The 57,671-nt window shown below is 38.5% G+C and carries 40 protein-coding genes (2 of these 40 cut by a window edge); 37 read left to right on the forward strand and 3 right to left on the reverse strand.

Features of this window, described 5'->3' with window-relative positions; translation table 11 throughout:
* The 10 genes from R2R35_RS21710 to R2R35_RS21755 all read left to right on the forward strand — a co-directional run.
* Nucleotides 1-1,105 carry the 3' portion of an ATP-binding protein gene (locus R2R35_RS21710; RefSeq protein WP_317731949.1) on the forward strand. 215 nt of this gene lie to the left of the window's left edge, so only the last 1,105 of its 1,320 coding nucleotides appear in the window; its start codon lies off the left edge, out of view; the stop codon is at nucleotides 1,103-1,105.
* 117 nt (nucleotides 1,106-1,222) lie between these two features.
* Entirely contained in the window at nucleotides 1,223-1,813 is a 591-nt protein-coding gene (locus R2R35_RS21715; RefSeq protein ID WP_317731950.1) for an accessory gene regulator ArgB-like protein, read from the forward strand.
* 145 nt (nucleotides 1,814-1,958) lie between these two features.
* The gene (locus tag R2R35_RS21720; protein WP_317731951.1) at nucleotides 1,959-2,105 is read left to right on the forward strand and encodes a cyclic lactone autoinducer peptide; all 147 of its coding nucleotides are present in this window, start codon (nucleotides 1,959-1,961) and stop codon (nucleotides 2,103-2,105) included.
* A 202-nt stretch (nucleotides 2,106-2,307) separates the two neighbouring features.
* A complete protein-coding gene (locus R2R35_RS21725; RefSeq protein ID WP_317731952.1) occupies nucleotides 2,308-3,564 on the forward strand; it encodes an HD domain-containing phosphohydrolase in 1,257 nt (418 codons plus the stop codon).
* 213 nt (nucleotides 3,565-3,777) lie between these two features.
* Complete coding sequence (pta, locus tag R2R35_RS21730) at nucleotides 3,778-4,773, forward strand: phosphate acetyltransferase (protein ID WP_317731953.1); 996 nt, start codon at nucleotides 3,778-3,780, stop codon at nucleotides 4,771-4,773.
* Between the two features lie 141 nt (nucleotides 4,774-4,914).
* Nucleotides 4,915-6,105: an acetate/propionate family kinase gene (locus R2R35_RS21735; protein ID WP_317731954.1), complete on the forward strand. Its 1,191-nt coding sequence runs from the start codon at nucleotides 4,915-4,917 to the stop codon at nucleotides 6,103-6,105.
* A 123-nt stretch (nucleotides 6,106-6,228) separates the two neighbouring features.
* Nucleotides 6,229-6,756, forward strand: coding sequence for a YceD family protein (locus R2R35_RS21740; protein ID WP_317731955.1), 528 nt, complete (start codon nucleotides 6,229-6,231; stop codon nucleotides 6,754-6,756).
* A 2-nt stretch (nucleotides 6,757-6,758) separates the two neighbouring features.
* Entirely contained in the window at nucleotides 6,759-6,944 is a 186-nt protein-coding gene (rpmF, locus tag R2R35_RS21745; RefSeq protein WP_317731956.1) for a 50S ribosomal protein L32, read from the forward strand.
* Between the two features lie 161 nt (nucleotides 6,945-7,105).
* On the forward strand, nucleotides 7,106-7,624 hold the full coding sequence (locus tag R2R35_RS21750; RefSeq protein ID WP_317731957.1) for a hypothetical protein: 519 nt from the start codon (nucleotides 7,106-7,108) through the stop codon (nucleotides 7,622-7,624).
* A gap of 89 nt (nucleotides 7,625-7,713) precedes the next feature.
* Nucleotides 7,714-7,863 (forward strand): CPC_1213 family protein, encoded by a 150-nt coding sequence (locus R2R35_RS21755; RefSeq protein WP_317731958.1) that lies wholly within the window; start codon nucleotides 7,714-7,716, stop codon nucleotides 7,861-7,863.
* Between the two features lie 54 nt (nucleotides 7,864-7,917).
* On the opposite strand, the gene R2R35_RS21760 is transcribed toward R2R35_RS21755, so the two are convergent.
* Nucleotides 7,918-8,109, reverse strand: a complete 192-nt coding sequence (locus tag R2R35_RS21760; RefSeq protein ID WP_317731959.1) for a hypothetical protein — start codon at nucleotides 8,107-8,109, stop codon at nucleotides 7,918-7,920.
* A 118-nt stretch (nucleotides 8,110-8,227) separates the two neighbouring features.
* The gene (locus R2R35_RS21765; RefSeq protein WP_317731960.1) at nucleotides 8,228-9,451 is read right to left on the reverse strand and encodes a ribonuclease H-like domain-containing protein; all 1,224 of its coding nucleotides are present in this window, start codon (nucleotides 9,449-9,451) and stop codon (nucleotides 8,228-8,230) included.
* A 225-nt stretch (nucleotides 9,452-9,676) separates the two neighbouring features.
* Between R2R35_RS21765 and cls the strand changes: the two genes are divergently transcribed.
* From cls to R2R35_RS21830, 13 genes are all read left to right on the forward strand, one after another.
* Nucleotides 9,677-12,193, forward strand: a complete 2,517-nt coding sequence (cls, locus tag R2R35_RS21770) for a cardiolipin synthase (RefSeq protein ID WP_317731961.1) — start codon at nucleotides 9,677-9,679, stop codon at nucleotides 12,191-12,193.
* A gap of 346 nt (nucleotides 12,194-12,539) precedes the next feature.
* On the forward strand, nucleotides 12,540-13,166 hold the full coding sequence (gene ruvA, locus R2R35_RS21775) for a Holliday junction branch migration protein RuvA (protein ID WP_317734838.1): 627 nt from the start codon (nucleotides 12,540-12,542) through the stop codon (nucleotides 13,164-13,166).
* 12 nt (nucleotides 13,167-13,178) lie between these two features.
* Nucleotides 13,179-14,183 carry a Holliday junction branch migration DNA helicase RuvB gene (gene ruvB, locus R2R35_RS21780; RefSeq protein WP_317731962.1) on the forward strand — a complete coding sequence of 335 codons (1,005 nt, stop codon included), beginning with the start codon at nucleotides 13,179-13,181 and terminating at the stop codon, nucleotides 14,181-14,183.
* Nucleotides 14,184-15,136: 953 nt separating this feature from the next.
* The gene (gene zapA, locus R2R35_RS21785; RefSeq protein WP_317731963.1) at nucleotides 15,137-15,556 is read left to right on the forward strand and encodes a cell division protein ZapA; all 420 of its coding nucleotides are present in this window, start codon (nucleotides 15,137-15,139) and stop codon (nucleotides 15,554-15,556) included.
* Nucleotides 15,557-15,679: 123 nt separating this feature from the next.
* Nucleotides 15,680-18,121, forward strand: coding sequence for a peptidase U32 family protein (locus R2R35_RS21790; RefSeq protein ID WP_317731964.1), 2,442 nt, complete (start codon nucleotides 15,680-15,682; stop codon nucleotides 18,119-18,121).
* A gap of 79 nt (nucleotides 18,122-18,200) precedes the next feature.
* A complete protein-coding gene (locus R2R35_RS21795) occupies nucleotides 18,201-19,595 on the forward strand; it encodes an FtsW/RodA/SpoVE family cell cycle protein (RefSeq protein ID WP_317731965.1) in 1,395 nt (464 codons plus the stop codon).
* Nucleotides 19,519-21,120, forward strand: a complete 1,602-nt coding sequence (locus R2R35_RS21800; protein ID WP_317731966.1) for a peptidoglycan D,D-transpeptidase FtsI family protein — start codon at nucleotides 19,519-19,521, stop codon at nucleotides 21,118-21,120. The genes R2R35_RS21795 and R2R35_RS21800 overlap by 77 nt, the downstream gene beginning before the upstream one ends.
* A gap of 155 nt (nucleotides 21,121-21,275) precedes the next feature.
* The gene (locus tag R2R35_RS21805; protein ID WP_033166820.1) at nucleotides 21,276-21,728 is read left to right on the forward strand and encodes an NUDIX hydrolase; all 453 of its coding nucleotides are present in this window, start codon (nucleotides 21,276-21,278) and stop codon (nucleotides 21,726-21,728) included.
* A 324-nt stretch (nucleotides 21,729-22,052) separates the two neighbouring features.
* Complete coding sequence (locus R2R35_RS21810) at nucleotides 22,053-23,033, forward strand: DUF4349 domain-containing protein (protein ID WP_317731967.1); 981 nt, start codon at nucleotides 22,053-22,055, stop codon at nucleotides 23,031-23,033.
* A 441-nt stretch (nucleotides 23,034-23,474) separates the two neighbouring features.
* The gene (rpsB, locus tag R2R35_RS21815) at nucleotides 23,475-24,233 is read left to right on the forward strand and encodes a 30S ribosomal protein S2 (protein WP_033166819.1); all 759 of its coding nucleotides are present in this window, start codon (nucleotides 23,475-23,477) and stop codon (nucleotides 24,231-24,233) included.
* A gap of 28 nt (nucleotides 24,234-24,261) precedes the next feature.
* On the forward strand, nucleotides 24,262-25,188 hold the full coding sequence (gene tsf, locus R2R35_RS21820) for a translation elongation factor Ts (protein WP_317731968.1): 927 nt from the start codon (nucleotides 24,262-24,264) through the stop codon (nucleotides 25,186-25,188).
* A gap of 1,289 nt (nucleotides 25,189-26,477) precedes the next feature.
* The gene (locus R2R35_RS21825) at nucleotides 26,478-27,143 is read left to right on the forward strand and encodes a sialate O-acetylesterase (protein WP_442872257.1); all 666 of its coding nucleotides are present in this window, start codon (nucleotides 26,478-26,480) and stop codon (nucleotides 27,141-27,143) included.
* A gap of 79 nt (nucleotides 27,144-27,222) precedes the next feature.
* The gene (locus tag R2R35_RS21830) at nucleotides 27,223-28,818 is read left to right on the forward strand and encodes a hypothetical protein (RefSeq protein ID WP_317731970.1); all 1,596 of its coding nucleotides are present in this window, start codon (nucleotides 27,223-27,225) and stop codon (nucleotides 28,816-28,818) included.
* 246 nt (nucleotides 28,819-29,064) lie between these two features.
* Here the strand turns inward: R2R35_RS21830 and R2R35_RS21835 are convergent, their stop codons facing one another.
* Nucleotides 29,065-29,580, reverse strand: coding sequence for a hypothetical protein (locus R2R35_RS21835; RefSeq protein WP_317731971.1), 516 nt, complete (start codon nucleotides 29,578-29,580; stop codon nucleotides 29,065-29,067).
* Nucleotides 29,581-29,741: 161 nt separating this feature from the next.
* Here R2R35_RS21835 and R2R35_RS21840 point away from each other — a divergent pair, with 161 nt between their 5' ends.
* The 14 genes from R2R35_RS21840 to rseP form a co-directional block, all read left to right on the forward strand.
* Complete coding sequence (locus tag R2R35_RS21840) at nucleotides 29,742-30,290, forward strand: TetR/AcrR family transcriptional regulator (RefSeq protein WP_317731972.1); 549 nt, start codon at nucleotides 29,742-29,744, stop codon at nucleotides 30,288-30,290.
* Between the two features lie 521 nt (nucleotides 30,291-30,811).
* A complete protein-coding gene (locus R2R35_RS21845) occupies nucleotides 30,812-45,073 on the forward strand; it encodes a non-ribosomal peptide synthetase (RefSeq protein WP_317731973.1) in 14,262 nt (4,753 codons plus the stop codon).
* 56 nt (nucleotides 45,074-45,129) lie between these two features.
* Entirely contained in the window at nucleotides 45,130-47,271 is a 2,142-nt protein-coding gene (locus R2R35_RS21850) for a hypothetical protein (RefSeq protein ID WP_317731974.1), read from the forward strand.
* 326 nt (nucleotides 47,272-47,597) lie between these two features.
* Complete coding sequence (locus R2R35_RS21855; RefSeq protein WP_317731975.1) at nucleotides 47,598-49,052, forward strand: deoxyguanosinetriphosphate triphosphohydrolase; 1,455 nt, start codon at nucleotides 47,598-47,600, stop codon at nucleotides 49,050-49,052.
* Nucleotides 49,053-49,214: 162 nt separating this feature from the next.
* Nucleotides 49,215-50,090, forward strand: coding sequence for a hypothetical protein (locus R2R35_RS21860; RefSeq protein WP_317731976.1), 876 nt, complete (start codon nucleotides 49,215-49,217; stop codon nucleotides 50,088-50,090).
* Nucleotides 50,091-50,420: 330 nt separating this feature from the next.
* Complete coding sequence (locus R2R35_RS21865) at nucleotides 50,421-51,602, forward strand: polysaccharide deacetylase family protein (protein ID WP_317731977.1); 1,182 nt, start codon at nucleotides 50,421-50,423, stop codon at nucleotides 51,600-51,602.
* A 20-nt stretch (nucleotides 51,603-51,622) separates the two neighbouring features.
* A complete protein-coding gene (locus R2R35_RS21870) occupies nucleotides 51,623-52,399 on the forward strand; it encodes a bactofilin family protein (RefSeq protein ID WP_317731978.1) in 777 nt (258 codons plus the stop codon).
* A 15-nt stretch (nucleotides 52,400-52,414) separates the two neighbouring features.
* A complete protein-coding gene (pyrH, locus tag R2R35_RS21875; protein ID WP_317731979.1) occupies nucleotides 52,415-53,119 on the forward strand; it encodes a UMP kinase in 705 nt (234 codons plus the stop codon).
* Between the two features lie 47 nt (nucleotides 53,120-53,166).
* Nucleotides 53,167-53,721, forward strand: a complete 555-nt coding sequence (gene frr / locus R2R35_RS21880) for a ribosome recycling factor (RefSeq protein ID WP_317731980.1) — start codon at nucleotides 53,167-53,169, stop codon at nucleotides 53,719-53,721.
* A gap of 118 nt (nucleotides 53,722-53,839) precedes the next feature.
* On the forward strand, nucleotides 53,840-54,553 hold the full coding sequence (locus tag R2R35_RS21885; RefSeq protein WP_317731981.1) for an isoprenyl transferase: 714 nt from the start codon (nucleotides 53,840-53,842) through the stop codon (nucleotides 54,551-54,553).
* 17 nt (nucleotides 54,554-54,570) lie between these two features.
* Nucleotides 54,571-55,368, forward strand: coding sequence for a phosphatidate cytidylyltransferase (locus tag R2R35_RS21890; RefSeq protein ID WP_317731982.1), 798 nt, complete (start codon nucleotides 54,571-54,573; stop codon nucleotides 55,366-55,368).
* Between the two features lie 24 nt (nucleotides 55,369-55,392).
* Entirely contained in the window at nucleotides 55,393-55,656 is a 264-nt protein-coding gene (locus R2R35_RS21895; RefSeq protein WP_317731983.1) for a hypothetical protein, read from the forward strand.
* A 73-nt stretch (nucleotides 55,657-55,729) separates the two neighbouring features.
* Nucleotides 55,730-56,878, forward strand: a complete 1,149-nt coding sequence (locus R2R35_RS21900; RefSeq protein ID WP_317731984.1) for a 1-deoxy-D-xylulose-5-phosphate reductoisomerase — start codon at nucleotides 55,730-55,732, stop codon at nucleotides 56,876-56,878.
* 75 nt (nucleotides 56,879-56,953) lie between these two features.
* A protein-coding gene (rseP, locus tag R2R35_RS21905; protein WP_317731985.1) for an RIP metalloprotease RseP crosses the window boundary here: on the forward strand, nucleotides 56,954-57,671 show its 5' portion. 632 nt of this gene lie beyond the right edge of the window; the window shows 718 of its 1,350 coding nt (coding positions 1-718); the start codon lies at nucleotides 56,954-56,956; its stop codon lies off the right edge, out of view.

Consider the following 57,671-nt stretch of genomic DNA (forward strand, 5'->3'; position numbering starts at 1 on the left):
GGCAGTCAGAATGTATAAGGGAAAAGTAATGCATACACTGTTGTTTACCGTAATCCTGATAATAGGTATGAGTGCTTGTGAATCCATTGGTATTCTTATACTTCACAGTATTTATAATATGTCGGATATCGTTATTGAATCAGACAGACTTAAAAATTTCTATGATATCACCATCAGTCAGTTACTTGTTATTTTTATCAGCCATATGGTCTTATTACGATATGCAAAAAAGAAGGATATCAGCCATCTTAGCAGACGACAGTACCTGTTCACGTTTATTTATGCTTTTTTCAGTGTGCTGAATATCTACAGTCTTTCTATATTAATGAAAGATATCAAGAGTCAATCGGCTATAATCTGCGTAATGATTACCTGTGTAGGAATAGTCGTTATAAATATTTATTTTCTTAACATTCTGGAACATGAATCGGAAAATAACCGTCTGATTTATGAGAACAAACTCTTCGGACAGCAGTCTAAGATGCAGTATCAGTATTATGATGCACTGGAACTGCAATACAGAGAATCTTTAAGTATCATTCATGATGTTAAAAGACATATACGTTCTATCGAAGAGCTGTATATGCATCAGGAAACAGGAGCAGCCAGGGAGTATGCCATAACAATACATAACCGTCTGGATGCTTTCCGTCTTAACGAGTATACGACCAACCGTATGCTTAATATCATTCTTAATGATAAGATAAAGCTGGCGGAAAATCATAAAATTGAGTTCCAATGTAAAATCGATGAGATTGATCTGAGTTTTATTGATAATATGGATCTTACAACGATATTTGCCAATTTGCTTGATAATGCGATTGAAGCCTGTGCCAGGTTAAGCAGTGGCAGGATCATCAATTTAAAAGTCGGCTCCTTTAATAATCTGGTAGCGATAACCATAAAGAATCCTATGATTGAGAATGCGTATAATAACTCACATATCAGCATCATAGAGCATCACCGAAGGGGAGAACATGCGGGGATTGGAATTCCAAATGTTGTAAAAGTAGTAGAGAAGTACAAGGGAGACTTTAATATTCAAAAAGAAGATGGAATGTATTCCTGCAGCATTGTACTCTCAAAGAAGGGGAAGAGGGTATAGCACTTAGGACAAGTAGAATAGACAAAAAACATGTCGATTAGACACAGGTACTTGATTTTACTTACTGCCAATTTATAATAAAAAGTAAACAGGTTTTTTGAATCGGAGGGGATTCGGGTGTTAGATAAGACAGCTGTCAGACTGGTTGACCGGCTGATAAAAAAAGGTATCATTAAAGAGCAGGAGTCTGAACTGTACCTGTTTGGTATAGAAACAGCTATGCTTAAAATACTGCATTTACTTACATACATAGTTATGGGAGTTCTTATTGGAGAACTCACCGGGCTTCTCTTATTTCTTGCTGTCTTTATACCGTTAAGAGAATATTCAGGCGGTTATCATGCCTCTACGAAGCTTAAATGCTATATTGTATCCTGTTTGACTGTACTATCCATGCTTCTGCTGATAAAGCTGTGTGATGAGAATTTCTATTTGTCCAGTGTGTATCTGGCCTCCATATCCAGTGCCATCCTGCTTTTTCTGATTCCGGTGGAAACAGCCGCAAGACCTATGGACGAATCGGAAAAAATATATTACAGGAGCAAGGCTGGTTTTATCATTGTATTGCTTCTGACAATAACACTTTTTTTATACATGACGGACCAGTTTGATTATAGTTTTGTTATTGCCTTAAGTTTATTCTTTGAAATGATAGCTGCTTTTACTGGTAAATTAATATTTATAAAAGAAAATAAATCATCAGAGTGAGATAAAGGTATCAAATGATGCTAATAAAATGTAGAATAGACATAAAACATGTAGAATAGACAAGGTATATTGTAATAATATGAAATATTTACTATAATAATTTTGTAATCAGGAATCGCTTTTAAGATTAATAAGGAGGTTTACCATGAAGAACCAGGTTGAGAAGAAAGTATTAAACGCAGTTTCAAAAATAGCTATTGGTAATGCCAAAAAGTCAGCTAATTCTGCTTGCGTATTTTTCGGCTACCAGGCTAAACTTCCGGAATCAGTCAAAGAGCTTAGAAGATTCTAATTGCTGCAAATTTCACTCCTACAATTTAATTTTGCAACAAAGATACTGTTAGTCCATTAGGCCTAACAGTATCTTTTTTTGTATGGAAATATTTTATGTACCCTTGCCAGTCTGTTGTGACTGTGTTACTATTACCTAAGAAAATGTAGTAATATAGTATATTATATCGTGATGTGTCGTATAAGAGAAAAGGGTTGACTGTATGGAGGTTATTGGAAACAAAGAGATGATAAATATATTGCGCAAGACTCTGAATCTGATGGACAACAGATTGATGAATCATGGCGAAAGAGTCGGCTATATCTTTTACAAAATGTTATCCTGCGAAAACAAGTACAGCGAGGATGAGCTTAGGATATATACACTTGTGGGGCTGCTGCATGACATCGGAGCCTTTCGTGAAGATGATATTAAGGATATGCTTCAATTAGAAGCGAATAAGAACTTTGAACATTCCATTTATGGATATCTGTTCTTAAAATATCTGTCGCCCTTAAGTGAATTTGCTGAAATAGTGCTATATCATCATACCGATTATTATAATATCAAACAAAATCTGACACCGCTCAAAGAGCTTGGTAACTATCTAAAACTGGCAGACAGAGTGGATGTTATACTTACCTATTATAATGAGAAGGATATTATCAGGCTTCTTAATGAAAAGTCCGAAATAAAATATTCTAAAAAAGCAATTCAATCATTCATAAAAGCAAACAGTACATATAATGTTATAGAACATACCAAGGACAGGTCATATTCAGGGGAATTGAATAAGCTATTGGAAGGCATCAAAATGACAGCAGTGGAAAAGGACAAGTACCTCAATATGCTGGCTTATTCCATTGATTTCCGCAGCGAATATACAGTAATGCATACAATAACAACCGTCAGCCTTGCAGACGAAATAGGCAGATTCATGGATCTGTCGAAAGAGGATCAGATAAACCTCCATTATGGTGCTCTGCTGCATGATATCGGAAAAATCTCAACACCCCTTAATATTCTGGAGTCTCCCGGAAGACTGACGGGAGAAGAGATGGCCATTATGAGAAGGCACGTAAAGGATACTTATGAGATACTAAACGGTTACATCAAGGAAGAAATTGTGGAAATCGCAGCAAGACATCATGAAAAACTGGATGGCTCAGGATATTTCCGTAAGCTGAAAGGGGATCAGCTGACATTGCCTCAGCGGATTCTTGGAGTCGCAGATATTGTAAGCGCTCTTTATGGTGTAAGAAGCTATAAGAAAGCCTATGACAAAGAAACAATCATACGTATAATCAAGACAGAAGCGGAAGGCGGTAAAGTATGCCGTGCTACCGTTAATTGTCTTGTGTCTAATTATGATGAAATAATAAAAAATGTAGAACGAAATTCCAGGAATTCTCTAGAGATGTATAATGAACTGAAAATTAACTTTAATGGTTATTATAATACCTTTGAAAACTGGGAATAATGGGAGGCATACTATAAATACTACAAAACTACTTCAAAATAAACGATAAAAATGATTGAATTTGTTACTTGTAACTAAAAAAGTTTTAGACTATAATGTATGCTGAGGTATTATATGCTCAATTCCTATGGAATAATATACCTGGCAGGTGTATATCTATTTGGACAAGAGTATCAAACATATGTTTTTGTATTACGAAAGGAGAATTTTGTAATGGGATTCATTGAAACTATTAAAGAAAGGGCAAAACAGAATAAAAAGACTATCGTTTTGCCTGAGACTAGCGACAGAAGAACTCTGGAAGCTGCCGCAAAGATTCTGGAAGAAGAAATTGCCAATATTATTCTGGTAGGTAATGAAGAGGAGATAAAGAAAGGCGCAGAAGGCCTTGATTTGTCGAAAGCTGCAATCATAGATCCTCATACAACAGAAAAACTGGCAGGTTATATCGACCTTCTTGTGGAGTTAAGAAAGAGTAAAGGAATGACACCCGAAGCCGCAAAGGAAAGTCTTACATCAGATTATCTTACTTTCGGCGTTACCATGGTTAAGGCAGGAGATGCTGACGGTATGGTAGCAGGTGCTATTAACGCAACCGCTAATGTTTTAAGACCTTCCCTTCAAATATTAAAAACAGCACCCGGAACGAAATTAGTTTCTGCATTCTTTGTTATGGTTGTACCTAATTGTGAATATGGTGCAAATGGTACGTTTATCTTCTCCGATTCTGGATTAAATCAAAATCCCAATGCTGAAGAACTGGCTGCAATTGCAGGAAGCTCCGCAAAAAGCTTTCAGCTTTTGGTAGGTGAGGAACCAGTAGTTGCGATGCTTTCCCATTCAACAAAAGGCAGTGCAAAACATGCAGATGTTGATAAAGTAGTAGAGGCAACTAAGCTTGCAAAAGAAGCTTATCCTGATATCAAAATAGATGGTGAGTATCAGCTGGATGCTGCAATTGTTCCAAGTGTTGGAGCGCAGAAAGCACCTGGAAGTGACATTGCAGGAAAAGCGAATGTACTGATTTTCCCTGACCTGGATGCAGGTAATATCGGCTACAAGCTTACACAGAGACTTGCCAAAGCAGAAGCTTATGGTCCTATTACACAGGGTATTGCAAAACCCGTTAACGATTTATCCAGAGGCTGCAGTGCTGATGATATCGTCGGTGTAATTGCTATTACCGCTGTTCAGGCAGCTGCTAACTAAGAATCGGAAATAATAGCTGAATTAAGTTTTTATACCTGTCCAAGCATAAAAAGTACCATATGTTCTATGGCTTAATACTTACAGGAAAAGCAAAATTCTACTATAAAACATAGGAAACTACCAGAAAGAAGGAGAACAAGTATGAAAATATTAGTTGTAAACTGCGGAAGCTCATCCCTTAAATATCAGTTAATTGACTCTGTAACAGAAAAAGCACTGGCAGTAGGTATCTGTGAAAGAATCGGAATCGACGGAAGACTGGTTCACACACCCGCCGGCGGTGAGAAAATTAAAATGGATGCTGACATGAAGGATCATGAAGCTGCTATTAAATATGTACTGGATGCGCTGACAAGCAGTGAATATGGTGTTATCAAGACTCTTGACGAAATTGGAGCAGTTGGGCATCGTGTGGTTCATGGCGGTGAGAAATTTGCTTCCTCTACTGTTATTACAGAAGAAGTAATTGCCGGAATCGAAGAGTGCAATGACCTGGCACCTCTCCATAACCCTGCAAATCTTATTGGAATCCGTGCTTGCCAGAACCTGATACCAGGTGTTCCCATGGTAGCTGTATTTGATACTGCCTTCCACCAGACTATGCCTCAGAAAGCTTACCTGTATGGCCTTCCTTATGAATATTATTCAAACTACAAGATCAGAAGATATGGTTTTCACGGAACCAGTCACAGTTTTGTAGCAAAAAGAGCAGTTCAGTTATTAGGACTTGATCCGAATAATTCAAAAGTAATCGTATGCCACCTTGGTAACGGATCCAGTGTTACAGCTGTATTAAATGGTAAATCCGTAGATACCAGCATGGGACTTACTCCTCTTGAAGGTCTTATTATGGGTACAAGAAGCGGAAGCATTGATCCTGCGATTATCGAATATCTGATGAATAAAGAAAATATGACACTTGAGCAGGTAATGGAAGTATTAAATAAGAAGTCCGGTGTACTTGGACTTTCCGGAATTTCCAGCGATTTCAGAGACTTAGAGGATGCTACAGCTTTAGGTAATGAAAAAGCTATTCTTGCAGTAGATGTTTTCAACTATCATGTTGCTAAGACTATCGGTTCTTATGTAGCCGCAATGAATGGTGTTGATGCTATCATATTTACAGCGGGTCTTGGAGAGAATGACAAGGCAGTAAGAAAAGGAACAATCAGCTATCTTGGTTATTTAGGAGTGACCCTTAACGAAGAGAACAACAATACAAGAGGAAAAGAAATAGAACTTTCAACTCCTGAATCCAAGGTTAAGGTATATATCATCCCTACAAATGAAGAACTTGCAATTGCAAGAGAGACCGTTGAACTTTTAGCATAAACATAAACTGAAACGACATAAAATTCCATAAATATATTCGGAAAAATTAAAATATCCGTTGACAAAAGTTATATCACTGATTATAATGGTAACAGTGCGAATTTTCGAAGATAGGAGATTGCTATGTTAATTAATTTGTCTGAGATTATGTCTGTCAAGGGCAATATCGTTTCTATACAAGCTCCCATCGAAACAGAGGAATTCTGTATAGAAGGTATAAACTATCCTTTGACTGAGAAGGAACCGGTGGACTTTACTATAACCCATTTAGGAGACCGGAAAGTTGAGCTGGAAGGCAGCATAAAGATTTCTCTTTTAATTCCGTGCAGTAGATGCCTTAAAGACGTAGAAACTCCATTCAATCTGACATTTACCAAGGAATTGGATTTTATGAAGGATTCAGAGGAACGTATTAAGGAATTGGACGAAACAAACTATATTAATGAATATAATCTGGATGTAGATTTACTGGTCTATGACGAAATTCTAATAGACTTTCCCATGAAGGTTCTGTGTGACGAGAATTGTAAGGGCTTTTGCAAGGTATGCGGTTCCGATCTGAACAAAGGGACTTGTACTTGTGAGAAACAGGATTTGGATCCCAGAATGTCAGTAATCCGCGATATATTCAATAATTTTAAGGAGGTGTAATCATGGGAGCTATCTGTCCAAAGAATAAATCTTCCAAAGCAAGAAGAGACAGCCGTAGAGCAAACTGGAAAATGTCTGCACCTAATTTAGTTAAGTGTAGCAAGTGCGGCGAATTAATGATGCCTCACAGAGTATGCAAAGCTTGTGGATCTTATAACAAGAAAGAAATCATTTCTGTAGAACAGTAGTGAAAAATCAAGGCCCTGGGGTTTTCCAGGAGCCTTTTTTTTGCGATTAGAAAGATTTTTACACAACGCTGCCTGTCAGGAATTTCTAATAGCCTCTTGCTGCTGAAAGGCAGGTGGAGTATACTGATATGAGAATATAAAAGTACAAAGGAGAAACGAAATTGGCGCAGAAAATAATCGGTGGTTTTCTGATATTAATATCTGTATTAGGAGTGCTTGGGAATCGGGGGAATTTAGCAGAAAGTCTGCCTGTTGCAATCCTTTTCACGATGATAGCATTGGTTCTGATTATAAAAAAACCAAGAAGTAATATGGAACGGGATATTCTAAGATTAAACCAAGAAACTCTTATTAGTGCAATCCATTGTTCGGGGCTTTCTCTTCCGAGTAATACGGCTTGCTACATACGGTTTGAGAATGATGGTTTTCGTTTCAGCAGAAGTGGTGTTGATTTTAAATTAACTTTCGATAAAATTTCTGAAATGAGGATTTTAAGTAATGTCAGAAGTATCAGAAACAATAGAAAATATGCTGACCATCTTAGTATCAGCTATCTTAATAATGATGTCTTGCATACGATTACATTTGAATTATTAAATAATAAATCAAAAGTTAGAGCGTGGATTAAAATCTTTCATGAAGATTATAAGCTATCAGAGGTTAAATCCTTTTATCTCTGATAAAATAACGGATGTATTGTGAATGAGCTTATAAGGATACTGTTATACTATTGTATGTAATCTAAAACAATAGATCAGGAGGACATTATATGGCAGAGAATAAAATGAAAAATACTAAGAATAATAAAAAAGAAGATGGAACCTTTCATTCCAAGCACATTAAGCATGATCCGCAGGCCGAGAGTGCACGTGCAGTGTTTGGACTTCAGGGTGACAATTATCAAAACAATAAGAAATAATAAAAATAAGACCTTCAGGCAAACCTGAAAGGTCTCATTTTTATTTTTGTCCGATTAGTTTCCTCCCGGACCGTCTCTTCTTTCGGATTCATCTGAATTTACTACGGATGTCCTGTCTAATGTGTGGGTGTCCTTCATGGATGAATTCGCATTGGTGTTTACTTCGCTTACAGTACTGGTTTGATTCATACTTGCAGCCTTATTTTTAGTACTGTTTTTTGAACCGCTATTTTTCGTGTTTGCCATACATAAACTCCTTCTGAGACTTTATTTACATTCCAAATTGAATGGTTCATTTCGTCGATTGATTTAATGAACAAAAATAGTATTGACGAATTTCTTAAGAGTTATGTATTCTTTGACATTATATTCGAAAAAATTCTTTCATATAATTTATCAGACCTTTTACTGTAGTGATTATTTCTTCCAAGGATTGCTTCTCTAAGTTCTCTGCTTCTATGTAAGATATCCTGTCGGAATAATTTTTCTTAAAGCAGGTTCCGGTATAGTCTTCGCCAACTGGTATAAACCGGCTTTGCTTCTTGATATAACAATTAGCAGGTTTGGCTTTTTGCCGGTACTCCTTATCTACATACTGGGCAACGCTTTTATGAATTGCAGTATCTTCTAAAGGAAGGTAGAAATAATCAGAAGCCGGAGATAAATGGTATTTCAAAGTACCGTTATAGACTGGCAGATGAAGCTTCAAGATATCCTTGATAAATTCTGCTTTAAGCTCCATTGCTTCAAGGTAATCCAAGCCCTTTTTCAGGGAGCCTTTTTCTTTTATGGAACAGCTTGTTGTAATCGGAAGAGGATATATAAAGGGCATCTTAAATTCTATAACGATAAAAGTATCTGTTACAAAGAGATGATAAGCAAGAGGAGTATAAAATGCTGTCAAAAAATCTGCTTTGAAGGTATCACAGTAATACAGCATAGCTGATATTGGAAGCAGATTTATCACATCCTCTCCATTGTGCAGGAGGAGGATATCTCTTAGACTTTGTGCATCGGGAGTATCCTGGTTACTGACTGTATAAGCAGAAAGCTCTCCAGATTTAATTTTCATATTTTCATAAAGAAGCCTTCCTACATAACCAGAATAAACAGGAATCAGTTCTTCGCCGGAATAAGTATCTTTTCTTTTGAGCTTTAAATATTCCTCAAGGGATTTTAATTTTAGGCTTTCCAGAGAAAGAAATCTTTTAAGGGGTTGTATCAGTTTGTACAGGTCAATACTTTCCAGCTTTATAAATGGATCTGCTAGTCCGTATGATTCTGCCTTTTTCTGCAAAAAAGGGATATCGAAACCGCTGCCGTTGTAGTGTATTATCCGTTTAAAGGATTTTATGAAAGCTTCAAATTCAACAATCAGCTGAGCTTCTTTGTTAGGTTCTTCATTAAGCCACTGAATTAAATGCCATGAACCTTTTCTATAATATATACCGCCAATAAGATATACATAGGAGGTTTTTGGGGAAAATCCGGTGGTTTCAATATCAAAGAAAAAGATATCCTCTATTGTATAAGGCTCATGTAATGGATAGTTGTATTTTGTTTGTATGGTACTGTTTTGTGTATGCATATAAACCTCGATTCTAAAATAAAATATATCCGGTTATAATAAGAATATTGTATCATAACCTGTCGGGTTTACAAGCAGGGAATGTTTTGGCAGTTTGACAAAAAGTGCAGCCTGAAAGAAACTCGGAACAGGTCAGGACAGGGCTCATGGCAAAATTTATCTAGGTTTTCCTTGCCAGTTATGTTACAATGGTCTTAATTACATTTTGGTACAAGGGTGGTTGTCATGTTTGATTTAAAAATATTCGGAGTTGATTTACTGCATATTTTGTATAATTTTTTCGCATATTCTTTTATCGGCTGGATTTATGAGAGTACGCTGGTATCTGTGAAAAAGAAGTCTTTTGTGAATCGTGGATTTGTTAATGGCCCGGTTATTCCAATTTACGGAGTGGGCGCAACTGTTATATACATAGTCTTCTGGCAGATAAGAACACAATACTTAACGATATTCTTTGGCGGAATGATTTTAGCCAGTATACTGGAGTATTTTACTTCCTGGATTATGGAGGTTCTTTTTCATGCAAGATGGTGGGATTACAGTGATAAATTGTTTAATATAAAGGGCAGAGTATGCCTTCTGGCAGGAACTGCCTGGGGTTTTATGTCTCTTTTGGAAATCGGAGTGCTGCAGCCGAGGGTTGTCCGTGCTTATGAGGCAATTCCCCGTGTTACAGGTATTTATGTTGTATCCATTGCACTATTATTGTTCATAATAGATATGTGGATTACAGTTGTACAGACCCTTAAGATGGATCGTATATTTGCAGAATTGCTTCATCTAAAAGAAGAATTTACTGACTATATTGAAAAAACCAGAATTTATGAGACGAAAGAAGAGCTTAAGAAAAGACTCTCGGGATACCGAATTTCCGAAATGGCTGATAAAATCAGGCTATTTATGGATGAGAATAAGGAAAAGCTTTTGGAGAGAAATCATTATCTGGAAGACTTTGATTTTAAATCTCTTAGACAAGATATTGAAGTTCAGGCCAAAGATTATCTCACAAAAATTCAGTCTATGATCGGATCAGGAAATCCGATACAAAGGCGACTTTTACGTGCCTTCCCCGATATAAAGGTAATTGCCCGTATTAGAAAAGGAGAACAACTTGATTCAGACACCAGAGAAGTTGCAGCAGCAGAGACTGCCGGAAGTCTGGAAGGAGTTAACAGCAGGTGGAAAGACATGAGTGCAAATGACAACATTATAGGAACTACAAAGAGCTATTTAAGCGGAATCCTAAGAGTTTCCCTGGTGGGAATTCTGGTATTGATCCAGATGCTATTGATAGTAATGCTGGGTTATTGGGTAAGCGGCTCTGTTTATATTTATATTTTTATTGAAGTAGCCAGTATCTTTATTATAGTTGGTTTGGTGAATGACAACCGTAACTCCTCCTATAAGATATCGTGGATATGTATTATTTTACTGCTTCCCGTTACAGGGCATATTATGTATGCGTTATGGGGAAAGTCAGGATCAACTCAGAAAATTGAAAAGAAAATCATGGCATGCATTCAACACGGTAATACCTTCCTGCATTATAAGGAGGAAAATGCAAAAAGTTATGCCATGAAATATCCTACAAAAAGCAGAATGTCAAAATATATGGAATCTCAGAATTTCCCGTTGTTTAAGAATAACAGTATTTCGTATTATCCAATGGGAGAGGATACCTTCGAGGCAATCTTTAAGGATATTGAAGAAGCCAGGCAGTTTATCTTTATTAATTTCTTCATAGTAGGAGAAGGAGTACTTTGGGATAGAATGCATACGCTGCTGCTTCAGAAAAAGAGTCAGGGTGTTGAGATAAAATTCATGTATGATGACTTTGGTGCAACCCTTCGTACTTCCCCGAATTTCCGTAGAAATCTGGAGGCGGAAGGAATTGAAACGGCAGTATTTAACCCTATTCATAAATATACCGATAAGCTGTATATGAATTACAGAAGCCATCAAAAGATTATTGTAATTGATGGTAATATCGGTTATACCGGCGGTATGAATCTGGCAGATGAATATGTTAACCTGATAGAACGTTTCGGTAAATGGAAAGATAATGCGGTCAGAGTGGAGGGTGAGGCAGTTTGGGGTCTTACGGTAACCTTCCTGCAGATGTGGGAGATCTCAAAGAGCGGGGAGTGGATGGACTATAATCCTTATCGTCCTTCAAAAGTATTCCCCGAGAATGACGTTTACTGCCATGTTATTTCTGACGGACCTGCCAATCGACCCAATAACCCTATCGAAAGCATCTATAAGCAGATAATCCACTATGCGAAGAAGTATGTTTATATAACCACTCCTTATCTGGTAATAGAGGATGATATGAAGCAGGCACTGATAGAAGCAGCAAAAAGCGGTGTGGATGTTCGTATCATTACTCCAAACATTCCGGATAAAAAGAATGTAAAGAAGCTTACGAATTACAACTATGGACAGCTTTTAGAGGGTGGAGTAAAAATTTATGAATATACTCCCGGATTTATTCATGCTAAGACGATCATAAACGAAGACTGTGGTATCGTAGGTACCATCAATATGGATTACCGCAGTTTCTTCCTGCATTACGAATGTGGTTTATGGATGTGTAACAGAGATATAATCGATGACATAAAGGAAGACTTGATTGCTACCATGGAAATAAGTTATGAATTTACCTATGAGGAATGGAGACAACGTCCTTGGTTATTGAAACTTAACCAGAGGTTCTTAAATTTATTTTCGACCTTAATGTAACAGGAGGAACCAATGAAGTCGGTTAGTTTAAATGGAACATGGAAGAGGAAGAAGTATCCAATGTGAGAGGTGATTTAAAGCTTTCTGTTAATTATTGATGTCAATAGAGAGAAAGTACAAAAGACCTGAACTACGTTCCGTTTACGATATCGGACAATAAAATGAGATACTGTTCTAAGAGAACCAGGATATTATAAGGATAAAATATAGAAGCTAAAAGGCTGAGACAGGACAAGATTTCTGTTTCAGCCAATCTGGTAAAGTGGAGACAGTAAGAGCAAAAGGAATCAGCAACAATAAAGTCAAAGAACTTAATTCAACTAAGATTAAGGCGGGAAGAACAGGTATGATAGCATATATAAAAGGTGAGCTTGCATTGGTATCAGAGGAAGGAATTGTCGTGGAAGCCGGTGGAATGGGCTATGATGTTAAGATGCCCATATCCAGTTTGAGTAACCTGCCTCGTTTAGGCAGCATGGTTACTGTATATACATATTTGCATGTAAGAGAAGACTATGTGGGGTTATTTGGCTTCCTTACACAGGAAGATCTAAAAATATTTAAATTATTGATAACGGTAAATGGAATAGGACCAAAAGGTGCACTTGGAATACTTTCCTCCATCACACCCGATGACCTGAGATTTGCTGTACTTTCAGATGATGTCAAGACCATTGCCAAAGCTCCCGGAATCGGAACGAAAACAGCGGGAAAACTGATACTGGAGTTAAAGGATAAACTGAAATTAAACGATGCCTTTGAAGAAAGGCTGCTGAACAACCTGGGGGACGGAAATTCGCTTACGAATGATAAGAATAAACTTCACGAAGTAAGAAAAGAAGCAATAGAGGCACTGGTAGCACTTGGATATTCACCGGCAGAAGCAGCAAAAACGGTGGGAAGTGTAGAAATTACAGAGAACCTGACAGTGGAGGATGTGCTTAAGCTGTCCTTAAAGAATATAAGTTTTTAAGGCGGGATATCAATGGAAAAACGTATTATTACAACGGATTTAACCGATGAAGATAAGAAAATAGAAAATTCCCTGAGACCTCAGATGCTCACAGATTATATCGGACAAGGAAAAGCCAAAGCAAACCTTAAGGTCTATATAGAAGCAGCAAAGCAAAGAGGTGAATCATTAGACCATGTGCTATTCTATGGTCCCCCCGGACTTGGGAAGACCACTCTTGCGGGTATTATAGCCAATGAAATGTCGGTAGATATGAAGGTAACCTCAGGTCCGGCTATCGAGAAACCAGGTGAGATGGCTGCAATTTTAAGTAATTTAAAAGAAGGCGATGTCTTATTCGTAGATGAAATCCACCGGCTGAACCGTCAGGTAGAAGAGCTGATGTACCCGGCTATGGAGGACTATGCAATTGATATCGTAATAGGAAAAGGTGCAGCTGCCAAATCAATTCGCCTTGAGTTACCCAAGTTCACCCTGGTAGGAGCCACCACCAGAGCCGGAATGCTGACACCTCCTTTAAGAGACCGCTTCGGAGTAGTAAGCCGTCTGGAATTCTATACAAACGATGAATTAAAAGAAATCATATGCCGCTCCGCAAAGGTCTTAAAAGTAGATATTGACGATGAAGGAGCCTACGAACTGGCCCGTCGTTCAAGAGGTACTCCAAGGCTGGCTAACAGACTTTTAAAGAGAGTGCGTGACTTTGCGCAGGTAAAATACGACGGACATATCACCAAAGAAGTAGCAGATTTTGCACTGGACTTACTGGAAGTGGACAAACTTGGTTTGGACAATATGGATAGAGCAATCATACTGTCAATGATTGAGAAATTCAATGGTGGTCCGGTAGGAATAGAAACGGTTGCAGCAACTCTGGGAGAAGATCCGGGGACCATTGAAGAAGTATATGAACCCTACCTTGTGCAAAACGGGTTGATCCTTAGGACTCCCAGGGGCCGTATGGTGTCGGGGGAGGCTTACCGGCATTTTGGACTGCCTGAGAAGGTGCAGGATTAAAAGAGAGGGTTTCGCAAGGGGACGGCAAATTGCGCAAAGCAGAAAGAACTCATGCTTCGATTCCAAGGCATAAGAAGTCCTAATTTATCTGGAGATTTTGTGCTTGACATAATATAAAGTAGATAACTCGCTTCGCTCAAACAATCTACTTTATATTATAGCACAAAATCTCCAGATAAAAGGACTTCTAATGCCTTTCCATAGGCGCATTCGTTCTTTCTGCTTTGTGCAATTTGCCTGCGTTCTTGTAAAAGTAAGGCCTTTGATGTTATAGCCTCCAAGTATGATTAAATATCATCAAAAATTGATGGTATTTTGATAGATGTATCTTATTTAGATAAAAATATCTTATTTAGTAAAAAACATATCAAGATAAAATACATATCAAGATAAAATACATATGAAGATAAAATACATATGATGATAAAAAACATATCAAAATAGAAATACATATGAAGATAGACATAAATCCACATAAGTATATGACTAGGCAAACTTAAAGCTATCAAGTAACAATGAATTAATAAAAAACGACAATATATTGCTAATAACCAGATGAGTTTGGCTTACCTTTAGGCATTTTCTATTGAAGGGTTCCTAATGACACTTAAATGGCAGCAACTGTGACTAGGCATAATTATACCACTGTTTGAGCTCAAAACCTCACGCTGAGATAACGGTACAGCGAGTTTGGTATAATTCTGCCTGCCAAGAACAGTTGCTGCCATTTTAGTGGAATTTGGAACCCTGAACAAGAAATGCATAAAGGTAAGCCAAACTCATCGTCCGCCGCCATAGACCACCACCCACCCAGCCAATGAACCCGCTTTACCCATCCCTTACCTCAAGAAGTACTTGCCTTACACCATTTGTTATATTATAATGGAACAAATAGTAGGAAATACAAGGAAGGTATGCTGTTCCCAAAAGGTTCAGACAAAAGAGGCTGCTCCATGAATAAGATGAACAATATTGAAGTCATAATAAACAACAAAAAGTATACTTTGCGCGGATATGAGAGTGAAGAGTATCTTCAAAAAGTGGCATCTTATATTAATAATAAAAACAGCGATTTCAAAAAGCAGGATTTTTATAAATTACTGGACTCTGAGATGAAGAGTATCCTTATGGAAATCAATATCGCAGATGATTATTTTAAGGTCAGAGAGCAGGCTAAAGAAATCGAGCAGGAAAATGAAGAGAAAGCCAAAGAAATCTTTGAATTGAAGCATGAACTGGTGTCTCTTAATACAAAACTTGCTGAAGCAGATAAATTGATAGCGTCTCTTAAAGAGGAACTCAATGAGAATCAGAAGAAGATAATAAGGCTGGAAACAGAATTAGGAAATAGAAACAGAAATACCAAAGGATAATTATGAGGCTGCTGCTAAATGGAGGACAAGGCTCCATCAATGCATCAGCCTGTTTTATTCAGGATAGAAGCAGATAGATATACGATATCCCGGGAATAGAGAAGGATATTTGGAAAGGAAATTATGAACAGAGTAGAAATATTGGCACCGGCAGGTTCCATGGATAGCCTGAAAGCAGCGGTAAATGCAGGCTGTGATGCAGTTTATGTGGGAGGAACCAGATTCGGAGCCAGAGCTTATGCAGACAATTTTACAACAGATACCATGAAGGAGGCAATTGATCTGGTACACCTTTATGGTAAGAACATTTACCTTACAGTGAATACCTTGCTAAAGAACAGGGAGCTCGAAAAAGAGCTGTTTGATTATATAAAAACCTATTACGAACATGGTATCGATGCGGTTATTGTTCAGGATCTCGGAGTGCTTCATTTCCTGCATGAACACTTTCCGGATCTGCCGCTTCATGCCAGCACTCAGATGTCCCTGACCATGGGAGAAGGGGCAAAGATATTAAAAGCAACAGGAGTGACCAGAGTAGTAAATGCCAGGGAATTGAACCTGCAGGAGATAAGGTCCCTTAAAGATTCCACTGGTTTGGAGGTGGAATCCTTTGTGCATGGAGCATTATGCTACTGTTATTCCGGTAAATGCCTCCTAAGCAGCATGATTGGTGGCAGGAGCGGCAACAGGGGAAGATGTGCACAACCCTGCAGGATGCCTTATCAGCTAAAAATTGATGGACAGGATAAGGGAAATGGCTATTATCTGAGTCCTAAGGATATTGAAACATTGGCTTTACTTCCCAAAATGATACAAGCGGGTATTGATTCCTTTAAGATTGAAGGAAGGATGAAAGGTCCTGAATATACAGCCATTGTTACTTCCATCTACCGCAAGTACAGGGACTTATACTATGACCTGGGAGCGCAAAGTTATGAAAGCTATCAGAAAAGCCATACGGCGGAATTGGCAGGTGATATTCGAAATCTGTCAGATATTTATAACCGGGGAGGTTTTTCGAAAGGTTATTATGAAATGCATGGGGGAATTTCCATGCTTACAACCAATCGGCCGAATCACAGTGGCTTGCCGGTAGGAAAGCTTACGAAAGTAACAGATTCTCAAATGGTTATAGAACTGCAGGAAGACATCAATGCACAGGATATATTGGAAGTACGTAATAAGAATGAAGCACTGTATGAATTTACTGTAAAAACGGGTGAAAACAAAGGGGGCAAAATTACCTCCAATTATAAAAGAGGAATAAAACTTCAGAATGGATATCCGGTCTATCGAACAAGAAATAATCTGCTCCTTGGCAGGGTCAGAGAAGAGTATCTTGAAAAACAGACAAAACTGCCGGTAAGAGGTGTGTTTACAGCACAGGAGGGTAGCCCTATGAGCCTTACTTTATGCTGTTATGACAAAGAGATACAGGTCTTTGGCGAGATTCCGCAGAAGGCGCTGAGTCAACCCATAACAGAAGACAAGCTGGTAAAACAGTTGGATAAATTGGGTGATACCAGTTTTTATCTGGAGGACCTGAAAGTTGAGCTAAGGGGTAATCTATTTATACCTGTAGGAAGACTCAACGAGTTAAGGCGGCTTGGAGTAGAAGAACTGCTAAGAGCAATAAAGGAAAGTTACCGCAGAAATGAAGTTAAAGGACATGGATATACTGCTTTTTACGGAAAACGGGCAGAAAAACCCTTATATGTATCTGTACTGGTTCAGACGGAGGAGCAATTAAGGGCGGCACTTGGATTCGAGGAAGTAACTGAGATCATACTTGAAAGTGATATAAAACCTCTTCCGGATCTGCTGAAACTGACCAGGGAAATCGTGCAAAAAGGGAAGAAAGCTATTATTGCATTACCTTTTGTGATAAGAAGCAAAACCTATGAGTTGCTGTTACAGAATAAATCCATATTGGAAGACAATACTATAAATGGGTTTCTTATAAGAAATCTGGAAGAATATGAACTGGTAAAATACAAATTAGAGACAGAGAAACGAATAATAGGGGATTATTGTCTTTATGCCATGAATCGTAGTGCCGGGGAATATTATGCGAGCCTGGGAGTTGATGCAATAACTGCTCCTTATGAGCTGAATTATCAGGAACTCAAAGAAATTTCAGATATTTATCATTATATCACGGTATATTCCAAGCTGCCGGTCATGATTTCAGCACAATGCCTGTATCTTACAGAAGCAGGCAAGGATAAGCTTAAGGACAATATCAGCAGTGAGGCATGTTCCCTCAGAGATGCAGGGAAGGCTGTTCTTACGGATCGTTTGGGAAATGGTTTTCCCATAGCAAGACATTGCAGGGATTGCTATAATGTAATCTATAACAGCAAACCTTTATCGCTCTTATCCTGTGAAGAGGAAGTTAAGAATCTTAAACCTGCTGCTGTAAGGCTGGATTTTACAGAAGAATCAGAAAAAGAAGCAGAGGATTTACTGGAACAATATGTAGATGCTTATCTGAAGGGGATACACAGAACGGAGAAGGGGTCTGATTATACCAGAGGACATTTCAAAAGAGGGATTGACTAGAGGGAAATACCTTATTGAATAACACCAAAGGTAGAAAGATATGCATAAAAATAGAAGAGGGAAAGGACGGTGATATAGGATGGTCAATCTGCTTTCAGAAATATCTAAATATATGATAATCGTATTAGTTGCCATGTATACCTTCCTGTCCTACAGAGTACTGGGTGTTTCCGATAAAGCCAGGCAGGGAAGTATATATACCAATATGAAATTTTTGCTGTTCCTTTTTCATTTTGTCAGTTATTCTATCATTTATATTAATCAAAAGAGCAACTGGGTAATAATAATTTATGCCTTGGAGGTTCTTACCCTGATTATGGTATTCGGCTTCTATCAATGGGTTTATGTAAATTTGTCAAAGCCACTTTTATATAATATGGTGTTCATGCTGATCACAGGTTATATTATGATAACCAGGTTATCAGTCAAGACAGAGTATGATAAGGCTTTTAAACAGTTAATTATAGCCTCAGCCGCTTTGCTGCTTTGTCTTGTCATCCCGCTTTTGATTGATAAGATAGATTATCTGAAACGTCTGGGCTGGATCTATGGTGCTTTGGGAATCCTCCTTCTTTTAGTGGTATTATTCTGGGGAACCGAGAATTACGGGGCTACCAACTGGATAAGAATCAGAGGCGTAACCTTTCAGCCTTCCGAATTTGTAAAGATTCTGTTTGTGTTCTGTTTTGCCTCTCTTTTGTCAAAGAGAAAGGATTTTCGGTATATAGTAGTCGTTACCGGATTGGCAGCACTGCATGTCTTGATTCTGGTAGCGGAAAAAGATCTGGGAGGTGCCTTGATCTTCTTCCTTACCTATCTGATGATGTTATATGCCGCAACAGCAAAACCCTTATATCTTGGAGCAGGTATAGTGGCAGGCAGTTTGGCAGCTGTCCTTGCCTATAAGTTCTTCTCCCATGTCAGAGTGAGAGTCATGGCCTGGAAGGATCCCTGGGCACTGATTGACAGAGAGGGTTATCAGATATCGCAATCTCTTTTTGCCATAGGTACCGGGGGATGGTTTGGAATGGGGTTGACAAGAGGTCTCCCTACCAGTATTCCGGTAGCGGACAGTGATTTTATTTTCTCTGCCATCTCGGAAGAAATGGGTGGTTTCTTTGCATTGTGCCTGGTTCTGATATGTTTGAATTATTTTATACTAACCATTAACATAGCTATGAAATTTGAAAATCAATTCTATAAACTTATTGCACTGGGATTTGGTGTCATGTATGCGTTTCAGGTATTTCTTTCACTGGGTGGGGTTACGAAACTGATTCCATCAACGGGAGTTACCCTTCCCTTTATCAGCTACGGAGGCAGTTCCGTACTAAGTTGTGTAATTATGTTCAGTGTGACACAGGGACTTTATGTACTGAGTCAGGATAGGAATGAAGATGGAAAAAGAAGAAAAGGTAAAAAAGAAAAAGAAATCTCCGGAAAGCAAAACCCAAAAAAAGAGTCCCTTGTCTGAAAAGCACAGGCTTCTTATAAAGGGTAATAAAGGTAAAAAAAATCTTCTTAAATCTGATGAGAGCGTTGAAGATGCTGATAAAGCTACGGTAAAAGGAAAGAGTAAAGAGAATAAGAACAGGGAAATCATTTTTATAACCTATTTATTTGCAGGACTTTTTCTTCTGATTATCGGGTATTATGCTAATTTTATGATAAGAGACAGCAGTGAAGTTATCAACAATCCTTATAATAAAAGGCAGGATCTGTTGGCAGAACAGATTATCAGAGGAGATATCCTCTCATCGGACGGTAAGGTGCTGGCCCATACTTTAGTTGATTCGGAGGGTACGGAGACCAGGGACTATCCTTTTAAGAATATCTACGCTCATGTTGTGGGCAGATTTTCAAAAGGCAGGACAGGTTTGGAGTCTTCGGAGAATTTTCACATGCTGACTTCTCATACCAATACCATCAGTAAGATTGTGAAGGAACTATCCGGCACCAAAAATATCGGTGACAGCATCGTGACGACCTTGGATAACAGAATTCAGGAAGCAGCCTATAATGCCCTTGGCAATAACCGAGGCGCGGTAGTGGTACTGGAACCTTCCTCGGGAAAAATACTTGCCATGGTATCAAAACCGGATTATGATCCCAATACCATTAATGATACCTGGGAGGAGCTTACCAAGGAGGATTCAAAAGACGGTGATAAGGATTCTTCGCTGGTCAACCGGGCGGCCCAAGGCCTTTATCCTCCGGGGTCTACCTTTAAAATATTGACAGCCCTTGAATATGTCAGAGAAAATCCTGATTATGAAGATTATGAATATAACTGTACCGGCAAAGATGTATTTAACAGTGTAACCATCAACTGTTATCACAACAATGCCCATGGACATGTGGACCTTAAAACCTCTCTGGCCAAATCCTGCAACTCATCCTTTGCCAATATAGGAACCACCTTGAATATGACAGCATTTCGAAAGCTTTGTGACAGCTTTTTGTTCAATCAGAGTATACCAGTTGACATGGTTTATAATAAAAGCAGCTTTGTTTTGACGGGGAAAACTGCAAAAGATCAGATTCCTCAGACTGTTATCGGCCAAGGGCAGACTCAGATTACACCTCTTCATAATGCTCTGATCGTATCTGCCATAGCCAATGGTGGCGTTATGATGAAGCCTTATGTGGTAGACAGCATTGAAAGCCAGAGTGGTGAAATCGTAAAGAAATATCTGCCTGAAATGTATAAGACAGTAATGACTCCGGAAGAAGCCGAAATACTTACCACTTTTATGCATGCGACGGTAGAAAGCGGAACTGCTGGAGCCCTTAAAAATTCCAGATACTCTGTGGCTGGCAAAACCGGTTCTGCGGAATATATGGAAGGAAAGCCGGCACATGCCTGGTTCGTTGGGTTTGCGCCTGCAGAAAAGCCTGAAATTGCAGTAAGTATCATTGTTGAGAGCGTAGGAACCGGAAGTGATTATGCTGTTCCTATTGCAGAAAAAATTTTTGAAGCGTATTTTAAATCCAAATAGGAAATAATTACAGTAGCGTCCTACTGATTCACGTTTATATCATAATAATTTTATATATGTTTGTTAGTATTGCATAAATATTTGTTGAACATTTATATAATATGATGTATACTTGAAACAGATATTTGACACACCATAATACAGGAGGAATTGCGATGATTGAAGCAACGAGCTGTGGCGGTGTAGTTATTTTCAGAGGAAAGATTTTACTACTGTATAAGAACTATAAAAACAAATACGAAGGTTGGGTTCTGCCGAAAGGAACTGTGGAGGAAGGAGAAGAGTATAAGGAGACAGCCATACGTGAAGTGAAGGAAGAAACAGGGACGGATGCTTCTATAATCAAATATATTGGCAAAAGCCAATATACATTCAGTACACCACAGAATACAGTAATAAAGGATGTTCATTGGTATTTAATGATGTCTGATAGCTATTACAGCAAACCGCAAAGAGAAGAGTATTTTATGGATTCCGGATATTATAAATTTCATGAGGCATATCACATGTTGAAATTCTCTAATGAGAAGCAGATATTAGAGCGTGCTTATAACGAATACCTGGATTTAAAGAAGAGTAATTTGTGGGGCAACAAAAAGTACTTCTAACCGGGTATTATTATAGCTTATTTGGGCGTGTGTGATTGATCAGGACGGAATGAACTAAGAGAGAAGGGCAGTAAAAAGCTGTCTTTTCTCTCTTTTTTATGTAATAGAAAAATTCAACTTGTCAGAGCATATTTTCTTACTTTTTCCTTAAAGTTACGGGTGATTCTTGTAAATATATAGTGAATTTTTTATAATAGTATTACAAACATGAGCGGACAGAAAGAAGCAGGAGGAGGAGGAACTCTTAAACGGTAGTTGAAAGGCGTTTTCAATGAGTTTATTAAATATCATAATGAAGGAATGGTATTTGGAAATGGAGTAGGTATGAAGAAAAAACGGTTAGTAGTAATTATGTTAATGGCTGTACTGGTACTGCTTGCAGGGTGTGCATCAAAAAATGATACAGGGTATTCCTACAATATGAATAGTCTCGAAGCACCGGCTGGGAATAAGAGCGGGGGAAATGCTGGCGTTAAGGGTGACCAGCCAAGGGTAGAAACGACAACTGTTAATCCGGAAGAGACAAAAGCGGAAGGGGAAAGTAATAGTGAATTAAATGATTCTGCAAGAAAGCTCATAAGAAAGATATCCATAGAATATGAAACCCTTGCGTTTGAGGATTCTGTCAAGCTGGTGACGGAAGAACTCAAAAAGGCCGGAGGATATATTGAGAATTCCAGTATACATGGAAATGTAATGGATAAGAGCAGTTCCAGATATGCGGAATATGTCATGCGTATCCCGGTAGAAAAAGTGGATGACTTTATCAGCATGGCCGGGGAAAACATGAATCAGGTAAGCCGTAATGATTCTTCGGAAGACGTAACCTTGAAATATGTTGATACCGAAAGTGAGTTAAAGGCACTCGAAATTCAACAGGAAAGATTGTTGGCGCTCCTTGAAAAGGCTGATAAGATCGAAGATATCATAGCGCTGGAAGAAAGACTTGCTACGGTGCGTTACCAATTGGAGCAGAATGCATCCATTATAAGGACCTATGACAATCTGGTTGAGTATGCGACCATAACACTTAGCATTAATGAAGTAATACGTATTACACAGCCGGAACCTAAAAGTAATTGGGACAGGATGACAACAGGTTTTAAAAATACCCTTGTGAATATCCGTGATGGATTTGTTGAATTCTTTATATGGTTTGTAATTAATCTTCCTTATCTGCTTTTCTGGGGAGTTATTATCGGTGTAGCGATTTTTATCTATCTTAAAAAAAGCAAAAGACTGAGGAATAAAAAAGGAAGTAAGTCAGAAGAAATGAAAGAAGATGTAAAAGAACCGAAAGCATAGTAAAAAGAGGAACGGAATGAACAATCGAACGAGTAGGAAGGAAGAATAGAAACCAAACTGAAAGAATAGCCGAAAGAGAAAGGAACGAATAGCGAAAGAAGAATAGAAACCAAATCGAATGAATAGCTGAAAGAAGAAAGGAACGAATAATCGAACGAATAGCCGATAGAAGAATAGAAAACGATAGAGCCAATAACTGAAGGAAGATAGAAAAACAACAAAAAGAAGAAGTGAAAAAAGATATATAAGAAGAAATATTGATAAAAATGGCAATAATAATGAGAGAAAAATGAAAATTAGCAAATTATGCTTGCTATTCTTAGTAGAGTATGTTACAATTCATATGCTAAATTGCACGTATGTTGATTTCTGGCCCGGTGCCTGTTAGGTCTGTCAGAAAAATGATACATACGGAAGTAGACAACCAATTGGAGGTAAATTATGAGCGTTATATCAATGAAACAGTTATTAGAAGCAGGTGTGCATTTCGGACACCAGACAAGAAGATGGAACCCTAAGATGGCTGAGTACATCTACACAGAAAGAAACGGAATCTACATCATCGACCTGCAGAAATCCGTAGGTAAAGTAGATGAAGCTTATTATGCAATCAAAGATATCGTTGCAGATGGTGGAAAAGTTCTTTTTGTAGGAACAAAGAAACAGGCTCAGGATTCCGTTAAGTCCGAAGCAGAGCGTTGCGGAATGCATTATGTAAATGAGAGATGGTTAGGTGGTATGTTAACAAACTACAAAACTATCCAGAGCAGAATTGCAAGATTAAAACAGATTGAGACCATGTCCCAGGATGGTACTTTCGAAGTTCTTCCCAAGAAAGAAGTTATCGAGTTAAAGAAAGAGTGGGAGAAATTAGAGAAGAACCTTGGCGGCATTAAGAATATGAAGAATATTCCCGATGCTATCTTTGTTGTAGATCCTAAGAAAGAAAGAATCTGCGTACAGGAAGCTCACGCATTAGGTATTCCTTTAATCGGTATTGCTGATACCAACTGTGATCCTGAAGAACTTGATTATGTAATTCCCGGTAATGATGATGCAATCAGAGCGGTTAAATTAATCGTTGCGAAAATGGCAGATGCAGTTATCGAAGCTAACCAGGGTGTTCAGATGACAGATAATTCCGAAGCAGCTGAAGTGGAAGCAGCTGAAGAAAGTTCTGAAGAGTTCGTAGAAGCATAAAGATAAATAATAACGGAGGAATACAATAATGGCTATTACAGCAGCAATGGTTAAAGATTTAAGAGATATGACCGGAGCAGGCATGATGGATTGTAAGAAAGCTCTTGCCGCAACCGATGGAGATATGGATAAAGCAGTTGAGTTCTTAAGAGAAAAAGGACTTGCAGCAGCAGAGAAGAAGGCCGGAAGAATTGCAGCTGAAGGTGTTTGCGAGACAGCAGTAGCAGAAGGCGGAAAAGTTGCAGCAATCGTTGAAGTTAACAGTGAGACAGACTTCGTAGCTAAGAATGAAACATTCAGAAACTTTGTTACAGCTGTTGTTAATCAGGTTATTACATCTGACAGCACAGATACAGAGAGCTTTTTAGCTGAGAAGTGGTCACTTGATTCTTCTAAGACTGTAAAAGAAGAATTATCCAGCCAGATCGCTGTTATTGGCGAGAACATGAATATCAGAAGATTCCAGAAGGTTGTTGCTGAGAACGGTTTTGTTGAGTCTTATATCCATGGCGGCGGAAGAATCGGTGTATTAGTTGAATTAGAGACTTCTGTAAACAATGAAGTAACAAGAGAGGCAGCTAAGAATGTAGCAATGCAGATCGCAGCTATCGCTCCTAAATATGTTCAGAGAACTGAGATTCCCGCTGATTACATCGAGCATGAGAGAGAAATCTTAAAAGCTCAGGCTATGAACGAGAACACCGGTAAACCTGAAAATATCATTGAGAAGATGATTGAAGGCCGTTTAAACAAAGAATTAAAAGAAATCTGTCTTGTAGATCAGGTTTATGTTAAAGATGGTGATTTAACTGTTCAGAAATATATTGATTCAGTAGCAAAAGAAGTAGGCGCTCCTGTTGCAATCAAGAGCTTCGTGCGTTTTGAGACTGGTGAAGGAATCGAGAAAAAAACCGAGAACTTTGCAGAAGAAGTTGCAAAGCAAATGGGAAACTAGTCAATATTATTATATAATATTACAAAAGCCTGTATATCCAGTATATTAATGGATTACAGGCTTTTTTTATACCTTTTTACCTATCGTAATTTATCGTCAAATATCATACTGTTTTTGATATAGTTTGGGAAGAGATTGGTTAGAATGTTTAATACCCAAAATATTAGGACAAAAAAAGAAAAGTTTGCTACTTAAATAAGAGATAATTATATAATGGTTTACTAGTGATAAAGAGGGTATATCTGATTTGAGATATGCCCTCTTTATTATGATATATTTTACTGAGAAATAATGTAGGAGGGAAAATAGTGATAAAAGTACAAGGAAGTATTCAGAAATTCTGAGCCATTTCTGTTAGTATGACTTGAAATAGCTGCTATATTATTTTTGATTCCTAACTACTCTGAAATAAAGTTTAGAACATCACGTACAAATGTCTGAGTCTTTTCTTCTATGAGCAAAGCAGTTTTAAAGGAGCAACTTCGAAATAGTAGCGATAATCTTTCAAAGTTCCTCTTCCCCGCACAGGCAGATAGCCATACTTGTATTATAGGGGAAAGAGAGATGTGTGTAGGAGTAACTTCCATTACAACCATAACCGGAAGTAAGTCATGCATACTGGCATTTAAAAAATCATTCTAATTAGCAGTAAATGACTACAAAATGACTATTACATGGTAATATATGAATGGAATAATATAGTTTATAATGCTAATATGTGTATAAATAATGCTGACATATTGATATGTAATAGAGTAATATTTATGAAATAGAAGAAAAATCATTTAAATAATAAAGAATATTGCACTAAAATGACATTATAAGAGTTGCTTTTTTGGTCCTATGTCAAGATTAGTACAATTTAAAATGAGAAATACTGCCGCAAATCAGATAAATTATACGACATCAAAATCAACATTGGTTGGCTTTAACATATAGTATAGTTATCACTAATATTGAATCATAACAATAGACAAGAGAGGAGAGAGAAACATTTGATTATGTGATGCTTCAAGTGGAATAGCATGAGTAAAGTATTAGAAATTATGAATCCGATGATTGAAACATATCAGAGGGAGTCTTTTATTTTGGGAAAATTATTAGCATAATATAATACAAAAACCAAAGTAAATCTTTAAAAATGGAAACTTATTGCATAAATAAAAGGTGTATGTTTAAAAAGGAAAGGATATGAGAACATGGATGATTTAAAGACTGTAGTCGAAAACAACATAGAACAACAAATCACCGGTACTTTTCATGTGTTCTTGTTATTAGGACAATCTAATATGGCTGGATTTGCTAAAGCACAGGACTTAGACAAGGAGAAAAACCCACGTATCCTGGTACTCGGCTTTGATGATAACCTGGAGCTTGGAAGAGTAGCTAATAAGTGGGATATTGCATGTCCTCCTCTGCATGAAGCCTGGGCTGGAGCTGTCGGAGTTGGCGATTGGTTTAGCAAAACTATCATTGATAGATATCCTGCCGGTGATGTCATCGGACTTGTTCCCTGTGCTCTCAGCGGTCAGAAAATTGAGACATTTATGAAATCCGATGATAGTAAATATGACTGGATTGTGGAACGTGGGAAGATGGCGCAACAGAAAGGCGGAATTATCGAGGGTATTCTTTTCCATCAGGGTGAATCTAATAATGGTGACCCAACATGGCCTGGTAAAGTAGATACCCTGGTGAATGATCTTAAGAAGGACTTAAATCTGGGAGACATTCCTGTTCTTGTGGGTGAACTTCTTTATACCGGAGGATGTGCAGGACATAATGTGCTTGTAAACCAGTTACCAGGTATTATAAAGAACTGCCATTTGATCACCGCCAAGGACCTTGTGGTAGAACCGAGTGATACGGAGTGGAACCTGCATTTTAGTCATGATTCCGAAGTTACTCTTGGTAAAAGATATGCTGAAAAAATGATTGAAGTACTGAATTTGTAATAAGTTTTACTCTAGACGTACAAAAATTCAATAGTTGGATAATGTAAGTAAATTATAATAAATTGTTAAGGAGGGTTTTATGGGATTGATGGAAAGGCCATCTGTCAGTACATTAGCTGACGGGGGAAAATATTGGGAGCATGAGTACGAGAAATTCTTTCTTAAGGCGTATGTACCTGCAAATGATATTGATGGACAGACGAATAATTATAGCTTTCGGGCTCCATTACTGCTGGTCTTTGAAGAAAACAGGCAGAGCAGGGATGAGGCAATCGATTTTGCCAATAAGAGCGGACTTAGCAGTATTGCGGCCGCAGTGGATTCAAGTGTTCTTTTTATTTATCCGACGGATGAAAGTGGGTGGAAGAATGCAACAGAGGAGTTATATGTGTCCGTTGTAGCTGAAGTTAAAATGGATCCCCGCTATTCGGATGGAATTGTTGAAATACATAATTTCTTTACACAGGAGTTCAAGGGCTATTTTATAAGAGGTGCGATATTCAGAGTAGATATATATAGTTTTGGTGAGTCGGCAGATTATGTTGCCAAGAATCTGCTGAAAACAATAAATGGTGAGTATCTCTGGGGCCCAGGAGAGATTACTCCTGCTATGTGTTCTATGGAGAATCTGAGTGTTATACCTGCACCGAAGCGTAAGGATATAGCTATATTGAGCGTTGGCAATTCAAAGGAAATAAATAAAGCCTTTAAGGATTGTACAAATCTGCTAATTAAGTCGGAGCCTGACTACAGGGCTGATTTTAATTCTTTTGTCCGCAAGTTTAAAATGTGGTGTGGCAACATGGAGATTGAGCCTGATTTTGAATCAATGAACATGACAGAGGAAGCTGGTAGCGTACTAGTAAAGACCTCACCGGACAACAGAGGAACATGGAGGGATACAGCAGAGCATAAAGTTGGATATTTTGCCTATTACAATAATGATATATTTGATAAAGGACCGGTCCCACTGCTTATGGGATTTCATGGTGGTGGCGATTCCTCAATGTTCCTGACATTTGTTTCAGGATGGTATGAAATCGCGCACAGATATGGCTTCTTGTATGTTTCACTTGAGAATCATCAGAATGTTACAGCGACTGAAGTTGTAGAAGTAATTGAAAATCTTAAGAAACACTACAATATAGACGAGCATCGCATTTATGCAACCGGATTTTCGATGGGCAGTGGAAAAACATGGGATATGTATCAAGAGTATCCTAGCGTTTTCGCGGGTCTTGCTCCTGCAAGTGCACTGTTCCTAGTGAAGAATAATCCATTTGGTCAGCCACTCGGTGACAGACTAAATACGTCTGTTTCTGTTCCAATATTCTATTCCGGTGGCGAAAATTCACATCTGCCAGAATTACCTTTCCAAGCTGATTCTGGTCTGGAAAGAATACAGTATGCTGCAGAGGTCAATAAATGCAAGATTAAATTTGACCTTAGCTACGACGATAAGGACAATTGGGCGAATCCTATATGGGGTGTTTCTGGTGAGCGTGTCGAGAAGCTTTACGATGAGGCCAGAGGAAGTTATCTGACCATTCAATACTTTGACAGTGAAGATGGCATTTGTCGAACCGCATTTGCTAGTGTCAGTGGACAGGGACATGAGTGCAGACGTCATACTTGCGAGAATGCATGGAAGTTTATATCGCAGTTTACCAGGTAATATGTCTACGCAAACTTGAAGCAAAAGCTATTTGGAAACGCACCTGAGCAGTTAGTTGGTTTGTTTTTATTTTGTATACAATAAGAAAACCGCCGAAAACACTGAATTTTCGGCGGTTTAACACTACTTTAAGTAGGAACTTAATTTCCCATCTGTTTTGCGAAGTTTTGAAGTATAAATTTCCTTATTTTTATGTAACAGAAATAGTATGATGATGAATGAAATTATGAGTTTAATTGTATCTGCTCATTTGAATATCAAAGATAAAGGAAGCAATGATATAATGTGGACTATACTCCCCGATAATAATGAAACAATCGTACCTATCATAATTCCAAGTCCAGCACCTTTAATGTGATGCCACGGATTTCTATACTCCTTGTCCATATCCTCTGTTCCAGGTATTCTCGTTTTTTTACTATGACAAAAAATCCAGATATCTAATATTAGCAAATCATAAATATTTACAACAAAGAATAAGATAAGCACATAAATGAATGCAGATGAGAATGCTTTTGCACCAGAATAATATGCAACTGCTGCAAGTACGATAGCAAAAACTAAAATAGAGATTATTTTTATTGATAAATGTCTTTTTTCAATATTTGTTATGGTATCTTTGTATTGTGGCAAATTTTCTACCCGTATTCTAATTTCTTTTGGATACGACATTATATGCTTCAATGGATTTTTGTAAAGAGAAGGAAGTACAATGAGTGAAAATATTCCACAAGCAATAATACATTCTAATATTAAAATCATAGCTGAAAGGTCTCCTTTTATCTAATTTCACGCATAAGCACTAAATTTGAAACACTTGTGCATCTGTATAAAATTTACTATAATACTGTGAGAAGCTAAATACAATATTATTAGCAAAAGTGATACAATTTTTTAGTTTTGTGCCACAGGAGAACAAGCATATGAATATTGAAGAGAGAAACCCGACTAGAAAAAGGATTATAGAATCTTTATTTACATTGTTAGTAAAGAAAGATTACAATGATATTACAGTATCTCGGATTATTGACAAGGCAGAATTGGGGAGAAGAACATTTTACAGACATTTTAAATCGAAAGATGATGTTATAAGTTACTTAACAAAATTGCTTATGAATGATTTTGCTAATACTATTGTGCATAATCATGCCGAAACGCAGGAAGGAATCATAACTTCCTATTTTGAGTTTTGGGAAAATCATATAGATTTGCTAAAATTATTAAATAAAGCTCATCTGCTTTATTTTATTGAGGATAATTTTCCTCAACTTATTTTTGAGGTTGCCTTAAAAACAGGTCATATTAATAATGATATAAAGGAAGCCAGGGCATTAAAAGAATACGAAAAACATAAATATGAATTTTCTATTAAACTGGGTGGAATTTGGAAGGCAACTATTATATGGTCACTAGAAAGTCCTCGGAAAAGCCCAATAGAAATGAGTAGAATAATTAATGATATTATAAAATAAGCAAAATTATATAAAAGAAATGGTGTTGCCAGGCTTGCCAAAAACATAACTTGGATTGTATCCATTGCAGAAATATAAGATGTGAAAAATTTAAACTGTATAAAAATATAAGAAGATACTCAATTAAGGTATTTTCATTTATATAGCCCTGAATATAAAAAGTAGATAATTATGTTTCGAGGGCTATCCTTAAAATAGAATAGAAGCTATAAATGAATAATTGGCTGTTGCAAAATGAAGTATAAGTGGTCTTATCACGATACGGTTCATATTGTAACAGCCACTTCTGATTTGCGACTAATTTCGACTGTAACAGACGACGACGAAATTTACGAAATATGTAAAACACCTTGCGTGATAACATATAAAGGTATAAAATGGTATAATATACCATTTGTATTGCGATTTATGGTGTTATATTGAGGGTGTCCAAGGCTCATGACGTTAAATTAGTGGATTATACTGTGAAAGAAGCAGAGGACACAGAAATCAAACTATAAAGTTAAGGAGTTAAGAGTATTATGAAAAGCCAGGATAATCAAAAATGTTATTGGACAAACCTGTTAAAAGAAGATATACCTCCGTTGGATATACCAAAAGATTTCAATAGGTATTCTAAAGAGGAAGGGAATCTCTCTTATTCAAGTGTATATAGGAACGTCAAGCTTACAACAATGGGGAGTATTAAAAAGTTAAGCAAACAAGAAGGTATTACAGAGAGTGCTGTTTATCTTACTGCTTTTATGATACTGCTTATGAACTATACCCGCCAGGAAGATATGCTCCTTGGGATAAATATTGATAGCCCGGAATATTCCTGTAACAATGATGCAATAACAACGGATAATGCTTTATTCCTTCGGGGAAAACCAGAAAGAACAAAGACATCTATTACTTTACTAGAAGAAATACAGAAAGCCATCGAAGAAGCAGGGGAGAATAAGAATTATCCTCCACTGCAATTACGGGAGGAATTACGGTCAGAAGGGATAGACCTGCAGCCTTACTTATCAATTACAGCAATGGTAAGTGACAGGCTTACTGCAGAGGAAGTTTTGTTAGAAGAGAAAGAAAAAGCTGTTTCCTTAAAAGAGCATGATACGGAAGCGTTGCTCTCCTTTCATTATGCTATTCAAAAGGACAGTGTCAAGGTAATAGTTACCTATAATACCTCCTTCTACAAAAAAGAAACCGCAGAGAGGATACTGCTTCAATATCTGACTCTGTTAGAATGTTTATCAAATGCCCCCAATGTATGTATTGGAGAACTAGAGACGGCACATAAGCTGGAACAAGAGGCAATCTTATATCAGTTTAATAACACAGCAATGGAGTATCCTGATGAAAAAACCGTTGTAGAATTATTCGAGGAACAAGTGCGCAGAACTCCGGATAAAACAGCCGTAGTATTTGAAAAGGAAAAGCTTACCTATAGTCAATTTAATGCAAAAGCCAATGCCTTGGGATATGAATTGCGTAAATTGGGTATAAAACCGGGTGATTTTGTAGCTATTCTGGCAGAACGAAGCCTTGAGATGTTAATTGGAGTTTATGGAATTATAAAGGCTGGGGGCGTGTATGTACCAATGGATGTGAATGCACCTAAGGACAGGCTTGCCTACATGTTTAGAGATTGCAACCCGAAAGTGATTGTAACCTGTCAGTGGGAAAGCACACCAGGAATTATACCAGCTGGGATACCGGTAATGGAACTTAGTCGGCACCGAAGCTTTCGCGACAAGGCAGATAATTTACCCCATGTTAATCAGCCGGATGATTTATTGTATTGCATCTATACATCAGGAACAACAGGCAGGCCTAAAGGCGTTCTGATACGTAATTCCTCTATGGTTAACTTAAGCTGTTCGCTGCCTGCAGGTATGCTGCAGGCAGCGCTGGCAAAGGGTTATTCAAACATGGCGTGTCTGGGTAATCTGTTTTTTGATATCTGCAAGACAGAAATTATTGGTACCTTGCTAAATGGTATGACGGCCGTCATTGCAAACCGGGAGGAGCAGGAACAAGGAGAAGCATTTGAAAATTATGTACTTCGCAACAACATAGAAATAGTACAAACAACACCCAGCCGTATGAAATTATATCTGGAGGAGAATAAGCATACCGAATATCTTAAGCAGGTAAAGCTAATTCTCTTAGGCGGTGAGAACGTCGCATCAGAACTAATACAGAGGTTGCAAACCATTACCTCTGCCACCATTGAGAATGTCTATGGTCCTACGGAAACTACGGTCTGGTCTACCTGTGATTATGTAAAGGATACAATAACTGCAGAGGGAGTGATTGGAAAGCCTATCGGGAATACTCAGATTTATGTATTGAACGGGAACAAACTGTGTGGCATTGGAATACCAGGAGAGCTTTGTATTGCAGGAAACGGCCTGGCCAGGGGATATCTGAACAGACCCGATTTGACAGAGGAGAAATTCATAGAGAATCCTTTTGGAGAGGGGAAATTATATCGTACCGGGGACTTGGCAAAATGGCTTCCAGACGGGAGGCTTCAATACCTTGGACGAATGGATGATCAGGTCAAAGTACGAGGTTTCCGTATAGAACTGGGTGAAGTTGAAACTGCATTAAAAAGCCTGGAGGATATTACAGATGCAGCAGTGATTGTTAGAGAAGATGAAAGCGGAGAAAATGCAATCTATGCCTATATGACGGCAGCAGGCAGCATAAATTTCGCCTGGGTAAGAGAAGAACTAGAAAAAGTCCTTCCCGCTTACATGGTTCCGTCTTATTTCATGTGCCTTAACAAACTGCCCGTTAATCGTAATGGAAAGCTTGACCGTAGAGCACTGCCTCAGATAGAAGGAGAGGATAACAGTGAATATGCAGCGCCCGGGAATCAGACAGAAGAAATGTTATGTAACATCTTTCAGGATAAGCTAAAGGTAAAAAGAGTTGGTGTAAATTCCAATTTCTATGAATTGGGCGGAGACTCCATAAAAGCGATTCGTATAGTTGGAGCTATAAGAAACTTTGGATATACTCTGGATACCGGAGACATTCTCAGTCAGAAAACAGTGAAAAATCTGGCAGGTTTACTACAGCAACAGCGTCCGGTAAAGAATGAAAGTAAGGCAGAGGAATCCGAAGTAATCCTTAGAAAGAGAGGCAGCAGGGATGAGGCTTATCCCTTAACCAGTATTCAGGAAGGAATGCTCTTTCATAGTGTAACGGCAAAAGAAGAAGGAGCTTATATTCTTCAGCTTATGGTGAATAATACGGATTCACTGGATATAAACCGTTTCGAACAAGCCTTGGAGCTTTTAACTTTACGGTATGAGGTATTAAGAACTGCCTTTTTCTATAAGAACACAAAAATTCCCGTACAAGTAGTGGAAAAAGAAAGAAAGTGCGAATTTCAGGTATTGGATATTGCCAATAGCAAGGACATAGCGTATGAAATAGAACAGATAAGGGAGAGGGATTATTGCAGAGGCTTTGACTTGGAGAAAGAGCCTTTGCTTCGAGTAACGGCACTCCATAAGGGGGATGGGAAATATGAGTGTATCTTTAGTATCCATCATATTATTATTGATGGCTGGAGTATTGCATTATTGCTTAATACCTTTTCGGAATATTACCACCGTTTGATTTCTGGCACTACCCAGGAAGAAATAAAAGCTGAACAGCAGGCTCTTACCATGACGGAAGCTAACTTTGGGGACTATATTCAATGGGTGAAAAAGAGAGAAATAGCACCTGCGAAAGAATACTTTAAAAACTTATTAGAGGATTATGAAAATGTAGCTGCTTTTATGCCATCGGTTGCAAAAACGACAGACCGGAGGCAATTTAAGCTCCTTCGCTATAAAACAGGTCTTGACTGGGAAAAATTATTACACTTTGCCAGAAACATGGAGGTGACTGGAAATACCCTTGTGGAAACGGCTCTTGGACTGGTGCTTCAAAAATATTGCTTCTTAGAGGATGTGGTATTTGGGAAAGTTGTGTCTGGGCGTGAAGCTCCCATACCCAATATAGAAAGTATAGCCGGGATTTTTATTAATACAGTTCCTCAACGAATAAAGCGTACAGAAGGAATGAAACTTAAGACACTTCTTGAAAATGTGCAAAAACAGTCCATTGACAGCAGTAAATATGATTATCTTGGGCTTGCAGAAATCAATGATCTTAGTCTGGTATCCAACGACTTGGTAAAAGTACTCTTTGTATTTGAGAACTACGATGGAAAAAATGAACCATTTAAAGGAGAGAGTAAAACAGGAGTCTTTACAATTACAGACGAAAGAGAAAGTACGAATTATGATATTACCTTATCCGCTTATGAGGAAGGGGCAGGTTTCTGTTTCGCCATATCCTATAATGAGAATCTGTACGATGAAATGTATATTATGGGGATACTAAAAAAGCTGGAATTGATATTACAGTGGATGCCGGAAGCTGCTGAGAGCAAGCTGGAAGAGTTAGAATTGATTTCAGAGGATGAAAAGCAGAGAATTCTTTACCAATTTAATGATACCGATTTTTGCTATGATACTGGTAAGACAGTTGTGGAGCTGTTTGAGGAACAGGCAGACAAAACACCGGGTCATACAGCAGTTGTAAGTAGTGACACTGCCCTTACATATCAGGGGCTTAATGCCAGAGCCAACCGTGTAGCCAATCAGCTTCGGGCATATGGTATCGGAAGAGAAGATTTGGTAGCCATCTTAACAGAAAAGACGGTAGATGTCATAGCTGTTATACTGGGGATTCTCAAAGCAGGAGGTGCATATGTCCCTATAGATCCGGACTATCCCCTAGAACGTATTCACTCTATCTGCGACAATTGCAGGCCCAAAGCAGTCATAATGGGAGAAGAGCTCTTATTTGAGAATTTCAGAAATGAATACAGGGTGCTTACGATGAATTCATTATTGGATTCCAAAGAAGAGGAGACAAATCCTATTCATGTTAATCAGGCAGGGGATTTGCTCTATATACTCTATACTTCCGGTACAACAGGTAACCCCAAGGGAGTTATGGTGGAGCATAAGGGAATCGTAAATTTGAGGGAATATTTTTCTAAGAGTATGAAAGTAAATGATAGGGATAGTATATTGCAATTTGCCAAATTTACCTTTGATGGTTCCGTATGGGAAATGTCCATGGCCTTATTAAATGGTGCAAAGCTTGTTCTGTGTTCAGAGGAGGAACGTCTGGACCAGGATAAATTTATGGCACTGGTGCAGAAAGAAAAGGTAAGTATAGCTGCATTACCGCCAGCCTTTTATCATATGTTAACCGACTTCTCACCAAGAATCGTAATTACTGCCGGGAGTGAAGCAATAAGGGGAAGTGTTGAAAAAGCTGTTCGAACCTCCACCTATATTAATTCCTATGGGCCTACCGAATGCAGTGTTGCGGTAACGGATTGGAGATGTGACAGGAAAGACTGCCTTCCGGACAAGATTCCTATCGGGAAACCTATCTTAAATACCAAAGTCTATATTATGGAGAAGGACAAGCTTTGCGGTATAGGAATACCGGGAGAACTCTGTGTTGCAGGCAATGGGGTGGCTAGAGGATATTATGGGAATGAAGAACTTACAAAAGAAAAGTTTGTGAAAAATCCCTTTGGCAAAGGGTACTTGTACCGGACCGGTGATTTGGCAAGGTGGAACCAGGAGGGCAACCTGGAATATCTGGGGCGAATGGATAAGCAGGTGAAAATAAGAGGGTTCCGTATCGAACTTGCTGAAATAGAAGAAGCCTTAAGGCAGATTGCAGCCGTAAAGGATTGTGCAGTGACCGTAAGAGAAGATGAGGTACAGGAAAAATATATCTGTGCTTATGTTGCCTCTCAGGAGTCAGCTTTGAAAATACAGGAGCTAAAGGAGGAATTACGACGCAGACTTCCGGGCTATATGCTCCCTTCATATATTGTAGAGCTTGAGAGAATACCAGTTAACGACAATGGAAAACTAGATATAAAATCTCTTCCCAAGATAGAGTTTGCCGCCGACGAAAGAGAAAGGCCTGAGAATGAGATGGAACATTTGGTGGAAGAAGCCTTTGAAGAAGTGCTTTGCAAAAAACAGCTCAGTGTGCTCCAAAGCTTTTTTGACCTGGGTGGTCATAGTTTAAAGGCAATGAGGCTGGTGAATGCTATTGAAGCGAAGACGGGAATAAGGATTCCGGTAAAATCAATCTTTCGTGAGAGAACAATCAGAAATATAGCAGCCTGCCTTCTGGAGGCGGAAAAAGAGAGAGAAAACGAGATAATCCCTGCGGGTAAGAAAGAGCATTATCCGATGTCTGGCGTTCAAAAACGTTTATTTCTTTTAGAAGAAATGGCAGACATGGGTATTGCCTATAATATGCCGCGAATCTTTCGGTTATCCGGTGAATTAGAGAAAGAGAGATTAACTTGGGCATTTCAACAGCTGATAAACCGTCATGAAGCATTAAGAACAGTATTCTTATGTGTGGAGGGAGAATTTGTTCAGAAAATAGCAGACAATGTTCTGGCAGAACTGCAATATAACACGGGAACAGAAGATACCCTCCGTAAAGACTATGAAAGTTTTATCAAGCCTTTTTCTCTTAACAAAGTACCTCTGATGCGATTATTGATTCTTAAGACAGAGGCCTATTCCTATCTGTGCCTGGATATGCATCATATTATCTCCGATGGTATGAGCATGGCCATTGTAATGGAGGAACTGATACAGTTCTATAATCAGATGGAACTAAAACCTCTTACCCTGCATTATAAAGATTACAGTGAGTGGTTTAAAGAGAAAGATATATCAAAGCAAAGAGAGTATTGGTTACAGGAATTTGCCGGCGAGGTACCGGTACTTAATATGCCTCTTGATTTTAATCGACCGCAAAAACAAAGCTTTAAGGGCAATTCCATCAGAAAACCCATGGGTTCTGCCCTGACCCGGGAGATTAAAGAATTCGCGGTAAAAACAAAGACGACGGAATACATGGTATTATTATCCGCTCTCTTTATAACTCTTTCAAAATACAGCTGTCAGCAGGAGATAGCTGTTGGAACAGTGGTATCCGGAAGAGGAAACCAGGCAGCAGAAAAGATGCTTGGTATGTTCGTGAATACCCTTGTAATGAAGGCCACATTTAAGGAAGAGATGAATTATATAGCATTTTTACAGCAAGTAAAAGAAACTGCATTAAATGCATATGAAAATCAGGAATATCCCTTTGATGAGTTGGTTAATGCCATAGGAGCAGAGAGGGATATTTCGAGAAATCCACTCTTTGATGTAGTGTTTGCTTTTCAAAACAACGAAGATTTCCAAGGGAAACTGGAAGGAATGGAAATCAAAGAAATAACGGATTTTATTCCGCCTGTGGCTAAGTTTGATCTGACCTTTAACATAGACAATGTGGCAGCGGAATATGTCTTATCTCTGGAATATTCCATTGATTTATGGAGAGAAGAGACCATATGCCGTTTAGAGGAGCATTTTAAAGAGATCGTAAAGTTCATCCTTGCAAAACCGGATAGTTTGATAAAAGATATCCCCATGATAACAGCCAAAGAGCGGATACAGATACAAAACAACTTTAATAATACCAAAACACCCTATGAAAGAAATAAGACCGTTGCAGCATTATTTGAAGAACAGGTGCAAAAAAATCCTCATAAAGGTGCCGTGGTATATGAAGACGAAACGCTGACCTATCACCAGCTTAATGCCAAGGCTAATCGTATTGCTTTAACCTTAAGGGAGAAAGGGGTTCAGAGAGAAGATTGTGTTGCAATACTGGCAAAGAAGGGTACACCAATGATTGCAGGCATTTTAGGGATTATAAAAGCAGGAGCTGCCTATGTTCCCATTGATCCTTCCTATCCAGAGGAGAGAATCGCTTATCTGATAGAGGATTGCCAGGCAAAAGCAGTCCTGTACTATCAAACGGGTTTTTATGATATCCAGGTACCAGTTATTAATCTCGAGGAAGAAATCCTTAAGGCTGGTGAAGTCGATAACCCTGTAATTATCAATGAACCAGAGGATTTGATCTATATTATATATACCTCTGGAACAACAGGAAAACCAAAAGGGGTCATGATTGAACATCGAAGCGTAGTACGCCTGGTAAAACATGTGGATTATGTCCCTTTGGAAGAAGAAACGGTAATCCTGCAAACTGGTCAGATATCCTTTGATGCTTCCACCTTTGAAATCTGGGGAGCCCTCCTGAATGGTGGTACACTTTGTCTGGCGGAACAAGAGAAGCTGGTAGATTATAAAGAGCTAGCAGCTTTAATAGAAAAGCAAAACGTTAATACCCTTTGGTTGACATCAAGTTTGTTTAATCAGATATTTACCGGTAACAATCATATATTTGACCGAATAAAGTACTTGCTTACAGGAGGAGAAAAGCTTTCAGAAAGTCATGTCAGGGCTTTTAAAGAGAAAAACCTCACCACAAGTCTGATTAATTGCTATGGTCCTACGGAAGGAACGACCTTTACCACTACCTATAGGATACCAGATACCTTTGACACACTCTGGATTGGTAAACCCATCAGCAACACCGAGGTCTATATCCTGCAGGATACCAGTCTGTGCGGGATTGATGTTCCAGGAGAGTTATGCATTGCTGGAGATGGTATTGCCAGAGGGTACTTAAATCAAGAGGAGGCTACCAGCCAGAAATTTATAAAGAATCCCTTTGGACCGGGGTTACTTTATCGCTCCGGAGATCTGGCGAGGTGGAGAAGTGATGGAAACCTGGAATATCTGGGACGTATGGATAGTCAGGTTAAAATCAGAGGTTTTCGAATTGAACCGGATGAAATAAAAACAGTTCTTGGGAAATTACAGGGTATTAATGATTGTGCAGTGGTTGTCAGAACGGATGAAAGACAGGATAAGGCTTTGTATGCATACCTATGCTCAGAAACCCTGCTGGATATGGAGTCTGTAAAGAACGAATTAGAGAAGGTACTTCCTCATTATATGATTCCCTCTTACTTTCACCAGATAGACAAAATTCCGGTAACAAAAAACGGTAAATTCGATGTGGGAGCTTTGCCGGTTCTGACACCAATGTTACAAGAGGCGTATATAGAACCTGCCAATGAGATGGAAAGGCTTATATGCCATATTTTCTCTGAAATCTTAGGTCTGGACCAGGTAAGTGCGGCAGCAGATTTCTTTCGAATTGGCGGACATAGTCTTAGAGTAGTGCAGGTTATAAACCGAATAGAAGAAGAAACGGGAGTGAGACTGTCAATCAAAAGGGTATTTGAAGAAAAGACTGCGCAGGCTCTGGCGAAATGCATTCAAAGTGAGCGTATGGAAAGGCGAAGGAAAGAATACAGCAGTATTCCAGTTGCAGAGTACAAAGAGTATTATCCCATGTCTTCTGCTCAAAAAAGGATTTATCTTATACAGCAGACAGATGAGGAAGGTACAGCCTATAATATGCCGGTATGCTATAAAGTCACAGGTGATTTGAAAGAGGCATCTGTAAAAGCCGCCTTACAGGAAATGGTGAAACGTCATGAAGTGCTAAGAACCAGATTGTTCCTGGAAAATGGTGAACTGCTGCAGCAAGTGCTTCAGGAAGGGGGAATGGATTATACCAGTGAGATAACTGGGAATAGTCTTGAGGAAGTAGTAAATGAATTCGTAAAGCCCTTTGACTTGGAACACGGGCAGGTGCTGCGTATGAAGTTAGCCAAAAACCCCGAAGGAACTTTTCTGTTAATTGATATGCATCATGCTGTCAGTGATGGGATGAGTATGGATATCTGGTGGAAAGAATTTAGAAAACTGTATAACCGGGAACTCCTTTCACCTGTGAAACGCCAATACAAAGATTACAGTGAATGGATGGCAGCCAGAGAGTTAACCAGGCAAAAAGATTATTGGGTGAAGGAATTTGAGGATGAAATTCCTGTTATGGAACTGCCTTATGATTACCGAAGAGGAAAGATAAGAAACTATCAGGGAGATGTGGTTAAAGATTTTTATCCGGTGGAATTAGCAGCTGCCATACAGCAGTTATGCCAAAAAGCAGGAATAACGGAATATATTCTTATGCTATCTGCCTGCATGATTACCATGGCTAAATACAGTGGTCAGGAAGATATCGTGATAGGTTCACCAATCAGTGGAAGAACACATAAGGATACAGAAGATATGCTGGGAATGTTTGTGAATACCCTCGCGATGAGAGGTTTTCCAAACGGAAATAAAACAGTGCTTGCTTTTCTTATGGAAATGAAAGAAAAATGTTTAAAAGCATATGAAAATCAGGATTATCCCTTTGAAGAACTGGTAAAAGAAATAGGCGGTAATCGTGATAATACCAGAAATCCTCTTTTTGACGTAATGTTTTCCCTGCAAAGTACCGAGTCAGTAGAAATAACCTTAGAGGAAAGCAAACTAACCCTTGTAGAAACCGGTCATCCTATTTCTAAATTTGATTTAACGATTGAAGTAAGTAAAACGAAGGATGTTTTTTTAGTGACAGCTGAATATGGAACGACTTTGTTTAAAAAAGAGACTATTGCAGGGATACTAAAGCATTATCAAGATATTATTAAGCAAATATGTGAGAATCCTGAGAAGAAAATATCTGAATTAGACCTTGTTACCAAAGAAGAAGAGAACATAATTCGGTATCAGTTTAATAATATGAAAGCTTCCTATCCAAGAGACAAAACTATAGTGGAACTCTTTGAAACACAGGTATTAGAAACTCCGGATAAGACGGCTTTGATTTATGGTGAGGATACACTGTCTTATCTTGAATTAAACAGGAAAGCCAACAAGGTTGCACATTGCCTTCGAAAGGAAGGAGTAAAGCCAGAAGATTTTGTTGCGATTATTGCCGGGAGAAGCCTTGAGATGGTAGTCGGAATCTATGGAGTCATTAAAAGTGGCGCAGCTTATGTGCCCATGGATCCAACATACCCGAAAGAGAGATTGAGGTTTATGATTGAGGATTGTAAACCAAAAGTACTTCTTATTTACTTAGAAGAGTCCAATACTGACGCACAGGTAGCAAACAGTGCCATAGAAGAGATAATAACAGAACATAATTGGCTGAAAGTTATTAATCTGGGTAAAGAAAGTAAAGTATGGCGGCAGGATGAATATAATCCTGTAAGAATCAATTCATCAGATAATCTTGCTTATGTTATTTATACCTCGGGTACAACGGGAAAACCCAAAGGAGTAATGATAGAACATAAGAGCCTGATAAATTTAGTTCTTGGGTTTGAGAAGATTTATAAGATAACAAAGGAAGATATCTTATTACAGTTTGCCAGTTTTTCTTTTGATCAGTCTGTATGGGAAATATTTCAGATTATTCTTCTTGGAGGAACCTTGTGTATGATAAGAGACCGACTCTATGAAGAAAAAGAAAACTTCCTGGGCTATATCCAGGAGAAGAAGGTTAGTATTGCTGGATTTACACCTGCTTTTCTGGCAGAATTTCATCCGGAAGATTTTAAGACCCTTCGGTTGTTACAGGCAGGCGGGGCAGAACTACGTGAGGATGTCTTGGAGAAATGGCTTGGAAAGGTGGAAATTGTAAATGCTTATGGACCTACGGAAAATACAGTAATTACATCCACTTATAACTGTAGCTTACACCGTCCTTCTATTCGGGTACCTATTGGAAAGCCGGATTATAATGTTGAGGTTTATATCCTGGCAGGAGATAAACTGTGCCCAGTGGGAATGCCAGGAGAATTATGTATTGCCGGAGATGGTTTGGCTAGAGGATATTTAAACCGGCCAGAGCTAACCAGAGAGAAGTTTATCCGGAATCCCTTTGGAGAAGGTAAGCTTTATCGGACAGGTGATTTGGCAAAGTGGCTGGCAGATGGGAACATTGATTATCTGGGAAGAATAGATGAGCAGATAAAGATCCGCGGTTTTCGGATTGAGCTTGGTGAAATTGAAAGCGTAATAAGAAAAATTGAAGGAATAAAAGACTGTGCAGTAATTGCAAAAAGAGATCATAGCGGTGATCTGGCACTATATGCTTTTATTACAGCAGCTTTGAACATTGATATAGGACTGCTGCGCAGAGATATTTCAGAATTTCTTCCAGGCTATATGATACCAGGATTCATACTTCAGATAGATGCAATACCTGTGACGGCCAACGGCAAGCTGGACAAGAGAAAGCTTACACAAATACCCATAGAGAAATCAAAGGGATACACAGAGCCCAAGACGGAAGAGGAAAGAGTAATATGCAGTACCTATGAAGATATATTAAATCAAAAAGAAATCAGTACAGAGGATACTTTTTTTGAGCTTGGCGGAGACTCTATTAAAGCAATCCGTATAGTTTCAAAACTAAGAGAATATGGATATCAGTTAAAAATAAGAGATATTTTAAACAATCTCTCTATAGCAAAATTAGCTAAGCTGGCAGAGAAAGCCTCACAACCAGAATATAATCAGGACGAAGTTAGTGGTATGGTTGCATACACGCCTATTATGATGTATTTTAAAAAGTTAGCACTAGCAAAACCGGAATATTATAACCAGTCTGTCATAATTGAAATACAACAGTTAAATAAAACAGCGCTTAAAGCAGCAATAAAAGCTCTGGTAATACACCATGATATGTTAAGGGCTGTATATAATGAAAAAGGTTTGTTCATAAGGAGCTGTGATGCACCAAACCTGTACGAGTATTATGAATACATCTTACCTGAGCTAAACGAAGAAAAGAAGGACTTTATAATTGCAAAAAGCCAGTACATTCAATCAACGATAAATTTATCAGAAGGTGCTCTTATAAAAACAGTTTTGTACGAAGAGAAAGATAAAGCTTATTTGCAATTTATCCTTCATCATCTGGTAGTAGATGCGGTATCCTTTAGAATCCTTCTGGAAGATTTTGAAACGGCATATCTTCTGGCAGAAAAGGAAGCTAAGATCCAGCTTCCCAAGAAGACACTATCCTATAAACAGTGGTCAGAACTTTTGCTGGAGTATGCTAAAAAAGAAGTTAATGAAGACAGAGTCTATTGGGATAAGGTATTAGAAGAGTTGCCATCTGGATTAATCCAAGGTCAAATCCAAGGCAGAACTGAGTATGAATGCATCTCGCTTCAATGGAGCAGGGAGATTACGAATCAGCTGATTAAGAGTTTTATACCAAAGAACAAGGTGAGTATCAATACGGTACTCCTTACCGCCTTTGTTATGGCAGTTCATAAGATGACGAAGCAGGACAAGGTGGCAGTGGAGCTTGAAGGTCATGGCAGAGAAGGAATACTGGAAGACAAGATTATTGACCGGACTGTAGGTTGGTTTACCAGCATACATCCAATCCTTTTGCCAGTTTGCAAAGACTTGGTGGAGACTTTTTATAGCACCAGGCGTATAGTTGAGAATGTACCTAAAAAAGGAGTTACTTATAACATTTTGAAGTATCTGACAGATGCTTCTTATGAAGAAACAATTGATATTAGCTTTAATTATCATGGAAGTTTTTCAGAAGGGGGGAAGGATACCAGAATTAACCTGTCAGAAATGCAGGTGGGAAGAACTATTGCAGAGGAAAATATTTGCTATCGTTCCATGGATTTGAATGGTTTAATAGAACAAGAAAAATTGAAATTTGAAGTTAGATATAACAAAGGGAAATACAGGAAAGAATTTATGGAAGGTATATGTGCTAACTTTAAGAACACTTTGGAAGACATAGCATCTATGACTGCTTCGTTGGCAATGGAAGAGGAAAAAATAACACTTCCTGTGGTGCTTCAGGAAGATATAAAGGTATATCTGCACCGAAGTTTACCTCTTTGTATTATTTTGGCATATGAGAACTATAAAGAATGGTATTATTCCAACTATATACAGATATTCTCCCAGCAGGAGGAAGTGGGCCTGACGGAATTAAATTATATGGAACCAAGAGATTCCTATGCAGACATTGCAGAGGTAATCTGCCTTGGATTTCCACTGTTCCGTGAGGAGGAGGATTTCATTACTTTTACCAGAGAACGGCTGAAACAAGGCTATTACCTGATTGCCAATGTGGATGAGGCAGAACTGAGAAATAAACATTCTTACAAACAGGAACACTACATCCATCCCTCTCTTATTTATGGCTATGATGATGAAAAGAAACAACTAAAAGGTATCGGTTTTGAGGAGTCTAGAATCTTTACTTATCTGGAATATGACTATGAGGAGATGCAGCAGGCATTTATAAATGGGAGGAAATATTACAAACTTGGTGCGCCTTGGTGTGAATGGTCAGCCGTACAATTGATCAAACCTAAAACACCGGAGAAGAAATATCTTTTTGATAAAAGAAAATTCTTAAGGGATTTACACGACTATGTTTATTCAGTGGCAGACAACCAAAGACTATATACCTTTGGTTATGAGCATGAAAATACCGCTTATGGTCTTCAAACCTATGAGGTTGTAATCGAAAGGCTGCAGCACAGGCTTCAAAAAGAGGAATTCGTAATTGACTACCGTGCGATCCATCTAATGTATGAACATAGGAAAGGATTATACCAAAGAATCAGTTATGCAGCAGAGAAGTATAAAGTAAGCAAAAGCATTACAAGAGAGCTTGCAAAATTACAGGAATTAGTGGAAGCTATGAATAAAGTCAGAGTCCGCTGGTTTCCAATAGACTATAAAGATGGATATGAGGATTCAGGTCATAAGGTGGTTTTACAAAAACTTATTGAGGAGCTGCAAAGCTTAAAAGAACAAGAACTGTCAGTTGTAACCAACCTGTATGAACTTTTAGCGCAGGAACTCAATGATTGATTTGCTCCGTTATTATAAGATAGTGCGGGTATTATAACCCGCACAAGGGAGGTATTATGATTATTAAAGATAAGATAAGAAGACTTCATTGCAATAGTACCATAAAAGAATTATTGGATCTGTTTATGGCAGATGAAACATGTGAATTGGTATATCTGGAAGAAGATAATAAGATAATGGGTGAGATATCCTATGCTAAAGTGGAACAGAGGCTGGGGGAGGGAGGCTGCTTTAAAGAAGAGGTGAAATCCTTGATTGGACAACCTTGTACTGCTGACTTTACTGGTTTTACAGAAGAGGAAACAGAGTATGAGATTATAAGAAAATTTATGGCCCAAAAGGAACTGCATTCGCTATTGGTATTACAAGAGGATGGAACGCCCCTTTATTCTGTGGTGGACGAATCACGCTTTCAAAGAAAAGAGAATCAAACCCGTATTGCTTTCGGATATCTTAAAGAATTGGAGATTGCGTTTGACAGTATTTTCAATTTTTATTTAACCAGTCATAAATTCGAAAAAATAGCTTTTTTACCAGGTGAAATAAGTGAACAGGTATATAACATGCTTTCTGACAGGAAGCGGATTGTGATGCTTGAAAAAGAGGAATTTCAAGAAAGTGATTATGACATCGTACTGGGAGCGGATGGAGGTTCTGACAATAACGCTTTATCCTGGTATCAGCTGCTGGTGCTGTTATATGATAGCATCTACAACGTATACAGCAAAGAAGATAATATGATAACGGAAGCATTAAAAAAGATATTGCCTTCTAATTTATGTATACTGCGTTGTCCCATGGTTATGGATTTAGAGCAGAAAACAGAGCGGGAGGCTCTTCTGGCAATGCATACAGAGAAGGACGAGGAATGGTTTCAATCCGATGAAGGAATCCAGGTATTTTGCGACGGACTAAAAGAATATGACAGAGAAAAGATTGATGAGATGATGGATTTTCAATTTATCGGAAACCATACGGGAGTCTATAATATGGATGTCAGAAATTCAATGCTCAATGTTATCGATGGAATTCGTTTTACGTCGGATACACCTTTTAGGTATAACCGGACAATTCACATGTTTGGACCGAGCACTTTGTTTGGTGTAGGCGTTGAGGATAAGCATACCATTTCCAGTTATGTGCAAAGATATGTAAATCATAAGTTTCCGGAGAAAAATATTCGAGTAGTGAACCATGGAGTACCAAGGGCAGATGATATAGACATAGCCAGGCTCATTCGCAGCACACCTGTAAAGTCTGCAGATATGATTGTTATAGTATACAGCAGATTGGAAGAAAATCATAATATCCGATGTGCTTTTGAAAAGATAAAATGTCTTGATGCTCATCAGATATTTGAAAGACCGCATGATATGGGTGAAATCTTTTTAGACACGACACACTGGAACCATAAACCCAATCGCAGAATAAGCGAATACCTGGTTGATGGATTTTTAGGAGATTGTATCCTGAACGATAATGGAATATACGATAATGTCCAAAAAAACCAAGTGATACATAATGCATTTTATACTAAGCTGTCTCAAGATAAGGAATTTTTAAAAAGTATAGAGGAATTAAAGCAATACCGTTTTCAGAATTCAAAAAAGACAGGGTGTATTATCATGAATGCCAATCCCTTTACCCTGGGACATCGTGGGTTGGTAGAAATGTCACTTAAGTATGTTGAAAATCTGTATGTTTTTGTATTGCAGGAGGATAGATCATATTTTTCATTTAAGGACCGGTTTGCTATGGTGAGGGAAGGCTGTAAGGACCTTAAGAATGTAAAGGTACTGCCAACAGGAAATGTGATGGCTTCAGCAGCCTTGTTTCCTGAATACTTCCAGCGGGAGCAACTTAAAAAAGAGGTGAAATTTGATATCCGTAAGGATATCACAGTAATGGCAGGCTTTATAGCACCGACACTGAATATTACCATGCGGTTTATGGGGACAGAACCAATATGTCCGATTACAAGACAGCTCGTTCAGCATACACAAGAGCTGCTTCCGTATTATGGAGTGCAGTTGGTGATATTTGATCGGATTGAAAAGGAAAACGAACCAATTAGTGCATCCTCTGTTCGTAAGTATCTGAAGGAAAGAAATGAGGAAGCCATGAGGAAAATTGTACCTGCAACCACCTATGAATATTTAATCAACAACTTTATGATGAAAGAAGAGGTAGCAGAATGAGTTCATAAAGGCTCATGGATATAGGAAAGCATGGCTGCAGATAAGGTTTCTGGTGATGATAGGGAACTTATATTAAAGAATCTTTACTTGTATGCATTATGAAATAGCTGTATATTTAGAAGGATATTAATACATCATGAGCCTGAGCGTAAGCGTAAGTATATATTGCAGAAGATGAAAAAGAGCAAGGGGTGTATTCCTGTAAGAAATAGTGGAAATTAACAATCGTTTGCCTTATAATGCTTATAGGGTTATACCTCTTTAAATGAGAGAAAGAGTTAAATGGAAGCAGAAGTAATCAAAGGAAGAGTTATTGGTGGCACAATATGAATTGGAATGAATTATTATCATTAGAGACCCAGGTTGAAAGAGAGAAAGAACCTGAAACTTTTGAAAAGTATCCCATAAGTGATTTGGAAAAGGATTATAAATCGATTATATCCAGCGCAGCATTTAGAAGATTACAAGATAAGACACAGGTATTTCCGCTGGATAAGAGTGATTTTGTCAGAACAAGACTGACACACTCCATTGAGGTCTCTACAATTGCAAGACAGCTGGGAATCATGATAACCAGAAATACGACTCCATATTTGCAGGAGTTTTTTAAGAATAACAGTGAAGTTACAGATGAAATACCAGTAATATTATCCTGTGCAGGATTGTTACATGACATTGGAAATCCGCCTTTTGGGCACTTTGGTGAAGTGGTTATAGGGGAATGGTTTAAGAAAGAATTCAAAAATGATAATTTCAGATACAAAGGCAGGCCTGTTGCCGAAATTCTGCATAAACAGATGCGGTTGGACCTGGAGAATTTCGAAGGTAATGCCCAGGCATTAAGAATTCTGTCTAAAGTAATGAACAGGCAAGAAGGTTATGAAGTAAATCTGACTTATGGTGTAGTAAATACGCTTATCAAATATCCAACCTCCTCTTTGGAATATAATTATGAGGATGAGGATATCAAGAAGCATAAACTTGGATATTTTTATTCAGAAAAAAGTACAATTGACCTGATTACTTCTGTAACGGGAACCAGGAAGGAGAAAGAATATGTACGCCATCCTCTTGTGTATTTAATGGAGGCGGCAGATGATATAGCATATTCAACTGCTGATTTAGAAGATGCAGTGAAGAAAGGATTGATTACTACAGAACAGTTCATTGAATACTTTGAAAGAGAGAGTATGGAAATCACTAATCCATTTCAAAAGAAATACTCCCAAGAGTTAATTGACGATCTAAAAAATCGTATGGATGCTAGCAGAAGTGTAGAAAAAGACCTAATTGCTTTTCAGAAGTGGATGGAACGTGTAAGGATGTGGTTGATGTATGCGGCTTCCTACAGATTTTCGAAAAGCTATGACGACATCATGGAGGGAGTATTTAAGAATGATTTGTTCTATGATACCAACCATCAGGAATCATTACGAATTCTAAAGGGAGCAATGAGTGAATTTGTATATGATAATAAAGGAATCATAAAGCTGGAATTATCAGCAAAGAAAATTATTAGTTCTTTATTGGATGATTTTGTTTATGCTGCGTTGCATTGGCAGGCAGAAAGTAAAACAGAGGAAGCAGAATATAAATTATCCAAAGCAGATAAGAAGCTCATAAATATCATTTCATCTAATTATAAGGAAGATTATTTGTGTGCAAAAACGGATGATGAAGCAGAGAATCTGTATTTAAGATTTCTTATGGTTACAGATTACATCAGCGGAATGACAGATTCCTATGCAAAAAATCTTTATCAGGAGCTAAATGGAATCTAACAAAGACTTTTGCAGAGTAACAGCATAAATATTAATATCGGAAAACTGCTTTTTCATAAAATATAGGTCATAACATTGGTTCATCCTCCTAAAGGTGTAGTATCACATATTTATTAAAATGACATATGATATGGTAAGATAGAAATGTGAGGAGACTGTACGTTGGACGATATGAATGCTTTCAACAAACAGGGTCATTATAATGACGAGTCTTTAACGGATGACGAGGTTTTATCCAGTGAAGAATTTGTAGTTCCACCTTCAGGTCCCGGCAACCAGGGACCTGGCTTCGGACCGGGACCAGGTCAGAGACCAGGACCAGGGCCAAGACCACCGATGCCGGGACCAGGACCAGGGCCAAGACCACCGATGCCGGGACCAGGACCAGGGCCGAGACCACCGATGCCGGGACCAGGACCAGGGCCAAGACCACCGATGCCGGGACCAGGACCAGGGCCGAGACCACCGATGCCGGGACCAGGACCAGGGCCGAGACCACCGATGCCGGGACCAGGACCAGGGCCGAGACCACCGATGCCGGGACCAGGACCAGGGCCGAGACCACCGATGCCGGGACCAGGACCAGGGCCAAGACCACCGATGCCGGGACCAGGACCAGGGCCGAGACCACCGATGCCGGGACCAGGACCAGGGCCAAGACCACCGATGCCGGGACCAGGACCAGGGCCGAGACCGCCGATGCCGGGACCAGGACCAGGGCCGAGACCACCAATGCCGGGACCAGGACCAGGGCCGAGACCACCACAGCCTATGGTACCACCGCCTAATTTTATACCGGAACTGCCGAATAACACAGAAGGTCCGGAAGCTTTCCGATTAGGTGGACAGTTAGGTGGAGGGAACCTATGGATATGTTTGTATCGAAATACCTTTATGTGGTTGATAAACGGTAATAGTTTCTGGTTTTACCCTACCTTTATCGGAAGAAATCATGTTGAAGGCTTCCGGTGGAGAAGGAATACATGGGTTTATGAACGTATCAATTTAAGATTGATATTCTTTTTCCTTTGTTTTTAAATAGTAGTTGGATAAACATCCAACTTGTAATTCTCAATAATAGCCAGTCAATTTGACTGGCTATTTGCATACTTTTGTATACGACTTTGGAACAATTGAATATAGTTATGAATTATAGCTGGATGGAAGATGTTGTAAGCTGTTTTTTCTGACGTGTTCATTATTTCACGATACAAAGAAAACCCTGTATTTTAAAGCGTTTTCACATAATGAGGAAAAGATTGGGATTCCTAATGTGTAGGTCAATAGTACTAACCCTGTTTCTTTTATTTTTCGATATAATATGATAGAATATAACAAAAGGGGTTTATGAGGGAGACTTAAACAACAATGGACGACACCCGCAGGGAGATACTAAATAATATTCGCAGAAAAAAACGTGTCAAACGCTTAAGACAAGCGATAATCATAGCTGTAATCTGCAGCATTTTACTACCAACAATACTTTGCGTTGTTTTATTTAATAGAATTAATACCTTAGAGAGAAAAATAAATCAGCTGGCAGCTGGAAATTCCAGTTCGCAGGAACAAGCTGAGTTAATAGAAAAAAATTTGTATTATCAGGCAGAAGATTATTCATCTTCACTTGAAGAATCGGAACAAAACAGTTATAATAAGGAAGAGATATCTGCCGCAACCAAACAAGGGGATATAGCTGCGTCTGAAAATACTGCAGGCATTTTTGCCACGAAGGCTGATAACAAAGCAATAGACAGCAATTATGCAGCAGGAGCAGAGACGACAGAAAAGCCCTCCGGAAGCAATACTTCGACTAAAAATACCGGTAAAGAGATCACTGAGAATCAGGGAAGCAATATACGAACTGATGAGGTTAAGGTTAGTGAAAAGGACAGGAAAAAGTATGCAGGGAAAGAAGTATACCTGACTTTTGACGATGGCCCCAGTAGCAATACCAGTGAGATATTAGATCTTTTAGCTGAGTACCAAGTTAAGGCAACCTTTTTTGTAATTGGTAAGACAGATGAACAATCCCAAGAATTATATAGGAGAATAGTCGAGGAAGGGCATTCCATAGGTATGCACTCCTATTCGCATGACTATAAACAGATATATAAATCTCAGAAAGCTTTTGAGACTGATTATAAACAAATAAAGAAATTGATATATGATACAACCGGCGTAATGACAGATTTATACCGTTTTCCCGGTGGAAGCGGGAATACAGTCAGCGGTGCAGATATGTCCATCTTTATTCGTTTTCTTGGCAAGGAAAAAGTTAATTATTACGATTGGAATGTTGCAAGTGGTGATGCGACAGGTGTTAATTATTCACCTGAACAATTATCCGAAAATGTTCTTGAGGGTATTGCAGATCATTCAAGGTCCATCGTTTTATTACATGATACAGATAAGAAGGGGAATACAGTCACATCCCTTAAAACCCTGCTCAGTACGCTCACGCAATGTGATGCAAAGCTTCTGAAATTAGATAATACTGTTAAACCTATACAACAAGTTAGGAGTAGTTCATCAGAACTTAACAATAAGTAATTACATAGGAGGAATCTTAAATGGGCTTTTTTAAAGATTTTAAAGATGATTTATCACAGGCAGTGAATGAACTGTTACCGGAAGAAGTTTTAGAAAGTGAGAAAGAAGGAAATACTTCAGGAGAGAAGGACAATGTTCTGAGGGTTGAAGGCGAAGAATCTGTTGCAGCAACCGAAAGTGATGTACAGGCAGATACCAGTACAGATTCAGTTGAAACAAGCGAAGAAGACAATGTTGATAAAGAATTACTAGAAGCTTTGTTGACAAACGAAACTGATGTAGAAGAAGTGAAGAGCCAGGAACTTGCAGCAGCTTTAGAAGAAGAGGAAAAGGAAGACCAGGATACCGCAAATGCTGATGAGGTAACAGTTATTGCTAAAAGCACTGTAATAAGCGGTAACTTGAGCACAGATGGTTCTCTTGAAGTAATCGGAACAATTAAAGGTGATATTGACTGTAAAGGTAAATTGTCAGTAATTGGTAAAGTTACTGGTAATTGTTCGGCAGCAGAAGTATATATTGGGGCAAAACGATTCGAAGGCGCTATCAGCAGTGAAGGTAATGTAAGAATCGGACTCGGTACAGTAATCATCGGCGATGTACTTGGTACAGAGTGCTACATAGCCGGTGCGGTGAAAGGTGATGTGGATATTAATGGTCCTGTCGTAATTGATTCCTCCGCTGTTATTAAAGGAAACATCAAAGCTGCTTCCATCCAGATTAATACTGGAGCTGTAATCGATGGATTCTGCTCACTGTCTTATGCGTCCGTTAATATTGATAATATTTTTGAATAACTGGAGGTATATTAAATGAACAGATATAAAAGAGTCTTACTGAAATTAAGCGGAGAGGCTCTGGCCGGCGATAATAAAACTGGGTTTGATGAAGCTACCTGTATAAAGGTTGCTAATCAGGTAAAACAACTGGTGCAGGAAGGCATCCAGGTTGGTATTGTCATTGGTGGAGGTAACTTCTGGAGAGGAAGAACCAGTGAAACAATTGACCGTACAAAAGCTGATCAGATAGGTATGCTGGCAACTGTTATGAATTGTATCTATGTTTCGGAAATCTTCCGGTTTGTAGGAATGAAGACTCAGATACTTACACCTTTTGAATGTGGTTCAATGACAAAGATTTTTTCCAAGGACAGAGCAAATAAATATCTGGACAAAGGTATGGTTGTTTTTCTTGCTGGTGGTATAGGACATCCATATTTTTCAACAGATACCGGTGTAGTATTACGTGCGGTTGAATTGGAAGCCGATATCATTTTAATGGCAAAAGCAGTGGATGGTGTTTATGACAGTGATCCGAGAACGAATCCTGATGCAAGGAAGTATGACGAGATCAGCATTCAGGAGGCTCTGGATAAAAAACTTGCTGTTGTGGATTTATCGGCAACCGTATTGAGCTTGGAAAATAAAATGCCTATGCTTGTGTTTGCTTTAGAAAAAGAAGACAGTATCATCAAAGCTGTCAGGGGTGAATCTGACGGAACAATCGTTACAGCTTAACAGGCTGTGAATTTAATAAAGTTATTATAATGATAGGAGATACATTTATGGATGCTAGATTGGAACAATACGAAAGCAAAATGACGAAAACACTGGATAACCTGAGAGAGGAATTTTCAACAATTCGTGCAGGCAGAGCAAACCCTCATTTACTCGACAAACTTAGAGTGGACTATTATGGTACACCCTCAGCCTTGCAATCAGTAGCTAATATCTCAGTTCCTGAACCCAGAGTCATTCAAATTCAGCCATGGGAGAGCAAATTGATAAAAGATATTGAAAAGGCTATTATTGCATCTGACTTGGGACTGACACCGAATAATGACGGAAAAGTAATCAGATTAGTATTCCCTGAACTTACTGAGGAAAGAAGAAAAGATCTGGTAAAGGATGTTAAGAAGAAATCCGAAAATGCAAAAGTTGCTATCCGTAATATCAGAAGAGATGCCAATGATACAATTAAGAAGCTGAACAAAAACAGTGAAATTTCCGAAGATGAAGTTAAGGTATTAGAAGACAGCATTCAGAAAACCACAGATAAATTCATTGTTGATGTAGAGAAAATTACAGAAGACAAATCAAAAGAAATACTTACAGTATAATAATATGATATTGACAAGGACTGCTCCAAAATTCAAAGAAAACTCTTGGTAATTACAAAAGTTTCTGGATCTTTGAAGCAGTCTTTTTCAGTTGGAGGTCTCCAAGGGGGATATTAATTTGGATAATAAAATACCAAGACATGTGGCAATTATATTAGATGGAAATGGTCGTTGGGCGAAGAAAAGAATGATGCCCAGAAATTACGGTCATGTACAGGGAAGTAAAACAGTTGAAAACATTTGCGAAGAAGCATATAATATGGGAGTGGAATATCTTACTGTATATGCTTTTTCGACAGAAAACTGGAAAAGACCAAAAGAAGAAGTTGAGGCCTTGATGAAACTCCTGCGCAGTTATCTGAAGAACTGCCAGAAGACCAGCAGCAAGAATAATATGAAGGTAAGGGTGCTGGGAGAATTAAGCGGCTTGTCGGAAGAAATCAGAAAGAGCATATATGAACTGGAAGAAGTCTCTTCAAAAAATACAGGATTAAATTTCCAGGTAGCCCTTAATTATGGCGGAAGAGATGAAATCGTAAGAGCAATTAAAAAACTGGCATTGGATTGCAAGGAGAATAAGCTTGAGGTATCAAATATTGATGCGGCTTTGTTTTCGGAGTATCTGGATACCAGAGGAATACCGGATCCCGATTTGTTAATACGAACCAGTGGTGAAACGAGGATATCCAATTTTCTTTTATGGCAGTTAGCCTATACGGAGTTTTATTTTACAGATACATTATGGCCGGATTTTAACCGGGAAGAGTTAAGAAAAGCTATCGAATATTATAGCAACAGAGATAGAAAATACGGTGGAATTAAGGAAGATTGAATACTAGGAGGTAACACATGTTTTGGGTAAGATTTCGCAGTTCGGTCATACTAATGGTTATAACCCTGGCGGTAATCCTATTGGGAGGAGATGCATTATTTGCTGTGGTTCTAGCCATATCTATCGTCGGTATGACTGAGTTGTATAAAACAGTGAACCTTCAAAAGTCGCCCATAGGATTTACCGGTTATGGGGCGGCATTCTTGTATTTTATTTTGATACGTTTTGGTTTGGATGAATACCAACCCTTTTTGTTTATTGGCTTTTTATTGGCCTTGATGTTGGTATATGTATTTTCTTATCCAAAGTTCCGTACAGAAGAAATTACTATAGCATTCTTTGGATTATTCTATGTAGCCGTTATGCTAAGTTATATATACCAGGTACGAATTGCTGAGAACGGATTTTATCTGGTATGGCTTATATTTATTGGTGCATGGGGATCTGATACCTGCGCATATTGTGTGGGGATGTTATTTGGAAAACATAAAGGTTTTATGAAGTTAAGCCCTAAAAAGTCGATTGAGGGCTGCATTGGAGGTGTACTGGGAGCTGCATTACTGGGAGCCCTGTATGCATTAATCATAAAAAATCGTTTGGGGAATTTCGAAAATCCCTGGCTTACCTTTGCGTTAATCTCCGGTGCTGCAAGCATTATCTCACAATTAGGAGATTTGGCGGCTTCGGCAATTAAGAGAAACCATGATATCAAAGATTATGGAACACTAATACCAGGACATGGCGGGATTTTAGATCGTTTTGACAGTATTATTTTTGTGGCTCCCATAGTATATTTTCTCTCAGTAATAGTGTAGCTATGAGCGCTTCCAAAGGCAGGCTTGAAACAAAAGCATGTTTCTATAATCGGATGGGCGGCAGCAAAGAGAGCTGCCTTTTATCGGAAATTTAAGATGCAATTTCCGATAAGTTATATTATAGAAACAAAAGCAAGTTTCTATAATCGATTGACGGCAGCAAAGAGAGCTGCCTTTTATCGGAAATTTAAGATGCAATTTCCGATAAGTTATATTATAGAAACAAAAGCATGTTTCTATAATCGGATGGGCGGCAGCAAAGAGAGCTGCCTTTTATCGGAAATTTAAGATGCAATTTCCGATAAGTTATATTATAATAAACATCAGCAGGTATAAAACAACTGTAATGAAAGAGGTTATCATGAAGTATATATCCATTCTGGGGTCAACAGGGTCAGTCGGAACACAAACACTGGAGGTGGTTCGAGAGAATCCAGATATAAAGGTAGTTGCCCTGGCAGCTAACAGCAGCATTACCTTGCTGGAGGAACAGATCAGAGAATTTGCCCCTTCCCTAGTGGCGGTGTATGACGAAGCCTTAGCGAAGGAGCTGGCAAGCCGAGTGAAGGATACGAAGGTGTCCATTCTTGCGGGTATGGATGGACTGATAGCATGCAGTACAATAGCAGAAGCTGAAATTGTTGTAACAGCTTTGGTGGGTATGATTGGAATAACTCCCACCATCGAAGCCATTAAGGCTGGAAAGGATATTGCCCTTGCCAATAAGGAGACACTTGTTACGGCTGGCCATATCATAATGCCTTTGGCAAAAAGTTGTAATGTACATATCCTACCTGTTGACAGTGAACATTCTGCCATATTCCAGGCCTTAAACGGTGAAGGAAATAATGCAGTTGAACGTATTATCCTGACTGCCTCCGGCGGACCTTTTCGAGGAAAAAAGAAAGAAGACTTAAAAAATATCCAGGTGGAAGATGCTTTGAAGCATCCTAACTGGACGATGGGCAGAAAGATTACCATTGATTCTTCAACTATGGTAAATAAAGGTCTTGAGGTAATAGAAGCAAGATGGTTATTTGATGTGGAATTGGAGAAAATACAAGTAGTTATACAACCACAGAGTATTATTCATTCCGCAGTTGAATTTATGGACGGCAGTATAATTGCACAGATGGGAATGCCTGATATGAAACTGCCGATTCAATATGCTCTTTTTTATCCTTTTAGACGTCAGCTTAAAGGAGAACGGCTGGATTTGTTTAAACTGGGAAGACTTGATTTTTATGAGCCGGATTACGAAACCTTTGAGGGACTTAAACTGGCTTACAAGGCAGCCAAAACAGGGGGAAGCATGCCAACTGTATACAATGCGGCCAATGAATTTGCAGTTGCCAGATTTTTGAACAGAGAAATAGCTTATATGGATATAACAGATTTTATCAGAGAAGCTATGGAAGCTCATCGGTTCAGGGAAAATCCTGACGTTAATGAGATTCTGTCCACTGAAGCAGAGACTTATGAATTCCTGAAACACAGAATGCATAAATAGATAAGACAAAAATTAATCATTTTCTGATACAGTCAACAATAAATATGGTGTAAGCACACTTAGTTAGGAGTAAGCATGAACATAATTATAGCAATAGTAGTATTCAGTGTCTTGATTGTTATCCATGAGCTCGGACATTTTTTGCTGGCAAAATCTAATGGTATTTATGTTACAGAATTTTCAATCGGTATGGGACCAAGAATTCTGTCAATGGTTAAGACACCAAAAGGTTACCGATTGAGAGGGCTTCTGTCACCTGGTGATTTTGCCGCAGCCAACAGGGAGCTGGAAGCAACAATCTATTCCATAAAGATTCTTCCTATCGGTGGATCTTGTATGATGCTTGGAGAAGACGATACCGTAGAGGATGAGAGAGCTTTTAATAAGAAAGGTGTTTGGGCAAGAATATCCGTTATTCTGGCTGGACCTATCTTCAATTTTATTTTAGCTTTTATCCTTGCTTTGATTATTGTGGGGATGCAGGGATATGACCCTGCCAAAATTGCAGCTGTTAAAACACCTGCAGCAGAAGCCGGATTGCAGGAAGGTGATGTAATCACTAAGATCAATGGCAAGAATATAGACCTGTCAAGAGAGCTTAGGATGTATCTGTATGTGAATCCTCTTAGTGAAGCAGGAGTCGACATAACCTATCAAAGAGACGGAGAGGTTCATAAAACTACGGTGGACCCTGTTTTTGTAAAGACCTATATGCTGGGATTTTATTATGCAGACGGTACCAAACCCATGATAAGAGAACTGATGGAAGGCTATCCAATGGAGAAGGCTGGAT

It is taken from the genome of Anaerocolumna sp. AGMB13020, from assembly GCF_033100115.1.
In the GTDB taxonomy this organism is placed as follows: domain Bacteria; phylum Bacillota; class Clostridia; order Lachnospirales; family Lachnospiraceae; genus Anaerocolumna.

What these genes read in the sequence shown, in the direction of transcription:
- R2R35_RS21720 (WP_317731951.1), top strand. Translation starts at nt 1,959, where the DNA reads ATGAAGAACCAGGTTGAGAAGAAAGTATTAAACGCAGTTTCAAAAATA.
- R2R35_RS21725 (WP_317731952.1), top strand. Translation starts at nt 2,308, where the DNA reads ATGGAGGTTATTGGAAACAAAGAGATGATAAATATATTGCGCAAGACT.
- pta (WP_317731953.1), top strand. Translation starts at nt 3,778, where the DNA reads ATGGGATTCATTGAAACTATTAAAGAAAGGGCAAAACAGAATAAAAAG.
- R2R35_RS21735 (WP_317731954.1), top strand. Translation starts at nt 4,915, where the DNA reads ATGAAAATATTAGTTGTAAACTGCGGAAGCTCATCCCTTAAATATCAG.
- R2R35_RS21740 (WP_317731955.1), top strand. Translation starts at nt 6,229, where the DNA reads ATGTTAATTAATTTGTCTGAGATTATGTCTGTCAAGGGCAATATCGTT.
- rpmF (WP_317731956.1), top strand. Translation starts at nt 6,759, where the DNA reads ATGGGAGCTATCTGTCCAAAGAATAAATCTTCCAAAGCAAGAAGAGAC.
- R2R35_RS21755 (WP_317731958.1), top strand. Translation starts at nt 7,714, where the DNA reads ATGGCAGAGAATAAAATGAAAAATACTAAGAATAATAAAAAAGAAGAT.
- R2R35_RS21760 (WP_317731959.1), bottom strand. Translation starts at nt 8,109, where the DNA reads ATGGCAAACACGAAAAATAGCGGTTCAAAAAACAGTACTAAAAATAAG.
- R2R35_RS21765 (WP_317731960.1), bottom strand. Translation starts at nt 9,451, where the DNA reads ATGCATACACAAAACAGTACCATACAAACAAAATACAACTATCCATTA.
- cls (WP_317731961.1), top strand. Translation starts at nt 9,677, where the DNA reads ATGTTTGATTTAAAAATATTCGGAGTTGATTTACTGCATATTTTGTAT.
- ruvA (WP_317734838.1), top strand. Translation starts at nt 12,540, where the DNA reads ATGATAGCATATATAAAAGGTGAGCTTGCATTGGTATCAGAGGAAGGA.
- ruvB (WP_317731962.1), top strand. Translation starts at nt 13,179, where the DNA reads ATGGAAAAACGTATTATTACAACGGATTTAACCGATGAAGATAAGAAA.
- zapA (WP_317731963.1), top strand. Translation starts at nt 15,137, where the DNA reads ATGAATAAGATGAACAATATTGAAGTCATAATAAACAACAAAAAGTAT.
- R2R35_RS21790 (WP_317731964.1), top strand. Translation starts at nt 15,680, where the DNA reads ATGAACAGAGTAGAAATATTGGCACCGGCAGGTTCCATGGATAGCCTG.
- R2R35_RS21795 (WP_317731965.1), top strand. Translation starts at nt 18,201, where the DNA reads ATGGTCAATCTGCTTTCAGAAATATCTAAATATATGATAATCGTATTA.
- R2R35_RS21800 (WP_317731966.1), top strand. Translation starts at nt 19,519, where the DNA reads ATGGAAAAAGAAGAAAAGGTAAAAAAGAAAAAGAAATCTCCGGAAAGC.
- R2R35_RS21805 (WP_033166820.1), top strand. Translation starts at nt 21,276, where the DNA reads ATGATTGAAGCAACGAGCTGTGGCGGTGTAGTTATTTTCAGAGGAAAG.
- R2R35_RS21810 (WP_317731967.1), top strand. Translation starts at nt 22,053, where the DNA reads ATGAAGAAAAAACGGTTAGTAGTAATTATGTTAATGGCTGTACTGGTA.
- rpsB (WP_033166819.1), top strand. Translation starts at nt 23,475, where the DNA reads ATGAGCGTTATATCAATGAAACAGTTATTAGAAGCAGGTGTGCATTTC.
- tsf (WP_317731968.1), top strand. Translation starts at nt 24,262, where the DNA reads ATGGCTATTACAGCAGCAATGGTTAAAGATTTAAGAGATATGACCGGA.
- R2R35_RS21825 (WP_442872257.1), top strand. Translation starts at nt 26,478, where the DNA reads ATGGCTGGATTTGCTAAAGCACAGGACTTAGACAAGGAGAAAAACCCA.
- R2R35_RS21830 (WP_317731970.1), top strand. Translation starts at nt 27,223, where the DNA reads ATGGGATTGATGGAAAGGCCATCTGTCAGTACATTAGCTGACGGGGGA.
- R2R35_RS21835 (WP_317731971.1), bottom strand. Translation starts at nt 29,580, where the DNA reads ATGATTTTAATATTAGAATGTATTATTGCTTGTGGAATATTTTCACTC.
- R2R35_RS21840 (WP_317731972.1), top strand. Translation starts at nt 29,742, where the DNA reads ATGAATATTGAAGAGAGAAACCCGACTAGAAAAAGGATTATAGAATCT.
- R2R35_RS21845 (WP_317731973.1), top strand. Translation starts at nt 30,812, where the DNA reads ATGAAAAGCCAGGATAATCAAAAATGTTATTGGACAAACCTGTTAAAA.
- R2R35_RS21850 (WP_317731974.1), top strand. Translation starts at nt 45,130, where the DNA reads ATGATTATTAAAGATAAGATAAGAAGACTTCATTGCAATAGTACCATA.
- R2R35_RS21855 (WP_317731975.1), top strand. Translation starts at nt 47,598, where the DNA reads ATGAATTGGAATGAATTATTATCATTAGAGACCCAGGTTGAAAGAGAG.
- R2R35_RS21865 (WP_317731977.1), top strand. Translation starts at nt 50,421, where the DNA reads ATGGACGACACCCGCAGGGAGATACTAAATAATATTCGCAGAAAAAAA.
- R2R35_RS21870 (WP_317731978.1), top strand. Translation starts at nt 51,623, where the DNA reads ATGGGCTTTTTTAAAGATTTTAAAGATGATTTATCACAGGCAGTGAAT.
- pyrH (WP_317731979.1), top strand. Translation starts at nt 52,415, where the DNA reads ATGAACAGATATAAAAGAGTCTTACTGAAATTAAGCGGAGAGGCTCTG.
- frr (WP_317731980.1), top strand. Translation starts at nt 53,167, where the DNA reads ATGGATGCTAGATTGGAACAATACGAAAGCAAAATGACGAAAACACTG.
- R2R35_RS21890 (WP_317731982.1), top strand. Translation starts at nt 54,571, where the DNA reads ATGTTTTGGGTAAGATTTCGCAGTTCGGTCATACTAATGGTTATAACC.
- R2R35_RS21900 (WP_317731984.1), top strand. Translation starts at nt 55,730, where the DNA reads ATGAAGTATATATCCATTCTGGGGTCAACAGGGTCAGTCGGAACACAA.